This window comes from Mucilaginibacter jinjuensis, from assembly GCF_028596025.1.
Taxonomy (GTDB): domain Bacteria; phylum Bacteroidota; class Bacteroidia; order Sphingobacteriales; family Sphingobacteriaceae; genus Mucilaginibacter; species Mucilaginibacter jinjuensis.
This window is the reverse complement of sequence record NZ_CP117167.1, coordinates 2303353-2361023: the sequence shown is the minus strand read 5'-3', so window position 1 is coordinate 2361023 and position 57671 is coordinate 2303353. Positions and strand designations below refer to the sequence as shown.

Below are 57671 nucleotides of genomic sequence, written 5' to 3'. Positions count from 1 at the left end.
ATAATTAAAACCGTTAAAAATCTGTTAAATGCGGTGTCCTGAGAATTATTGTCCTGCCGGAAACTGTCCTATTCTACGATCTCCCGAAGTAGACCAACAGCTTTGACCAGTGAAACCATGTCATCAAAAAGTGCCGCTATTTGCTTTTCAGATAAACTAAGATTAAGCGACCCTTTTCGGGCTAACTGCATATGCACGAAAAACGTCGAACAAACCATGCTGAACTGAATCCATGGATTGTGCAGAAAATGCCTCATCAGGTTGCTCGGGCGGTACAAATGTTCTTTACTTAAATCAGTTAGCGTGGCATTCATAAGGTAACATAGGTTTTTGGAATAGATTAGGGTAAGTTTAAGAAACGTTAACGGATTACCGCAGAGGCACGATCTACACGTCGAATCTCCAACTGTAGATACGACTCACTCCGGTGACTTAAAGATATTCTTAATAGGATTCTGAAGAGAAAAGGAAACGATTGAGCCTATGAAATAACAGAACGCTAATTCGTTATTATGAAATTTGTCAATCAGACAGCTAAAGTTGGTTAAGCTTAGGTATGGCATCTCGTTCAATAAATATGTTAACGAGTTCTCCAAGTTGGAAGGCAATTGGATGGGCTTCACAGCTTTTGCACAGGGAACCGCCAGGAACCCCTCCCACCACGAATGGTTGGAGTTGATCACAAAAGACTTAAGTGAAGCCCATCCAATAACATACATCACAAAGATATAATATTTATGGAATGGGCGCTTTCACTTGCCTTCACGTGATCTACTGGCGGTTTTGTACGTGAGACTTCGTTAGCGATTAATAATTTTGTTTCGCTTTATATCAATACATATTCAAATATAGAATAAAAAAATTACACATAGTAACTTTTTTATTCTAATGGTAACTTTTTTATTTTATTTAGTAGCATTAAGTGACTTTTACGTCAAAATTGGCGTAAATGTCTGAATGGGAAAATAATAAAGAGATCGATCATACTTTGTTTAAACACATTAAATTCTTATTTGAAAATAATGCTGTCAAAAGGATGTACGAAATCAGGGAGTATAATTCCGGGAAAATTTCAGATGCATTAGGCATAAACAAAAGCCGATATGCGCTGAAATTATCAAATCCTGAAACATTTTCTTTATTCGAAATTTTACGATTTTCATTTATTATCGATATTGACCCAAATTTGGTAATCAACGTAATTCAACAGGAAAAAGAAGTATTAGAAAAGATTTTGAAACGTGTTAGAAAAGACAAATTAAAATCTGCCACTTAATATACGCCAAATAGATTAGCCTTGCATTATAACAACTTTCATACAACTTTTAAAGGGCAGCGAACTCTAGGATAATGAAGCTATGTTATCTGGTTTAATATAATATTCTAACGAAGGCAAGCGGCTACGAAAACTCCCGTATCCTTGTTCAGCGCCCTTCGCAATTATTTGCAGCAACTTATCCTTGAATTGACTGCTATTACTTACACCTAAAAGATTTTTTACTTTCTCAAAATGCCTTTTAGAGATAATACGGTTAAAAAATTCAAAATCGCCGCGATGTCTTCCGTTATAGCCATAAACAATAGGATACCAATCCACGTTGTTTAATTGGCCGATATGGTAACATAAGAGATCGCCAGCAACAAGATCGTCTTTAGTAAGGAAGTCAGGAACGCGACTTATTAAAACATCTGCATAAACATTATCGGACCTCCTTCCTCGAAGTTGATTATAATATTGGTCGAGTAAATCAAAATGACTTCTTAGACGGTCATAATCCAATGCTTCGACTTGCCCCTGCCCACGGCTTTTAAAGAAATATTTTGACAATAATAAACTTTCCAAAATTCGGTAATTATCATTTTTAAGCGCGATTGCTACCGTATAAATAAAAAGCTCGTGGTTTATGAATTTAAAATGCTCGAAAGATCCGCTTTGCCAAGATTGATAATTGTCTCCCCGAGGGCTCAAATGGAGGGGCAAATTTTCGAAAAATCTTATAAGGATGTCGGTATCAAAACCTCGATCATCCTTTGTAAGTTTGTCAATAAAGCTCAAATAATCATCTCTCAATGGCAAATACTGGGTTAATTTGTCAAGTATTTGTTTGCCAATTTCTAGATAAAGATTGCTTGGATTTTCAATTTTGAAATCGATTAGATTCCTGTCAAATTCAGCCAAAAAGTCTTTCACAAAAAGATTTACACGTCCTGGAAACTTATCCAGTTGCACCTCCATCCCTCGTACCATGGTTGTTGTCTTGAAATTCACCGGACTGTCTTCGTATAGATAAGATGGTGGTGTCCCAAGTTTTGGCTTGCTCAAACTTGGACGATTTAATATGTTTCGCAACAACTTTTCATACTCCAAAGGGTAATTCTCACTTGAGGAAAGATTTATATATATAAGCGATTTCAGATAAGTCGGTAAAAATGGTTGTCCATGTTCGTCAACCTCGGCGACAACAGGAATGAATTTTTCCTGGCTTACTTTATTATATACCTGTGATGTTATAATTTGAGTTTCTGTACCGACGCCACCTAATCTACTGTCGGCTTTATCTGCATATTTTTTATCGCATATCATCAATACTTTGTCAATATCACACGAACTCACCATAGATTCCATAAAATGAAATTTATCTTGTCCTTCTTTGAGATCCCATTTGTCTAAGACGACATCAATACCATCATTTAATAATTGGTGTGCCAAAGAAAGCACCCAGTCATCATGTTCAGGTGTTGACCAGCTATAAGAAATAAAAACTTTTTTTGTAGTTGTTGACATGTTTACTCAATGATTGTTCGTTAAAATCCATACTTAGTTTTTCGCATTTCAAATGCAACCTTACCACCTTCCATAATTTCTTTAACCTGGTTTTTAATGCCGTCCATATCAATAGAACCAAAAGAGCTAACTTCTCCAGCGGATTTGTCGGAATTGTGATCAAAAACCAAGATTAATTCTGCATCTCCATTAACGGCTATGTTGGCGTTATGACTACTAAAAATTAACTGTCGTTTGTGCTTAGCAGCAACAATGTTTTCTGTGATTTGATGAATAACCTTATTGTCTAAATCATCTTCCGGCTGATCTATAATCAATGGTCCAAATTCTTGATTTAACAAAATGGTTAAGATTGAGCCTGCTTGTTGCCCATATGATGCATCTTGGAATGGAATTTTACTTTTATCATCCTTACAATATATTAGTTCAAGGTTATAAGTCGGTAGATCCAATGCAAATTCAATAATGGTCGAAGAGTTACTGAAGTACTCTGAAATCCTTTCCCAATCCGTTTCAAGAAGAGAATTGTTGGATAAACCGTACTCAGCTAATATATTGTCGACGCTTTCGGTAGATGCTGTTTTTTTGTATAGCGACAGCCAAAATTTCAATAGATTTTTGTAGGTATTATTACCATTCAATAATCCTTGAAAAAAAGCTTGTGTTCTTTGTGGTTGTCCTTTGCTACCTGTTACATTTTCGATGAACGAGCCTAAGATATCTTCAATGTTTGTAAGGGTAGACAACTTAATTTCTAACGTTCTTTCACTTTTCGAAGCAATGTCATCGACCGCTTTCTTGAATAATATATATAAGCTTTTATTCAACTCATTTCGTGCGAAAAATAACTGATTTAATTCCTTTTGAACTCCCTTTTCCGCTTCAATCAGTTGCGTTATTCTATATCTATCGTCAGTCAGAATGCGTAATCTCGCACGCAACTCCTCTATTTCTTTAATGGTTGATTCAAACGTTTGTTGCCTTTCTTTGGCTTCCTTATAGCGTTCATCGTGTTCTTCATGTAAATCAGTTAAAGCTTTTTTATAGCGTACAGAATCCTCTGAGGATATATTTTGTAACGAATACAACAGGCCTTTTTTAATTTTAGTAAGGTTTTGATCCTGTGCATTTAGAAAAGTTTTGACTGCCGCATAATTTTGGATGGCCTCCGATTTGTACTCAGGTCGCTTAAAATTTAAATTATTTATTATATGTTCTATTTGATTTGCGATTTGCGCCATTTGGTACTCAGATATACTGATGATATTTTTCTCTTCATTAATCAATGTATTGCTTTTTATGACGACTTGATCCTCAGAGGGCATTTCATTAAGCAATTCGTTTAACCTGACTATTTGTATGGTTAAAGAAGTTATCTGGATTTTTAAATCCTTAGCAGTTTTCAGATTCGCTAGGTATGATTCATAAATAGTTGCAACTTCTCTAATTTTATTGCCATTTTCTTCGATTTTGCGCCTGATAGATTCGAGATCACTTTGTACTGCATTCTCAATTATCCGATTTAGTTGATTTGTTTTGTCTTTATCGTGTTTGCTTAATTCCTTTTGAGAAAAAGAATCCGATCTGATGATAGTAGCTACATTTTGGCTGTTTGTTGATTGCCAATCAGCATTACCAATCTTCATTTCGTATAAGCTAGTAGAGCGACGTATATAATGGGGAATTCCTGTTTTATTTACGGTTATCTCCACGAGGCCATTATTTAACGTGTTCTTAATAAAGTTTTCTAAATCTGCCCTTTTAGGTACGTCAATATCCTTTCCCAAAGCCCATGAAATGTATTGCAGCAATGAAGACTTCCCTGTCCCACGCCCCCCGATGGCAACATTAAATTGAGGGTTGAAATCGAGGTGCATATCTTTTAAAAAGTTACTTCCGCTAACTTTAAATTCCTGAATGTGAGTTACTGGTAAATTTGGCTCCTGTTGTAATATTCGGGATTTTTTTGCTAGACAAGCTTGCCTTAAGGCTTCGGCGGTTGGTTCCGTCCATTTTACCCACGTTGAAGATACCCCTAAGTGTTCAAAGGTATCTGTCCGGTTGTCAGATGTTTGAAATAAACCCATGGAACGAAAACCGTATGCTTCGACTTTTCCATTGACAACGTTATTCCATCCTACTCTTGAACTTTGGGTATTGTATTGTCCTCTATCTAAATACCCGCCGACAAAAACGCCGTTTGCATATTCATTGTGAAAACCTTCACGTAAAATAGAGTCGCCTCCGTTTTCTTTAAGATTAGGAAATACGATAAAGCGGTATTTAAGGTCTTCAATGGTATTTAATTTTTCGTATATGTCATTTATTCTTTTGAAAGGGAGCCGACTATGCTGAGCAGCTTTAGAATGGCTGTCAGGATTATGATTTTGAATTCCTAGCGCTGTATAGATTTTAATTTTAACAGTTTCGTTAATATCTAAATCGGCATCAAATAAGATCAAGGCTTGACAAGGCAAGTCGAGAGTCAGTTCTAATCCAGGAAAAACAATAATTCTTTTTTCCGCATCAACTGGTAAACCGTTATCGTCTTCTTCATTTTGAGCCGCGCTCTTTATGTAGTTGAAAAATGCTAAATCATGGTGATCTGTTATCGCTACTGCATCTACATGTTTCTCACGGCATGCTTTGACAAATCTGTTGGAATACTCCTTTCGTGCATCTTCTGTAACGTATTCGTTTCCTATGAACTGTAAATCCCTAGGGGTGTGCACTTGAAAATCGCATCTATAATATTTCGCGCCTTGATTCATGATATTTAGGTTTAAGATACTCAAAGTTATCAAATCATTAATATTTTTTAGTAACAACCAGTACTTAAATTCCGAGAAACCAATGAGTAGAATATATATTGATAGAATCTAATGTGAGAATTTACAGTCGTTTAAAAAGCTCTGTATAGTAAGATTGACGGAAGTATAATCATATTATTAATATAAGACAATGATTAAATAACTCGAGGGTGGCAAATAGAGACGGGAAACTAAAATATTATTTTCCCGATAATTTGTCGAAGTTTGTACAAAGGATTTTCATGAAACCGCTAATCAAGTATCGGGGCGGCAAGTCCAAGGAATTGCCGCACCTCGTCAAACATATACCGGACTTTTCCGGACGTTATATTGAGCCGTTTTTCGGCGGGGGAGCATTATATTTTTACCTCGAGCCCCAAAACGCAATAATCAATGACATAAACAGTAAGCTAATGTCATTTTACTCAATGGTCAAATCAGACTATAACACTTTGTCGGCAGAGTTGCAGTCAATTGAGCGAATTTACTCCAACAATCGCAAACGTTTTGAGCAATTAAAAGCTAACAGCCCGGATAGCCGCGTAAATGATGAGAACGAGGCTTTCTATTATGAGCTGAGGAACATGTATAATGAGTTGATAGATAAAAAATACTCTGACGGAGCATTGTATTTCTACATTAACAAAACAGCTTATTCTGGAATGATTCGTCATAATGCCAAAGGCGAATTTAACGTGCCATATGGACGTTATGCGAATTTAAATACATCGTTGATCACCGAAGCTCATCAAAAATTGCTCGGAACTACAGAAATCTTCAATAGCGATTACAAGGAAATTTTTCAACTTGCTAAAAAAGATGATTTTATGTTTCTAGACCCACCATATAATTGTATTTTTTCTGATTACGGAAACATTGAGCATAAAGATGGCTTTACAGAAAAGAACCATATTGAATTAGCCTCGGCCTATCGTAGGCTTAAGTGCAAAGCGCTGATGGTTATAGGCCGTACACCTTTGACTGAAAAGCTATATGGCGATTTAATCATCGATGAATATGATAAATCTTACGCAGTAAACATTCGGAATCGCTTTAAGGCTTCAGCTTCCCACATCCTGTTGGCTAACTACAAAAGCAGCGGAGAAATGCGATATTTAAATCCTAAACCTCAAATCGAATTGGCTTCTTAATATGGCTAGGATTGATAGTAAAGTGATCTTCCTGACCACTTCCCCCAGAACACCGTCTAAAATGATTCCCGAAATACAGCTTTTGAGCGAGCATTTCTCCGGACTTCGCTGGAATACTGACAATCAAAGGGCATTCATGGATTTGCTGAAAGAAGAAAACTTTTTCAATGGGGAGGGTGCTAACGACCCCGCTTTCAGCGCGCGTGACAGAATAAATCGCGGTCCCAAATCCTTGGGTTTTGTAATATTATCGCCAGTAATCGCCCTAACCCCTGCCGGCCGGGAGCTGATAGATGCTCCAAGAAAAGAAGAGATATTTTTAAGGCAGTTATTAAAATTTCAAGTACCCTCTCCCTTCCATCGGCCAACAGCTAATTCTGCTGAGTTCTGGGTTAAACCCTACTTAGAAATATTTCGTTTAGTTCGTCATTTTGGGTCGCTGAAATTTGATGAGCTGGTTATGTTCGGTCTGCAGTTGGTTGATTATAGACAGTTTGATCAGATTGTTTCCAAAATAGATGCCTTTAGGATTGCCAAGGCGCAGAACGAAGGTAACTATCGCCGCTTCAAAGCCGAATACTTAGATGCCGAACTCCGCTTAATATATGAGAACGATATCATTGCTGGCAATACCAGGACACGAGAAACTGAGGACGCTTCCATATCTAAATTCCTGAAAACCAAGGCCAGTAATATGCGTGATTACGCAGATGCCTGCGTTCGTTATCTTAGAGCTACAGGCTTGGTCAATATATCGCATTTGGGTAAATCGATATCCATTGTACCTGAAAAAACCGCGGAGGTAGATTATTTTTTAGCGAACACAGACCGTAATCCTGTCTTTATCGATAACGAAGCAAGCTATACCATTTATCTAGGTAATACTCAATTGCCACTGCTCTTAACAGATAATCGGGAATTATTGTTGGAAAGATTGGCTGCTGAGTTTCCTGAAATAGCTATACCGTTAGGCGTCAATCTTCCTGAACTGAAAGAGCTTTTGTCCAATGCCCGCGAATCACGTAAGGAACAGTTTATTAGCGAACAAGTATCAGCTATAAAAGATTATCGACTGTTTGATGATATCAATACTACTTTTTCACAAATATTGGATAATGACCTTTATGATACGCCATTAATGCTTGAATGGAATACTTGGCGGGCAATGACGATGCTTGATGGAGGGAATATTAAAGCTAATTTAAAATTTGACGACTTTGGACAGCCAATGTCTACCGCGCAGGGCAATATGGCTGATATCCAATGTGATTACGAAGAATTCGGTTTGACAGTGGAAGTAACAATGCAGAGCGGACAACGTCAGTATGAAACTGAAGGTGAATCAGTGACTCGCCATTTAGCTAAATATAAGCGCGAAAATAACAAGCCAGCATATTGCCTTTTTATCGCTCCTAATATCAATGAGTCAGTAATTGCGCATTTTTATGGGCTTCACAAATTACATATCGCATACTATGGCGGCACTTCAACGATTGTGCCTTTGCCATTGCGGGTGTTTCTAAAAATGATTGAGGATTCACACAATGCAGCTTACGTGCCCGAACCTAGACATATTCAACGTTTTTTTGAACATTCAAACGAGTTGGCGGCTGCAACGAACAGTGAGGTAGAATGGTATACTGGCATTACCGAAGCGGCCTTAAATTGGCTTTTTCAGGATAGACAAAACATATCTTAAAAGCGTTGATGTTAATCTTCTGAGCTTCTACGCAATAATTAAATAGATTTTTAGCATCCTCTCATTTGTTGCAGATGATCTCGAAAGACATTACAGCAAGACGGCAAAAGATATAAGAAGTTGTATAGGTATCTTAGCAATGTAATAAAGTGTCTGATAAGAGGTAATAAGTACAAAATTGCTGACTATATAATCACATAGAAGAATGGAAGTAATTGTCTACAAAAATAAAAAATGGGATCTATTCACTTTAGCGTAAGGGACTTTTACGACGCTACATCAGAACATATTGGCATAAAATCTGGCTTACTATTAGAAAGACCAATCATTCGTAACTTACTGTATTCCAACCTGCACGAATACGAACTTTTTAACTTTGGAAAACGTCTATATGTTACGATATAAACAATTGGACAATATTAATTGGGATGTTACTCAATACAGTGATATGGTGACAGTGAATCTTAACCAATTTAAAATTACTGGTTATATTACTGATGAAAATATCGACAAATAACTATTTTCAACCAACAGAACTAGAAATGCTATTGCCGGACGAACGCATTATCCTAGAAAAAATTGAGTATGCAAACGATCAGCTAAATCTAGTTGAAGACATTCTAACCTATACAAGGGAAAAGCTTTTGGTTTACTAAGTCTTTCTTTGGACATTATTAGATAGGCTTGATGTTCTTTCAAAGTTAGCGCTGTGGACAACAGCTGCTCGTTGAAAGGACAAGCCACTAACTGAGTCGAAATGCTATCGGACAGCCGGCATTAGATCGCCAAAAAAAATTTGATTTTTTAAAGATTCATTATATATTTACTACAGTATTCGTGGTATTGATATAAGTTATTTTATCGGCTGAAATACCTTAAGAGCGCAATTAAGGAAGTGTAAGGATCTTTTTCGATAATAGAATATTACTCTTACGCGGCCGGTAATATTGAAAAATATCGAACTGCTCCGTCGTTTTCAATTGCCTAAACTAACTCATCATGATAAATGAGCTACCAACAATAAACTGGGTCACCAGGAGCCCCGGTTTTTCTGATTATCGTCCGTCCATTCAGCCCGACGGCTACAAAATTTTGTTCGAAAGAACGAGCCTCGATCAAGGTGACAAAGCAGTAACAAAACTTTGCATAGTAGAAAACCTGACAGGAGCTAATCCGTATTACTTCCTTAAGGATTTTAGGGGCCAGGATCAAACACGACCAGATTGGGCCGGGCATCGTATCGTTTTTAACGTTGCTGAAAACGAGGGAGCAAATAGTGTTTGGACAATTAACGAGTTTGGATACAACTTAACTAAACTTGATGATGCCCAGTTTTATATTTACCCTCAATGGTTGTTCGACAACGATGGCAACAACCAGATTGTGGTTATGAATAATAGAAAAATTGGGGATGATGATGCCTCGCCAAGAAGTACGCTTTTAAATGAATGTGGTGGGGTTATTCATCTGAATATTAGTGGAAAATGTGGAGGCGAGCCGATATATGCGGGTATGCCGGCAGTTTTCCCAAACCAGGGCATAAAGATTGCGTTTGCAGGTCAGCCGAAATTACGAGGTTGGGATATTGAACACAAAGATTATCACTATAACCAATTCAAAAACTATATTTTTATCAACGACATAGATAACGACGGATTTACCTGTTTACCTATGGAGGGAACCAAGGTTTCTACTAAAGAATATGACAAAAACTTTCAAGGCAGAGCGCCAGCCGTGTCGCCTTGCGGTCAATACGTTGTTTTTGAAAGTAATCGTGATTTTGAAAATAAGGAGAACTATGCACTTTATCTTTTTAAAGCAGACGGATCCTGGGATAAACCCAAACCCTTAACGGATGGAAACGGTACACCTAATGCGCAGCATCCCAAATTCTTTTCAGACGGCAACCGTGTGATTTTCTGCGCAAAACCATCGACACATGAGCCAATGGGCATTGCCTGGATAGATGTTTCGCAATTTAAATAATACTTAAAAAGGCAAGCATTGTTTAGTATGTTTGATAGGCCTGAATTTAATTCAAAAGGCACCTTCAGACTATCATCCATCTTTCTTTCATAGACTAAGCTGGTCAATTACGCCTGAAACAATTAAACAAAAATTAATAAATCAATCTAAACTTAAAAATCACGTGAGTATTCTAAACGATGACAACCACGGTGTTATCCACACAAAGATCACCAAAGAAAAAGCCTTTGAAAGGATCAAAAATTGGTTGAAGATGTTTTCATTGCATCCAAATTACAAAGTTAAACCAGACCAAGTTCCACGTGCCATTTTTGTGCCTTGGGCTGATATTACGCAGATCATCGCGAAGCATCACATTATTAGTGATGCCAAAATAGTAGGCGTGCGAATCTATTTTGGCCTAACCCAGGAACTCGATGCTGATTGCCTTGCAGACCTATGTGGCTCCGTTGTACCCGTTTTTGAAAAAGATGGCGTATTTGTAGACCTATTAGCATCCGGCAATGATAATGATTCTTCTATATACGATTTCACTACACCTTGTCCGCAAACATGTGATAAAACTAGCGCGTTATTTAACGTTCAGATTCCAACAATATAATGAAGCACATCTACGCGGGGTTAATTGTTCCGGTTTCGGCAATTATTCCTATTGGGATAGGCTTTTTTAAGCGACTTTATTTAAACGCTGGCTTTAATATTATTTTGATCTACCTGGTCTTTGCGATGGTCATCGATATCGCGGAAAGATTGATAGGTCAGCGGCATATCAATAATTTACCCCTTCTACATTTTTATACCCTTGTAGAAGGGCTTTTGATATTCTGCTATTTCCGAAAAGTATTCAACAACCCGAAATTCCAATTGGCCATTAACTGGTTTATCCCAATATTTATCGTTATCACCTTTGTTGATTTTACATTCCTGCATTCCATCTACCAGTTTAATTCCTACGCCCGGTCAATCAGCGCAGTATTTATCGTTATATGCAGTGTAATTGCATTTTACAGCAACGCCGTTTCTGAAAACCCGAGAATCATGTCGTTTGACTGGATCACGGCAGGCATCCTTTTATATTTCAGCAGTTCGCTGGTTTACTTTGAACTGTTAAATGTCCTTGCAGCAAACAGTCCGCGAGATATCTGGAACCTGATCCAAAATATTCATGCAACTTTTGTTTTGGCTATGTATGCACTGGTTGCAACTGGCTTTCTGTATGAACCTTCATAGGCTAGCTCTATGCAGCGTAAATCTGCACTGATCATCCATGATATACAGAGGTGTCGCGGTGATTAAGGTAAGTGGGATACAGGCAAGTTATATCAGCTCAACCAGGTTATGTTTTATGGCGAACATAACCAGTCCAGCTACGTTTTTGCTCTTTGTTTTTAACAGCATTCTGTTTCGGTGGCCATCTACTGTTCTGGCGCTGATAAACAGTCGGTCGGCTATTTCCATGCTGTTCATTTCCCGGCAAATAAGTGTCAGCACCTCAATTTCCCTGATCGATAGATCAATATCGATCTGATTATTCTTTTTTTTCTCGTTGATTAAATGTCGCTGGCTGTTTTGAAGTATTTTTATTACATGGTCGTCCATAAAGAATTTATGCGCGTACACAGCCCTTATGGCCTGAACAAGTAAATCAAAATCGACATTCTTATTTAGGTAGGCGCTGGCGCCCAGGGTAATCATTCTGGCGATCAGGCTCTCCTGTTGATGAATGGAAACCACGATGATCCTTACATGTGGAAAATCGCGAGTGATTATCGGGCATAGCTCCAAACCATTGATATCCGGAAGACTGATATCCAACAGCAAAATATAGGGTAATGTAGGCGCGTCTTTTAAAAAGGCCAACAGCGATTTCCCATCGCTTACATCATAGGATACTTGGAAATCGTCAACCTCATCTAGCATGCTGGTCAACGTTTGCCGTAGTAAATGCTGGTCTTCGGCAATAATGATGTTTATCTGTTCTGCCATTTTACAATTTGGGGTTTGGAACCGTAAATTCAAATTTAAAACCCAGAGCGGGCAACGACTCTATGGTATAATCTCCGCCAAGTACCCGCACCCTTGTTTCCAGGTTTTTCAGTCCTAGGCCCTTGGGCTTTTTATTAGAGATCCAACAGCCTTTGCCATTATCCCGGTAGGTTAATAAAAGCTGACCTGGCAGTGTTTTTACTTCTAACGAAATAAGCGATGCGTCGGCGTGTTTCAGCGTATTCTGTATAAGTTCTTCCATGATCCGGTACAATGCAACGGCGTCATTCGTCTGAAAAAAGTTGAGCTGAAGCAGACCATCTTCCGGATACCGGATCTCTATCCGGGGCGATTGTATATCTGTAAAAAGCTGCTGCACGGCCTCGCTAAGGGGAAGCAGAGTTAAAATATCCGGGCTAAGCTGGTGCGACATCCTTCTGATTTCGGTTGCAAGCCGGTCTATAAGCGTTTTAATCAGGTTTCGCCCTTTTTCTGATGCATCGTTTGCCGGCTGGCCGGATAAAAAATGATCAAACCTAAAACGCAATGTCGCCAGCATTGCGCCGATATCATCGTGCAGATTCCGCCCAATTCGCTGTCTTTCTTCCTCCTGCGTATCAATTATTGCTTCCATTAACGATTTCTGATAAGCCAGCTTCTCATTTTGAAGTTTTTGATGCTGTCGCCATAACCGGCGTTGCAGCAAATAAAGGATGGTTAGAAAAAGCGCCGTAACGGCGAACGCACCCAACATCGCGTTGATGACAAGGCTATCGGTTCGGTCTTTAACATTTAACATACATAGTCCTTCAAAACACCCGGGTATAAATCACAAAATCATATGAATAAAATCAGTTAACGAGAAAACGGGCTCATAAATTAATGACATCAGGCCCCTGATCCCTGAACCAGACGTCAGCTAAATAATAACTAAAAATAAATAAATTTAGTTACTTAGCTGGCATATCGTTTGCCCTGTCAATTGTTTTTTACATTAGCCACGCCACAGCATACCTGCAACCATGCGGCCAGTTTATGATGCATTGACTCCATTATAGCCGCCAACCCGGTAATCATCAGAAACTCGGTTACCGGCATGCGGCGGGTGTAGCTCTTAATGGGTTCTTCCATCAAATCGGTTATAAATTCAAATAACAGCAATACTGAAAAGGCGATCAAAAACTCAACTAACCTGGGGCTGATCATCTTTTTGGTGAGAAATAGCAACAGAAACGAGCAAAAGATCCCGAACAGGATGGTCAGGTAAAATCGATGCACCTTACGGTAACGTAACGTCAAATTAAATCCTTTAAATAACGGAACTCTGAATTCGTACAGAATTTCGGGACGTTTCCGTGCCAATGTGTTTGCCGAAACGCTGCGCCCGGGCGTGCTCTTGGTCTTTACGGACTTATTGCTTCCGACAATATCCATTACAACTATCGTCGTCATTCCCGATAGGATGATGATAATGGCGCTTAAAACAAATATCCTAGTCATAAAATGCATTGATGTGTTTGATTAATAGAAAACCGTACAAATAAATGTATTCCGGTAAGAAATATGGCGCAGGAAAACACCTCAATTGCCGATCAGGTATTTTTATCTGTTTTGAATATAAATTTTTGAAATCCAAGATTTTTTTATCACAAACACCGGCACCCTATTGCCACATCTCAGGCTAAAATTTGCAAGTAGGTAAAAATACCTGATTAGATAAACACATAATTCCAGTCTAAAAAACTTAGCCAAAGAGTCCTTGCTTTGCATTACACAATCAACGCATCATTCCGGTTTTTTGACCAGTTGAGGCTCCGGCAATTGAGGCAAGAAATTGACAAGACAAGCACAAGCAACTATCAAACAAAATGTCTAACATAATTAAAATAAAAGCATGCGATAAAAGGAGAAGGACGCATCACCCGGCCCCGCATTCAAACGCTGCAAACTGAAGAATTTATTACAAACAAGAATTATTCAATTATAACTAAAAAAACAAGCTATGCCATCAACTATTCCTTATGACCCATCCCTTGTTTTGGGTAACCTGGTAAGCCAGGAAGCATTAGACAATTTAACCGCCATCAGCGCCATACAGGCACCCATTGATGCGGCTGAAGACACCATGAATTCCTATATAGAAATGAAGCGAAGCATCGATATGACTATACAGGAACTTATTGACATGAATATCGATGTAACCGATCTTACACAACAGAGCACCGATGTTGGTAAATCAATTCAAGAGGCTGCCGTGGAATATGCCAAGACTAAAGTAGAGGGTCTGGCAAAGATTCAGCCGCTGAAAGCCAAAATAAAAGGCGTGCACGATGAAATCGAGAGCCCGATTGATTACAACAAAAGTAAAACGATCACCATGCCACTATCGGCCGACTCGCTCAAGATGAATGTTCAATACTTTTCATTCGACGAAAACGATCAGGATTCCAGCACCCAAGCTTCGGCGGTTAAGGGTTTTGTAAGCGAAGAGGTAGCTGGATTTGGCAAATCTGTTCAATCGCAGGCCAGCTCCTCTGCTCAAAGCCAGATGAACAGCCAATACCAACGACACGATATTGCCGGAACGCTGGTGATAAGCATTACCTGTACCCACAAAATGGCTATGCTGCTGGCTCCGCTGATCCTTGACGTTGATAAAGCAATAAGGGTTTGGAATAAGGTGTACAAGGATGAGATAATGGATCCAACCAATCCCGATAGTATGGCCGCCATTATTTCACAGCCCGAACAGGGCGACGAAAAATCGCTCACGCTGCTATCTGGCGCAACATACGGCTCGTGCTTTATAGGTATGGTGCATATTTTAAATACCACCACCACCCGGTCGTCGGAAACAATGTATTCAATGGCCGAAAGCATGCAGCTTCAGTTCAAAGTAAGCGCCTTTGTTTCGAATGCAGCCGGTGGTTTTGGTTTGGATAGCAGCTTTTCTAACGATGCCAAGAATTTGCTCAGCACGCAGAGTATCTCATCCCACTGCTCGTTGGTTACCATGGGCCTTATCCCTTCAATCAAATCAAACTCGGTAAAAATGGGCGTACAACAGTTTAAACCTGATGATGCCGGCCCGATGAATCAGTTGGCGCAATTGCAAACCGCTACCGCAAGCGATGACGATACCGTTAACAGCGCTGCCGAAAAAGCCAGAACCGGTCAGCAAATGATGTCCATCAAAAACTCACAGGTACAAGGCATGCTGGCCAGCCTTGCAACTATCGATGATGGCGCGAACAAGATCATCGACATCAACTCCATGATGGATGGTATGGACGATTACATTCAGCAGGCGCTGAAAGGCAACATCGGTGTGCCCATCAATTACTACTTAAAACCCATTACCAAAAAGCAACTGGCAGAAATGTGGGTGGCTAAATACTACCCGGGCAAATTTTTAACCATCGGCGGTGATGACAGTACGCCGCCAAGCGGCCAGTCGGCTCAGGCGCAGGGTAATGCCAATGCCGGCCAGTAATCGGCCCTGCCTAAGCATCGCCATCTTATCAATATGCATATTCCGCTGAATTATTAACATATAAATAACTAAATATCAATTACTTAAAATTAAATTTCTAAAACCATGTCAGACAAAATTATCATCTTAGGAAACGAGGAAGAACTCATTGATTTAGCCTCGGAAATTAACAAACAGTATTGCGCTGGAAATGCCGATGTTGTGATGTACAATGATCAAAACATTGGCCAGGTAAGCCCTGTTGGCAAATTGTTTCTTATTGGCCACGCTGATGCATTAGGCATCGGGGATTACGGTTACGCCGAACTGGTCAGAGATTTCGGTGGCCATCTCAAAAATGCCCAGGCAGTATATCTGGCGGGATGCAGCACTGCCGATGAAGCTGCCCAAATATTAAACAACGGTTTCGTGCCCCTTAATCTGGCAAAAAATGTTAAAGACTATACCAATGGGGTTGTTTTCGGTACGCCCGGCGTTTTAACACTCAATCTTACAACAGGGCAGCTGAGCACTGCTCCAGCCTTATCATCGGGTTACAAATCTACTGACATATTCGCGCAGGTGTAAACGCCGGTGCATAACCAGGTGATCACGTCACTTGGTTATAAATTTCCAAAAGCGCTTAGAAGTCAAGTAAATAACTTACCGTATCAACAATTCAAAAGCTTAAAAAAATGCAACAACTCAGTAACGATCAAATTCAGAAAATTCAAACCGGAACTTCCAGTCGTGACGGCTTTATGATACCAGGTACAGACCAGGGTTTATTAAATAATGCAGCCTGCTGGGCATGGGCCCTGCAGGGCAATTTTCAAAATGTTAATGATGACTTATCGGTTCAACATATTTATTATAATCTCTTCCTCTACGATAGTCAACAAGCTCCCACTGCAATCAATGATACTTTGGCCAACAATATTATCGACATAATCAACCATGAGGATGTCGCATCTTCCATCAAAATGTTGAACGGCTTCTTCGGCAATGCCAATGCCGGTAATACGGGTGCCCAGGCTGATTTTAGGAGTCAATTGATGCATCTAACAGCCATGGTTTATGGCTACACCGTTAGCGCATACGAAGCCGACAAATCCCCCTACGCCATTCACATGAAAACCAAAAGCTGGTATGGCTGGGATCATTGGGCTATAAGCGTACTGATGCCAAACGGCACCAGGAACTACTTACAAACGGTTTCCGGATCTGTCGCAAACCCGAGAGGTATACATTATAACTGCAATTGCGTTTGGGACGAAAGCCTGCCCGAAACCGTAATCGGCATTGAAGGACTTCAACCGGGCCATCTGAACGTCATCGACAAAATTGTTTTACCGTAATGCCCTTTCCTCCTTTTTAAAATTATAAAATGCCATCTTCCATTCCATTTGATCATCCTTCACTTGTTTTGGGTAACGTCATTGACCCGCTTATCTTAAGTACGCTTAAACAGATAGGCGGGTTACAAAGCAAAATTGACGCGGCCCAGGATAAACTCAACTCGCAGATTGCGTTGCGGCGAAGCCTTAACATGACAATTAATGAGATGCTTGATATGGGTATAAATGTTTCATCACTACAGGAAAAGGTGACGGAACTGGATGATGCCATTGTAACCGCCGCCACTTCCTACGCCGGTACCAGGCTGGCTAATGAAACCCAGATTCAGCAACTGAAAGAACAACTGGCCGATATTGAAACTGACGATGGAATAGAAAGTCCGCTTGATTTTGGCGCGTCGATAATCAAAGATATGCCCCTGGCTTCTGATTCACTTAAACTTGACGCCCAATACTTTTCATACGAAGGCGAAAATCCATCCGGCAGCATGAGCGCTATCGAAAACTATATCAAGGAAGCCACAAATGGACTGGGCAACAAAGCATCTGCAGATGTTGTAAAAACGACATCTACGCAGATAGGACAACAGCAAAAAAACCACGATCTATCCGGTACGCTTATTATTACTTCCAGTTGCACGCATAAAAACGCCGTTATGTTATCGCCTTGTGTTATTGATGTCGATAAAGCGGTAATGGTATGGAATAAACTTTTCCCGGATGATCTGTTAAGCACTTCAGACGAGGATAAGCTAACTGCCGCTGTAAAAACCGATGCTGCTGACAGCACAAATCATCTGTCGATGTTAAGCGGCGCTACCTATGGGTCGAGCTTCGTGGGCATGGTGCATATCCTTAAGCAGCAGCCTGGCAGCGATATTTCTCTTACCGATTTGGCCGGCAGCCTGCAGGAAAGGCTCACCATCGGTAACTGGCTGGAAGATGCCTCGGGCGGATATGGCATTGACCAATCATTCATGGATGACATTAAAAATGTGCTCAACACCCAAAAAATAATGGCACATGTAACAATTGTGGTAATGGGCACTATCACATCAATCCGTTCTAATCAGTTACAAACGGGCCTGAAAGCAGTTACGGACCTTAATCCCGCCAAAATAACCAGTGGGATGTCAGCCATATTAGATGCAACAACCTCCGAAAAACGGACGGTAAGCCAGTCGGCCGATTCGGCGAAATTAGGTGCCAAATTACTTGCCATGCAAAACAGCATCATCCAAAACGTGCTCACCGGCCTAAACAAGGCCGATCAAAGTGTGAATAAAGTAATGGACATCAATACGATGATGACCGCGTTTGAGGATTACCTAAACGAGGTGAGAAAAGGCAAATCCGGCGTTCCGATAAGCTTTTACCTGAAAAATATAACCAAGCAGCAATTAGCCCGCTTATGGCTGAATAAATATTATCCCGAAAAGAATGAATAAACATTTTGAGTCCGGAGGCCCGTCCACGATCAGTTAGCCCGGAATCAGATTTATGATCCAATCACATGATGAAGTTTCTGTCATTTTCCATGCCTTATTCAGGGCTGACCTGGTTTGTGGGTTTACTCGCGGCATGCCTCGTTGCGGGAGCAATTTACAGCTGGTATATGCGGTCAAAAAAACATTTGCTGGCGCTTTCGCCAAATGATACCACAGCGCAGTTAAAGCAAATAAAAATAATATGCAATGCCCAGTATCAATGTTTATCATCCTACCTTAAAACCTTCCAAAAGGTTAAAAATAACCGCATCAATAGTTTAAGAGACAAGCTGGAGCTTCCCTATCTGTTATTACAGCCACAGCAATGTCTGCGGGGTGCTGGCTTATCAACTTACATCAATTCCGTTTCGCCCAAGATCGTCAGGTCGGTCATTAGCGTGCGTGATGAATTATACGTTGCCCACTACAACCTGGTAACATTACTAAAAACATACCCCGACGTTACCGAAGCTTACGAGCAGGAATATTCCGAAAACATCATCGGCTTAAGTAAGATGCACGACGAGCTATCGGGCATGATGCATGGAAAAACATTTGATAAAACAAATGGGGCAGATTGGTATACGGGCTACTTTTCAATATTTGGCGCATGGTTCCAAAAAGGCGCAAACAACGATATTGAAGTAACCCACACAGAAATTGTTCAGCATATTATCAGCCTGAATAAATTGTATCGCTTTGTCCCATTCGTGATCCATACAACGGAAAATGCCCTGCGATGCGATTTTGCCTTTAAAAATATCGCAGATGCCAACCAGAATTTCCGGAGCCGGATTGAAGCCCTGGCTCTGGCGCATCGAAAGGCGGTTAAAATAGCAAGCTTACTAATGCAATATCCGGTTCCCCAGCCATCAAAATCAATATTTAAAGCCTGGAAACCCCGTTTAAAACCTGAAAGGGAAACCATGCTTCGCCCGAAGGATAGTAACAGCACCGTTAAGAGCCTTAAACCGGCAGGCTGGGCGGCAAAACCAAACCGGCGTTGGGTGTATTGGCTATCAGGCTTCCTTATTTTATCGGCCGCATTATTCATCATCGCTTTTTTTGATTTTGAAACACCTATACCAAATACACCGGCAATGCCCGCAACCAAGCATTCTGTTTTAAAAACAGCTGCTCAAATGATAAAAGCAGAAATTTTAAGCGATACGGCAGACTTCAAGATGCTCTTCAAAAAGGATACGCAAGCCGTTGCGCATGTTTATGGAATTGATGTTTCACGTTACCAGGGAAATCTGATTGAAGATTTTGACCGAATGGATACCATTCACTTCGCCATTTGCAAAGCCACCGAAGGTCGCTCATATACCGATCCGGATTTTCAAAAGAACTGGGAGTTTTGCTCAAAACGGAATCTTGTTAGAGGCGCTTATCATTTTTATCATGCGGATGAAGATCCGGTTGTCCAAGCAGGCCACTTTATCAACACCGTCAAAGCCTGGCGAAAAACTGATATTCCACCAGTTGTAGACGTGGAGGAAGACGGCGTGAAGGGCGTATCAAACCTCAAAGTATTTGACCGGAACCTGCTGGTCTTTCTCGATTACATTCAAAAAAAAACCAATCGTACGCCCGTTATTTACAGCGACCTTTCGTTTGCCAATACCTATTACGTCAACGATACTTTAGCCAGATATCCTTTATGGCTTGCAGAGTATTCAAGCAAGAAATCGCCTAAGATCCCAAAATTGTGGCGCAAAAATGGCTACGTTATTTGGCAAAAAAAAGATAATTACTCAATTGATTCAGAAAAAGCCGATTTTGATGTGTTTAATGGTGATGGAAAAGACCTGATAAAGTTTATCAAAAGATCAAATCGATAAAACATCGCAGTTTTAAAATGCCGACCATAATTTGCAGCACGAATTAAATGTGAACCGGCCTTAGTCTATGGGTATCGCTCTCGTCTCTGATGCCCCTGCGATTGCAGCATCTAAAATCAAATCACTCGTCAAACTTTATATCAACATGTTCCACAGGAAAGCTGATCCCGAAGGAGTGCCTGCGTGCCGTGCCGCATACGACCCAAACGATGGAAGCTAAACTAAAGCAGGCTTAGTTTTTATTGACCTGGTGCCACACATTAATAAAGCTGTAGCTTTAGCAAGCTAAACCAATTCAAGAAAAGAGTTATATGACTAAACTATTTGTTGTCGGATTTCCAAAGGAGATGTCAGAGATTGACTTGGACCAGCTTTTTACGATGCATGCACTTGTCAGAAAAATAACGGTTATCCGGGACATGCAGACCGGTAAGAGCAAGGGTTATGCCTTTGTCGATATGATGGATGCCCCCGGTGCAACCCGGTGCATTGAAGCGCTCAATGGAATGACATTCGGCACCCGTGTGATGAGTGTGAGGACGGCTGATCAAAAAGCTCCTGAAAAACAGCAAGCTACCAACCGGCCGGCTAACTTTTCAAGAAATCAATCTTCACTTATTTCAAGCAGAGATCCAGTAATAACCCTGCTTCGCAACGACCACGAAGACCAAAAACTGATTAAGGGACGATAAGAATTATCTAAATTTTTACTTGTCCTTTATTAGGAAAGACAAGAATTTTTATCACGCTGTAAATCAAGATAATAATTATATTCGCGGCAATTTTAAAAATTAAACATCGACGATGGACAAATTCAAGCAAGTAAAAGAATTAATTGCTGCTTCAGAAGCAGATTTTACCGCATTCTATGAAAAAGGAAATAAAGCCGCAGGTACACGCGTTAGAAACGCCATGCAAAAATTAAAAACGTGCGCTCAAGAAATCAGAACGGAAGTGACGGAGAAAAAAAACGAAGCGAAATAATTTAATCAATAACTGTTTAGGGAATAAAAAGGCTGTCAATAGACAGCCTTTTTATTCCCGGTAAAATTCCATAACTATTGTTGATCCGGGGTCTCCAAATCGATTTGCTGAAGATATGGTACTAACTTGTGAAGGAACTTAAAGGGATGAAAACGAGCAATTTCATTTGAAACCTGATTATAATAAACCTCTACATGAAAAGAGCCTAAGCTGTAAAGTTGGACCCGGTACTTTCCATCTATACGGTCACCAAGAAATTTGCCTTGCCAGACAGCCTCCGCCCGATCATTTTTACTCAATTCCATGAAATCGTAAATGTCCATCAACAGATCTTTATATCAATAAATTTAGATGTGAATTTTTAAAGCAGCACTTATTGATCCTTCGCAATCAAAACCCATTTAAGCATTATTTAAACTGATCAACTTTTCAGCGATGGCGTTTAGGAGACCTGCATCGATTGGAACTGAATGAACCAGTGTGCCAGGGATCGATAGTGCCCGGTAACCACCTTCTTCATCAGGTTCAAATGTAAACGTCGTTTCATCAATCAGTACTGCGATACGGTGGGTGTAACCCCACCGTTCAAAACGTGCTTTCAATTCATAAGCTTTTCCCTGATAGGTAACCGGTAAAATAAAAGGTTCGTTCATTTCATTAAAATTTGATCTTTGCCGGGTCGGATACAATGATCTCAGGCTTACCTTTGTAATCGATCACCTCCCCTTCCACTGTTAGGGTTTTATTATCCAGTTGGCTCCCCAGATCTTTGGCCGGACCTTTTAAGGCGACGGTCAGTAACTGGTTAGGATAAGCTGCCCCTAAATTTACCAGCACCATACTGCCGATATCTTTAACAGTGTAAACTTTACCTTGCACGCTGACGGTCAATCCGATAAAATTTTTAACATTTTCCAATCTGACTACCGGTGCATTTGTGGTCCCTATGGGTGCTGGCGGCACAAGCTTAACAGTTGTCGTTTTAACACGCTCATTTAGAAAGATCTTGTTCAGTTCACCGGCTAAACGAATACCGGCCTGATCGATCCGTTTACGGATCACCGGAATATATTTTTGGTAGTATATCTCGTCAATATCCTGACCAGATTTGGCTTGCGCATATAATTCACTGCTGATCTGGTAACTTTCCCAGATCCATTCCATCGGGCTGTCGGACTGCCATTGTTTAATCTGCGCAGCGGTAGCCACATCATAATTTTTGGCAATATCTGCTTCACTTAAACCCTCATGGTCGATCAGCTTGCTGTCCCACAGACTGTGCAGGTTAGTTCCCTTGGAATCGAAGCGAACCTGAATGGTATTACCGCCCTTGTCCTCTTTACGGCTGATGTGCATCGGTTGGTGCGCATCCCCTACGAGGTGGATCAGGTATTTAAGTGCCTCATTGATCTGATCGGCCGTCAAATTATTATCCTTCAGGCTCGCTTCTGTTTTCAGGATCGCGGTGTACACATTGTTATCACTTTCGCTGACAAATTTCACAAACTGTTCGTGTGTCAAGCCTAAAGGCAGGTTCAAAAAATGCCAGGGCGCCGTGGTGGTGTTCCTGTTCTCATCTGCCCAGGTAGCCACATCAGACATGCTCTCGCCCTTCAAATAAGCAGATACTACGTAAGCCGTATTGCTGTTCAGGTGTTTTTGGGCAATGGTTGCCACCGCACGGTGACCTTTAAATCCCCAGGAAATCAGTGCAATTGAAGTGCCTATAAGGCCAATCATAAACAGTTTCTTCATAAAGCGAATATAAAGCGGTGAGCCGTTAATTATTAAATACTGTTGGTAAAATATCTAAACCCTTAACCGGAGGGGGATATCCCCCCCGGCTTAATAATTAAAAGGGTACCGGTTAGAACAAAGTTAACTGCACTAAACCAATCTCTGCGGCAGTTATTGCTTTCAAAGTTTTGACCAAGACATCCTGATGATAATTAGTCCTGTCAGTACTACCAATTTTTGAATTGATGGCAACTTTCAATTCGGTGAATGCAGCGATCATTGCGGTATTGCGGTTCGGAAACTTTTTGCAGAAGACACATAAGGGGGCGCTGCTGCCTGCTACGCCATAATTGATACTTAGCGCATAAGCCCAAAGGCCATTAGGACCACGACCGATCCTGATATTACTCTTTTCCATTTCAATTTCTTCGTAATTGAGGAATTTCGGTGAAGCAAACCAGCCATATTGGTTAAACGCAATTGTTGTAAACCCGAACTCCAAACCTTTGCGATATTCATTTACATTCATGAGTATCTGGCGGTAACTGTTTCCGAACCCAGCAAACCATGCTAATTGCTCCACATCGCCTTTATCGATATAGGAAAGTATTTCCATCATCAGTTGCCTTTCATAGGACATCCAATGATTTTCACTTATATACTGTTCGATAGCTGGTTTAGACTGAAGGGTTAATGCAAACTTTTCCATAATGAATAATTAAGTTTTATTACCCTGCAACGCGCGTCAGGTGCATGTCAAGGGCCCGCGATGGCGGGTTTATATACCCTTGACATGCACCTGAAAAGCGCGTTATTTTTGTATGTTTTCGGAAGAGGCATTAAAGGCTCTGCTCACCAGGCATGTGATGGTTATCTGGACCAACGCTGGCGGACTTTCAGAAAACTCTATAATATTCCAGTGCATTTAAAATTCTATGCGCTTAAGCATTCCAGTAATTATTATGATTTACAGGATGGAGCAAGTTTTGAGGAAATCAGGCAGCGAAACAGGCATAGCAATCTACAGGTAACAACTCTTTATATCAAAGAAAGGCTGTTTAAAAACCTGATTAAAGCGTCCGGCAGTTCCAGATTTTAAACTCATATTATTTCATTGTGGTAAATTAAAGTCTTCGCGATATTTTAAGGTATAGCAATATTATCTATAAACTTTTCATCTTATCACCAACCTCGCTTTAGTCTAAAACTGACTCGCTGGCATCCGTCAGATAATAAAAAAGAAATTCTCAACACTCGTTACCGGATTTCAACTTAAACCTTATCACAGTAGACAGCAGGGCTGCCTCCGGCTGTAAATGTCTTGTTTATGTGTCACAACTACAAATTGTAAACAACCAACCCCGTCTGCTTGACTCTGATGAGGAGGACAACGTCTTCATAACTTATACGAAATCTCATAAACCCGTCTAATTAAATAAATCGCATTAAGAATTTGGTGTTAAAAATTGCACAGGTTATAATGAAAAGTGACAAATATGTCATCATTAGTCTTCATTTCTTTAATAAATTTGAGACAAAATCCGAACCAAGTTTCAATTGTGAAAATATTTTTTTTGTGTCTTATCTTTATGTATCTTATCATGAAAAAAACAATTCTTCCAATCCTGTTGGCGTTTTCCACAATTGGTTACGGGCAGAAAATCATTAAAAACAATCTGGGTAGGGTTGCTTTTTCAAAAGACTCTATTTCATCGTTTCAATCTCAGGAAGCTGTAAAACTTAAAATCTTACCATCAATAAAAAAATCAGAAGCTTTTCTTGAACTGAGAATGTATGCCTATCCGGGTGCTGGTAGCTTAGTAGCTGTAACAATTATTAAAAATAAAGGCGATTCAATTACCTGTCAAAAGATAGTTTATACCAAAGCGAATCACAGACCGGGAACTCCGGATATTTGGAAATTGATTAAGACAGACACATCTGCCGCGTTTAAGTATACATACCTATTCATGGGACCTATTAATTCTAGGCAAGATACCGTAGTAGACCAAATAAAAAAAACAAAAATTTTCACTCTTGCTTCGTGGAAAAAAATGAGCGAAACAATGATAAAAGCCGGTACTTACAATTCGGATTTCTACGCACAATATCACAACCATGCTATAGTTGAGGTTAAGCTGGGTAATCAGTTCAGGAACTTTGACATCTCACCTGTCCAGGGCGAAAATACTGCATATAATGAATATTTTACGCAAGTAAATAATACCGTTAGGCTATTTAATTATTTTCAATATAAAAAATGAAAAACAAACCTATTCCAATAACAACATTGAGAGGCTTGACAGAAGTTCTCGATGAATCCCTGCAATCCAAGATCATCGGAGGCGACTGCGTTCCAATGATGGATCCTAAGACATTAACAAACAATGTTTTAAGTAAACTATTCAATAATGGCAGTGGCCTGACGCCAAGTCAATTAGAAGCTTTTACGACTGTAATCAGCCAAATGTCGTCAAATCAATTAGGGCAGGATGTATTACAGGCTTTGTTAAGCTCGAATGCTCCTGAGACGCCACTAATTAATAATTCCCCAATTGGCGGAGCAGCTTTTGACGGCAAGAATTTAAATGTTTTTTTTCCTGATTATCCAACCCCAGCGGGTTATCTATTCACAAACGTAGTGCACGAAATCTTTCATATGTACCAACAGTATGTAGGAAATAATACCGGCGCAACCTATGAGCGGGAAATAGAAGCCTTTCTTTTTACAGCAATGATGGACCAGGCAATGGATAATGCCAATCCCAACGTAAATACCGACACATCATACTTTCTTAACAGTGGAGATATAACGAGAAGCGGTACTGATGCAGCTTCAACAAACTTTCGCGATGCGTTTAATGATATTCTGAATAACAAAGATTTTTCAGTCGATAATATGAATAAATTGATTGACAATTTTTATAATGGTGCCAATATAAGTCAAACAGCTTATAGCCCGGACGGACCTTCCCATTACAAACCAGGTGATGTTACAGATCTTTCCAAAGTCACTTTAGGAGCAGTGTTCCCTTGTTTTGAACATTTCCTTTATCATGTACCCCCGCCTCCAGGTGGCGGCGGCGGCGGCGGCGGGGGCGGCAGTAATGAAGATGGAAGTTTTTATTTCAGCTATTCTCAATCGAAGTCCGGCTCTAAAAGTTCTCCGCCACCTCCACCATCGCCGCCATCACCACCACCACCACCTACACCATCTCCGAGTCCACCGCCGTATGCATCAAGCCCATCTGCGAGTGGATCCAGATCAAGGGTATAACATAAGTTTAAGCAGCGCCAGGAATTATACTTGTGCGCTGCTTTTAAATTTATGTACGGCAGTACTTACAAGGAATACTGCTAATGCACTATTTTGCATATTCAACTGTAAGGAGGTTAAAATATACTCGATCATATTTATATAAAATCTGGCTGTCACTACATTCTCTACTAAGAGGTTTTTAGTCAGCAATTCATGCGTTATCTCATCATTATAAAAAGCATCGTCCAACTTCTCTTGTGTGCTCAGATCTTTAAACAATTTTAACGCGTTATAATAAATCTTATCTTCATATTTAGCCAAATTATTAACAGCGTCGAGCCCGATTTTAAAAGCCTGCTCAATCCAATCTATTTCATGATGATAGTATTTAGTAAACTCTAAAAACTTGATATTTTGCATTTTAGACATTTCACCAGGATACTTCATTTTACTTTGTTCCCTGTTGCCAAAAAGATATTGACCGCAAATATTGAAGTTTAGTTTCAATAAGATTTGTAAATCTATATCCAAATAAGCTGCTAAATAAGTTATTTCGATTATCGCAATCAGCAATATTCTGTCTTTCTCAAAAGGCGTGTCAATCTGAATAAAGCTTTCAATAATTCTATTGTTTTCGCGCATAATCTCACTCAATGAAATTGCGAATGAACTATTTTTTAATTTATACTCGTGATAAAAGGTTGGTGTGAGTGCAAGATATTGTGGTTGACCGAATTTTTTTGACATCAACGATTTTAATTCATCGACAATTACAAATGTCTTGATTTCCTTATTCAAATGAAATGCTAAAGAGTAAGGAGATTTGTAAATCTGGTGATAGATCGCAGGTGAAATAAAGAAATACCTAAAATATTTGCCTAACATCTCGTGCGCTCTGATTTCGGGCAACAAGTTCCCGATCAAACTTTCCAGAGAAATATCTTTGTAAAAAATATCAATTATTAGAAAGTTAGCGGTCTGCGTATCCTGTAAAACTAATGAGTCTATATAAGTTGTTATATAAGCATCGATCTGATGCATGGGTTCAGACACCGTCAAAGCTTCGTTCTTCAGTTTGATGATGTCCTTAATGAAATCTGGCTCCAGATCATTAAGTAAATTTGCTTTATAAATTCCTTTATTAGGCAATTGATTTAAAGAGTAAATTTTTGCTTCTGTGATATACTGACAAAAGTCGTTTATCAAAAAAAATCTTTCATGTGATTTCAATTCCCTGGTAAAATGTTTTTGTATTTTCCTCAGATATCCTATGGCCTTGTTCATGTTATTATTCTTAAACATCGACCTACCAGACCTTACCTTGTTTACAAAATCTACTACGCTTTTAATGTATCCATTTGGAGTATCTAATATTATCTCCCCATAACTGAACATTGAAAACAGAATCCCATTCTGTTCGAAAGCTCATTAATAATTAGATTTTCAATATTGATAACGGAACTTGAGTAAAGTCAAAGTATACGTTTTCACTGCGGGTCACGAATGAAGAAATCACAGAGAAGGTAGGGTCTATGATCAATACATCGACATCACTTCCGGCTTTTATTTCGCCATTTTTTGCTGAGCTTCCGGTTAATATGGCTCCTGTGACAAAGGGATAGTGTTGTTTTACAACTTTTAATATTAAATCTTGATCCATGATAAGTTTGGTATGCAAACTTATATTTTTTTGGGCATTATGCAGAAAGGCATATTATCTTTTCTATTGACATAATTAAACATTAAGAGTGTAAGTGTTAGAGTTCATAACCTAACACTTTAAAAACTTCAATACTTATTTATTCTTGGTTTCAAGCTCCAAAAGTCCTTGTACAAGTAGTCAATTTGTCTTTGAATTTATTTAACTTTTTTTTATTTTTGATAAAGAAGTTTATTCAAAATCAATCAAAAAAACATATTTCATTCGGTTACTTTATCGGTTACCTACCAATTATTAGGTAGCGAAAACCGAGATATATAAGCGTATAAGGGTATGGTTCGTGTCCCGTCCATTCCGAAAAAAGGGTTATTAAAACATTTCGAAAGCGCTTAAATCAACGCAGCCTCAATTATATCATCCAGAAAATATGTCTTTTGATGGCATAATCGAAATCAGGGAAGACACGCGTACCGTTTTCAATATCTCCCGCATGAAGACAAATATTATTTGCATGAACTACGGGCGTTTCATTTACAGTTGATGATTAATAATAATGTGCATGGTAGGTGAAATTTTAGGAAAAACAGATATTCTGTCAATAGGTATAATTAAATGTTTCTAATTGAAGTTGAAATATCGGGACATCAGATGGGTCATTAAGTGTAATAGTTCCTAATGACGCTCCACTATACAACACCCTGATCATTTGCGTATAACTGCTGTCCATTAAAACTAAATTGTCAGTTCCCCGTGAACCGACAACCTGGCCAACATCGATCACCCGCAATCCGGTTGTTTTTAAATCTATCAGTTCTAACAGATTTTTAGTGCCACCTGTTGCGTCGGTCGTGTTCGTTATTCTGAGGTGCGCTGACACGTCAGGGCCCGTATAGGCCTTAATAACAACAATGATCAGCTTGATAGGTATACCAAATAATGGGAAAAAGTTATTGGAACTAATTGTTGAATTTGCACCATTTATTATGTTAGACTGATCCAAGAAAATATTTCGCAATCCAAAAACTGGGCTGTTGAATCTATACCCCCGGTAACCCACAGTAGTTGAAGCTTCTTCGACATCTTTAACCGAGGATGAATAAGGGCCTATTTTACGTTGAAAATCTATGCTAACCGCGTTTGTAAGATTAAATATAAATAAATCACCTGCTACTGGAGGTGCGGAAAAATTACCTATAACCGCTACATTTGTTGCATCGTATTGATATACTCTTGTAACGATTATTTTTTTACCTGTGGCTGTAAACCCAACTGCCCCCATACTCACTCCCCTGGCCGACGTTCCCGATCGCCATGTGGCATAAGACAGAAGTATTGTGTCCGTCCCAACAACGGATGTAACAGGTAAATTAATACTACCGGTAATATTCATTAACGAATTTCTTGAAGGGTCAACGCAATTCCATACATTCGTGCCGATCTGTACTCGTTCAATTCTTTTCCCCCCTAATGCAATCATGGAACTGCTCGAGCCATTTGCAGATGAATTGAAATAATTCCCCGATAGTTCAACAGAACGTGCATTTGAATTTGTTGGCCCAGTCAGAACTGTATTGAAAACTTTCAAACTATTAATACTACCTTGAGTAAGACCTCTGATCTGTGAATTTCTAATAATAACACTGTCAATGGTTTTATCGATTTCACATTGCACCGATACTTTAAAGTTGTTTAGTTCAATATCTTTTCCTTGCCCTATGTAACATGCTGGGCAGATGACATTATTGATTTGAGCAGTGATATAGCCAAAAAAGCTTGCCCGGCCATTTCTTTCTGCCGTTGCCGATGTTCCAACCCATCCTGGAAACGGCAGAAAACTAAGGTCATTCATGGTTAAAGACTCAATGGTGGTAAAATTAGTCCGGTTAAGACTAATTATCCGCGGAACGCCATAATCGTTTTGCGCTAAGTTCTCAGGCCATGCAGCATCGTAACTATTTATGATAACCCTGTCCAATTGAATGGTTCCTAACGTCGCATCAGTCGCAATAATTTGGGCATATTCATAATATCTGCTGTCGGGTGGAAAGCCACCTACCTGTTCATTATCATAACCGTAAATTAAAATCCAGTCGTTAATATTAAATGTTGAGATTTCAGTGATAGATATCAGGGAAACAGTATCAGTAAAGTTATTAATGCTATTAATTTTGGAGCCAAAAAAGTTGGTGCTTAATAATGGATAGTTGTTATCAAATGTACTGTAACAACTGGGCATTGCCAATCCCTGCGCAGCACCTGTAGCCGTAGCGTCATAAGCGCCATAGGTGCTCATGATGCTTGCACCATTTCCTTCAACAGTTGCACATTGAATGCCGGCAAGCCAATTATTAAATTTTGTAAGGTATGAGCCTTGCCCTTTTTGAAAAACAATTTTAGCACCATTACCCAGTGTTCTTGCTGTTTTATTAATGTTGATAAACGCGTATGTACTGTCTACGCCATAAACAAAGACGGCACCAGCTACACCAACGGCTGCATTTATACTTAAAGTAACCTGATTGGCGGATTGTATTGATATTATATATCCAATGAGGGTCGCACCTCCTGTGTTTGCTCCGTTGATAAATATAATTTTATTAATATCATCATTCGTAAAGACAGCGCTGTTAGAACTGAAGATATTAGACGAAGCAGTTGTTGCTCCATCTTTCAACACTATACCGTCGGCTTTTGCACCAAATGCAAGGGCTTGTATGCAGGTCACACCCTGTATAATGGCCACACCAGCTCCATAAAATAGTTGCTGATTGTCACAAATTGGTTCGGACTGAATTACGAGCGTTATACCGGATGATATGTTAAAGCCACTATTCGGTGTAAACGATAAAATTATGTTTGCAGGTACATTTATGTTTTGGGTAATAGTAATCATACTATCGACTAATATATAGCCTGTAGTTGAACCAAGATCATTAATTAATTTCTGAAAACAATCCTGATTTATCGAGGATAATCTGCTAACGGGGTACGCACCTGAAAATCCATACTTAAAATAGCCTACTGAATCATGTCCATAAATTGCTCCCAAATACTTTGAATCATTTAAACTTGTTAATACCGTTCCATCTCGCCATGTCGTAACTGGTATGCGTGACATGATTTCTTGGGTACCGGGATTATAAATTGGAGCTTCGCCAGCCATAGGTTTATTGTTAATGGTTAAAAAGTGTCTCTCTAAAATAACAATTTAAATCTATAACTAAGACGTTCTGGCAATTATGAGCTTTTATCAATACAAAAATTGAGAATAAAGGAAGGCTGATTACCTCTTCCATTAGGAGCTTAGATATGCTGAAGGTGAACCGGTAAATTTTCAGCTGCAGTTGTGTTACCGCAATTGACAGGTTTTTGTCATGACCAAGGTAGGAGAATGAGGAATGTCGAAATACCTATATCTAAAATTCAAAAGCTACCTAAAAAAAACCTATCTAAATGAATACACACCCTTTATCAAACAACCGGAAAACTACCCGTGGTTTGGCGGCGCGGAGAACAGGATTTGCCCAGACGCAGTCGGGCTATCCCTGTTCGGGCGAAGCAGTCGCCGTCAAACTTTGGGCTGTTGCGCCTGCGCGTTAAGCTGGTGAGCCTTTATGATACGCGCGGCAACGCGCCATGGAGGTTCACCTGCTTAACCGCGTGTAAAATAATAACTATGGATTTCTAACAGCATTTTTGGCAAGTCATACCCTACCCGCGTTAACAAAATAAAACCCAAGCAATCCTTTGTTGTTATCATTAAAAATCATTTAACCCAGGAAACCATGGCAACCAAAGGAGCAAAAGTAGAAAGGCATTCCATTTCGATATCGAAACCTAAGGCAGTCGCTTTATCCAAAAAACGTCTTTTCATTTCCTCCGGCATACTGCTTTCCCGGGATAACAACCACAAATAACCCAAGCCGCTACCTGAAACCATGGCGTACTGATAATGATCGTCTATATCCAGAATGTTATAATCGAGGTATATCGGAAGAAAATAAGCTACCTCCAACTGGCCACGCGTTTGGCCCTTTTAAATTTGATGGTTCCCGTGGCTTCAACCGGTTTATTCTTTGCCGAATTAAAAGCGCGTGTTACTACCTTGATCGTACCGTCATCGTTTGGCGTATAATCTTCAGTTAAATCCCGCAAATCCTTTTCGATCAGGTTGGGAAGCCGTGCCACTTCATGCCATTTTCCCATATAGCGATCCTTGTCAAAGGGGTCAACAATGGCGCCCGACGGAATTTTAGATTCGGGCCAAAGTGCATAAGCAATCCCCGCAATACCAGCAGCAGCAGCTATTGCAATTAAGGACTTTTCCTTTTTCATCTGTTATTTCTTTTTGATAACTGCATCCGTCGCCACTTTAGCGAACTTTTTGGGAATAAAGGTCTTTTTATCGATTAAGTCTGCTACTGTGTCGCTGATTCCTTCTTTAAACTTATCTCGGATCTGCCTGCGGGAGGTGGCACCACTTTCCGTTAGGTATAACCAACCCAGGCCTATGCCGGCTGCAACTCCGAATGCTATACCAACAATTAAACCGGTATGATCTTCTTTTTCGAATGGATTTTTCATAATAGATCAACAATGATAGATGTAGAATGTTCCGCATTACATTCCTCATAACTCCCGATAAACACAGCAAGATGCACCTGTTCCGTTGGACTTAATACGTTACCCTCAAAATGCATACTATCTACATCTTTGAAAACAAATTTTCCCAGATAGTCCGGGTTGTAACGATCCGGTAATCTATCCTCAGGCTTCCCGTATTGTCCAGAATTAGAAATAATTGTTATATCATCTCCGAAAGTGTCTCTATAAATCTTAAAAATCCCGGTGGCATATGAACTCTGGTTTCCATCATTTCGTACTACAGGTTCGATAATCACATACCGATCGCTTCCGTCTGCCTGCGGAATACTTGTTTGCACGGGCTTAGTCATCATGCTCCTTTCTTTGCTGTTAAACTGTTCATCAGCTGATCATATAAGTCGTCGCTTTTTGCAGCTTTCGGTTTTAATTTTTTAATCGTCGGGCGTTTCCCCTTTGCTTTTTGCTCGATAATCTTTAACAGCTCACCGTGGTATTCATCTTTATATTTGGTCAGGTCCATGGGTTCCGTATACTGATTGATCAGCGCTAAACCCATATCCAGTTCCTTTTTACTTACTTCGACTTTCTCATCCAGATCCAATTCGTCCCGTTCACTTATTTGCTGCGCAAAACGGATGCGGGTAACCACCAGTGCGTGATCGACAGGATAGATCACACATAAGCTTTCCGTGCTGCGCAGAACAAATCGTGCAAGGCCAGCCTTTCCCGATTTCTTCAGGGCGGCAATCAGCAAAGCATAAGCTTTATTCTTTTTGGTAGCTGGTGCCGTATAATAAGAAGTTTCATAATACATTGGATTTACTGCGGCGATATCAACGAAATTTTCAATCTCGATCACCTTGCTTTTCTCCGGCGCAGCGGCTTCAAAATCCGCATCTTCAATAATTACGTATTCATCGTCACATTTGTAGCCTTTAACAATTTTATCATAAGGGACTTCCTTTTTTGTGTTTTCGTTGACCCGTTGAAACTTGATATGCGCATGGTCCCGGCTGTCCAGCATATCCAGGTCCAGCCTTGTTTCCTGAACCGCCGAAAATAATTTAATAGGTATACTTACCAGACCAAAGCCTATAGAACCCGTCCAGATACTTCTCATATTTTCAGTTTTCTGATGTTATGATTTAGGCCATGCGGATGATGGGCTTCAATCTTATCTGCCAACAGATGTAATACTTCTTCCTGTATACTGCCGGGATTTTGGCAAATCTGAAGGAAGTCATGTGCATCCGGCGTAAAGCTGGCGACGTAAGTGCCATTTTCGAACACGCGGTATTTACATTGGCCATCTTCATTGTGCAGGTATTCTCCGACTTCAAAATGATGGACCATTTCGTCCATATTTACCGTAATCGCATAATTCTCCATGTTGTTACAACCCGATGCCTTTGTTATTGTTTACAGATAAGGCACGGGATTTGCAGGTCAATGGTGAAATTTTCCACAAATGAGCGTCCTTAAATTCAACGACTTAGGATATTACCAGAAAATGGAGAAGATACTTAAAGGTAATTTCCTGGCTGAGCGGCATACTGATGATTATTATATCAATCTATACGATGTAGACGGCTATTATGTTGAAGTATTTTTCCATCATTCAACCCATCTTATTACGCATTTTCGCGCCTCCATCCAGACCTCCATGGCCTTGCCTTACCTGGAAAATATTGATGTCCTCGTTTGAACGCAAACAAATAAATCAGGCGGTGTCCTACTTAACAATTAAATTATATACTGGTTACTACATCCACGGTTGAATTAACACGTACTAAACGGAACAAAACTTCCTATAAAAATTGAACCTTTTTTCTATAAAGAAGACGGTCAAACGCAGTATACCGGTGCCTATTAACTGCATGCCTATCTGTCACAAGATTCTGCAGCATCTTATTTGAACGGCAATCATGATCAAACCATAGATATAGGCATCTTCGCACATAAGCAGGATGACAAATATGAATGGGCTTATTTGGGAGATTTTTTAGATGAAGATGAGCAATCACAAATTGCCGGACACATTCAAAATTCTGAACAACAATAAAAAAAGTAGATTTTATATATAGGCCTATTACGTTAGTGGATAAGCGATTTCCGATAACCAAGAAAAAGTTATGATTACAGATGATAGGCTGCTATGGAAATCTAAATACAATAACGCCTTGCCTTAATTCGTGCCCTAAATTAATCACCAAATTGTTAAAATATAATTTCTTTTTTAAAACAGGCAACCCAAGCTTCCGTGGCTTTTTTAAATTTGTACAATGACCAGCCCGATCAATATGCAAATCAAACGTGCAGACGGCACCTGGAATATCATCGAAGCAGCACCATTGCTGATTGAAAAAGATTATGATTTAATATCTACAGGCACTTACCAACTTTATCTGGGTTTTCCGGAGTTTGAGCGTAGTGACCCTGAAGCTGAAATTATGCGTGAACGTTACATGCAAAATATGGAATTGATGGGTGAAGATAACCCGGGTTTTCTGGGTGAACTTCATTTTAGCGGCATCGCTTTTTTCGAGTGGAAATACGATGGGCACCAGTTACAGGAAAACGAGGTATGGCAAATCGTCGACTGCATCCAGGATTATGCCGCCGGAATAAAGCAAGATATTAAAAATGGCATAATTCTTCCCAGAAAGGGATTTTCTGAAGATCGGCAGCTCACTTTTAAATATGGCAAAAACGGAATTACAAGCGATATCTGTTTGGAGCAAATGGAAGGTCATTTCGTCGTGTTAATCAATGGAGAACCCATCGCAAAAATTGAATGCATTGAAGATTGGGAAGTAACCGCAATATTTACGATCCGGATTTGTTGGCAGAGATCATGCGCATGATCAGGGCCAATACCTGATCAGACCTCCCACGAGCCACTCCATCCACGCCAATCAAGCTAATCCTTTTGACCTTACTTAATACGTTATAAAGGGTTTTGTTAAACGGATTATCATGCATGTTCTGAAAAAGCGCGTCCATTTCTTTTTGATGCCTTCTTACCAATTTTCGGCACATGACGGGATTCAACAATGCCTGTAGATAAAACAAGGCAGCGACGGTTCTTCGCGGCATCGGCCCACATCGAACGCGTACCATCCTCTTTCATAAACAAGTTCTCGGATTTAAAGTTCAGCGTCGTGTACTTCAGTCGAAATAAATCGCGTCGGCACGCGTCTTAACAAAACCTGGCACATAACCCCATTCGGCCTGCACAATATCAAAATCATTTCCGTCTGCAGACGGAACAAGTATCGCGCAGGGCGAAAATTAAACCCGTTATGAACGCCAGTAGTTAGGAAGTTATACCGGCGAACCTCTTTTTCGAGGTTTTTTAATCGAATAAACTCAGTACGGGTAACTTTTTGTCCGTTATAATAACATATGGCTCTTTGTGATTTCTAATATAATCGGCAATAAGCCTGCCAATTTCCTCCGCCAGTTCCTGCCGTCCTTCCGGCATAGATGTCCAGAATTTTTTGTCATTAGAATCATGTGCAATGGTGATGATTAGCGGCTTAATTGATGCGTCGGAAAATTCCGCGGAAAATACCCTGCCATTGCGAAGATTGTGTTCCGCTACCTCAACCGGCAAATCCTTATAGCTGATCTTAAATTGCTGTTTAACTGACATGGCAGGTTAGCTCATTTAACTACGCACAAATATGCTAATTATATTAGTACATCTTTAAAAAAGATTAATATTTCCTTACTAAGCAAGATTCTTGTAAATTTAAATCATCGATTGATATATACATAAAGGATTATGGCTGTAAAAAAGAAATGGCACAAGCCGGAAGTTATCATAATTGCCGCAGATACTGTGAATGGCGGAGGAAATAATCCCACTTTTACCGAGGGTGGATCTTTGCATATTATAAATAAATACGATCCCAATCATATCCCGATCCCGGTCAGTGGCGCCACTTTCAATCGCTACATTTCATAGCTACAGATTTATTGAGAAATAATTTTCTATAATTCGATAAGATTTTTGATGATCTATGGAGAAAAAAAACTACTACACCTAAGAAAGTGTGGCAAAGACCAGAGGTCATCCTCATTAGCAGAGACAATATTAGCAGGGGCCTATTAACCTCATTTTATGAAAGGGGAAGCAGTCATATTACCGCGAAGACCCCAAACCTGACAAAATTCCGGAGAAGATGATCGATGTGCTTTCGAAAGCTATCGAAAAAGTTCTTACAGCCGCAGAAAATCACATTTTTAAAAACTTCCCTGATACCATTACCGAGAAGGAGCGTGATTTTCTTCAGGTCCACCGGCCCAAACATGACCTTACACCTTCCGGTGAGCCTATCCTAAAAGCTGAAATCGATAAACGCAAAACCTATTATACCGGAGGACAGCAACTTTTCGAATAACTGTTTTACGAACATATATAATACCCTGATTTTTAAAGTGATTTAGGATTGAATTATTCTTGCCATAATAAACGCCATTCATTAATAATCCCTTCCCAAACATTTACACTTTGGTTCGCGTTCCAAATCCTTAATTCCTGATCGAGAAATTTATGCAGTTTACTTACACCCACCTCATGGTAAGTAAAAAAAGATGTGATTCCATTTTCTACTAACCAGTCTTCCTGGTAACCTTGTGCGGTTAAGGGGTGAATGTAAACGTCATCATCCCATTCATTGTTAAAACCGAATACAAATCCTGAAACTTCTTTTTTTGAATCTTTATCAATCTGTTCATCCAAAACACTTGTTAAACGAAAATAAGCGGCAGGATAATGTCCGCCATCGGCATACAAAAGTTCTATTTTTGAAAGCCTCCTGCTATTTAATGCTAAAACATTTTCTGTAAGCAGTTTAATTAACTTCAGCCATTGCTGCTCACTTATACTCCTGAGTGGATTATATTTTTTAGTTTGAGTTCCCATGGTTTCAATTTTAGAAAGAAACAGGTCAGCAATTGACCTGTTTCAGGATTTGTTTAAACATGGACCTTGGCTTTACGTGATTGCTCTTTTACAGCAGCATCCTCCTTGTGCTGCTCACCTGCTTTAATGCGGTTGTTCGTTTTAGTTTCGGGCTGCAGTAATACCTCCCGTTTAAGCTTTTTCATCTTGTCATCAAAAAGGTCAATGGTCTTAAATTGAGGATTTGCGGCAATAAAATATTTGAATTGATTGCCGTCTTCTGTTACGGTGATTTGTTGGGTATTGCCTTTCTTCAAAGAGTACATCAATTCTTCTTTCGCTTTTGGGTCCTGCAGTTCTTTGATACCCTTTCCGGCAATTACCTTTTCGAGATCGAAGCCGTAATTTTCGTGGTAATGTTTGATTTTTTTATTGCCGTTATCGGTCAGGTTCTTATCATCCAGCGTCAACCAGGCCTGGTATTTTTGCCCCTCTAAATTGTAAAGCTGTTTGTGAACGGCGCGGCCCTCCATCAGGTTGAAGGCTTCTTTGGCTGTTATGCCGCTTCCTTTATTAATAAAAAACGTTTGGTCGATATTTTTTGCCGGATCATCTTTATGGTTGATGGTTGCATCGTATTTGTTAAAAAAATACATGTCCTGGTTATCGCCAGCCTTAAAATGCAAAGTATAGTCAACCGTTTTCTGGTTAAACTGATGCTGAACGCCTAAAGTAAATTCTTTTTCCTTCGCATTCATTGCTTTGTCCAAATGTGCATTCAGGGTATCCCCAAAGCCGAGGTTGAACAAGCTTTTTTTCAAAAATTCAGCATTTTGAGTGTTCATAACTTAAAGATTAAAAATGAAATAAATGGTTAATTAAAGTTTATTAGCAGCTACTGAAGCATTTCCCGGTTGCTGCTTTGCCGGGGCAATTGTCTTTAAATCTTCCAGATCCTTTTGTGTGATTTGCAGGTAAATGTGGCGGTTACCGTTTCGCTCATATAATTCAACGTTTAGCGCCTGGTCTTCAGAAAGAGAAAAACGGTGGAAGCCAAAAATTTTTGCAATCTCCCGTTTATGGGCGATTGAAGTCTTTTTATGGAGTGTGGTAATTAACGGCACAATCTCCTGTTCGTGTGTTGCCATCCGCGCAACCGTTTTCAAATCCCTGATATAAAAGCGTACGAAATCAATTTCATAAGGCAGATTGGATTTGTTGCGAACATCCAGCCTAAAGAAAATCCGGTTACCGGCAAGAGATAGTTTATCAACCCAGGCTTTTACACCTCCGGTTTTTTCATGGTCTATCACATCTCTACGTTTACCTTCGGCTAATTTGTTAATAACTGCACTATAATTAAAACCGGCAGTTTTGATAGCTCTAACTGGCATTGGCGCTCCGTTAACTTCAATTCGTCTTCCTGCACGGCCGCAGGAAAATTCAACCGGAATGTGATAGATTTTTGCAGTGCTAACTTCCTGCACATCAATACAGGCCGGTGAAAAAACTGTAGTAAATGCTTTAATTGTAATCAAGGTATTTTCCTTTTGGTCAACATCGAGATCCGGCGTTGACCTGCTGATCATTTTAACAGTGGAGTTAAAGAACAAAGCTGTCGTTTTATCACGGCTCACGTAAGCCGTATCCTGCGCGTAGGCAACTGTTCCCCAGGCACCAAGAATGAAAATAATGAATGATGTCCTCATGGTATTTCGTTTAATTGTCTCGGTCGTTACTGTCTTTTAAAAGGACTTCGTAACCGGCCTTTACTTTAACTTTGATCTGCTTCACCTTGTGGTTGAATAAGCCTTTAGCGGCTTCAACCCCTGCGCTGGCGGCCTGTGTGCCAACGGACTGATCCATTGACATAAGTTGCATAGATTGAACAGCATCGCCCACGCCATTTTTTGCAGCATCCCTTCCAATAGAACCAGGAACATACAAGCCTTCCATTCCGTCAAGGTCATAAACTGCGAGGGCGACCGGCAGAATGTTATTGAGATAGCGAATACTTTCAATTTTAATTTCCAAACGTTCATTATTGAGAGCGCAGGTGCCATATACAAAACTCCCCTTTGGTATCATTTTGCCATTTACATAAATACCATCCAACAACCTTAATTTAATAACCGCGCCGGTTACCAATGTCTGATCTTCATGTACAACTGCCTGAATCGTATTGCCTGCTGTTTCAGCTGTATTCGCAGTTCGATGTTTTTTTGACTTGCCACCGCCGTCGTAGGAAGCGTAGCTAACCTTCATTTTATCAGTTGCGGAATTATCGTCGTCATCATCATTTGCAGCCATTATCGCATAAACACGCCCGTGATTTTTCAGGGATTCGTTACGCAGTCTATTATTGGCGTTGCCGGGATTTTGTATTTCATTAATTTGTTGAAGCATTTGGGTTAGCTGTTTCATTTCAGGGTCGTTGCCGCCGCCGTTGCCGTTCATGGCTTTCATCATTAATTCCAGTCTTTTTACATCGGCAGCAGATTGAGGTGCTGCTGCACCGCTGCCATAGTTCGTTGGTTCCGGCTGGTTGATCTGCTGATTGATAGCAGCAAGCTTTGCCTGAATTTTGGCTTCATTAGTATCCGCTACAGTTGGTCCGCCTGTGAGGTTAGTGGTTGAAGGCTGCGTAGCAGAATCAATATGCCCGGCTTTCGCTGCGTCCAGTCCCATGGATTTAACGAAACTTTCACTAACACCGCTATTAGCTGAATTTGCGGAATCCGTTTTAACAGTTTGATAAACGCCCATTTTGTCCTGGGCTTTTTGATCCTTAAACTGCGCTTGCGGTAATGTGGCATTTAATCCCTGCGCATTAGAATTTTCAAAGGCTGACGCGGATTGTTTACCGCCACCCAATGCCCAAAATGCCATCGTTAAAAATGGAATAATAAGCAGGGGCATAATGACTAAAAATTTGCGCTCCTTCAAAAATTCAGGAGTATGCTGCGGCAATTGACCGCTGTTTAATACTGCATTCATGGTTTACTTTTTTTAGTTAATGAATCTGTTAATTGACGTTTGATAAATTGGGGATCGGGAAATTCCGAAGCCTGGCCGATATGGGCAGAGGTATAATTTTGTGATAATTTGGGTATAGTATAGAAGCTGCAGAATGAACTGCTGATTAATATGATAGCAGTTAACAACCCGATTGCGATTGTTATCTGTTTCTTTTGACGAATAGAATAAGTGTTAAACCAACTGTTAAGCCAGGTCGCAAATCGTACTTGAAAATTGATAATCTGCTTTGCCAGCGAAGCCGCAACCTTGTCGCTTAATTGTGCTGACCTTTTACTATTAGATAATATCATAGCTTTAATGTTGAATAGTAATGTCCCTGTTTGCTAATGTTTCCCAATGCAGGATTAAAAAACCATGCGGGTTATTGTCCGACCTGGCTACATTGCGCAAATATCCCTGAGTGATCAGGCTGCGGTTCGCCGTGGAAGTGGAACGGATCAGCTTTTGCGTGGCGAAGCATTTAAAGTAATAAGGATATTGGTTTATATCCACTTGAATACTGTCCACGGTAACCTGTTGGCTGATATTGCCGGAAATCAGATTGTTGTAATAGCTTTTTTCCTTTAAATCGTTGTATTGATTTCTGGCACTTTCATCAGCCAGGTATAAGGCCTTGCCTATATTGGCATTTATTACTTTTTCATCAGGGTCAAGGGTAAAAAAATAATGATGAAACATTCGGATATGATCTCTGGCCTCTACCGGTATGTTGTCTTTCCGGTCGGCTGCAAAAGCCTCTAACGCCTTGCCGTTAGTCAGAACGTAAATATGGCTTCCTGCAATGCTTGCTGCCTGATAACTTTTATAAAGTGCAAAACATGATATAATGGTGCAAGCTGATATCAAAAAATAGCTGAATAGCTTGATGTGCTTAAAGGCTGTTTCAATGTTTTTGAGATGTGTAAACATGATTATTAAATTTTGGGTAAATAATTAGGCTTGTTGTGGATCTATCTTGCTTGCCCGTCCGTTATTAGGGTTGCTGCCTTTGTCCTGAAAATATGGCTTTGATACGGCGCTGTCGGCCATGCTCATACTGGTGTTGGATTTTTGATTGCCGAATGTATCAGCGGCCATACTGCTGCCTCCTGAAGCTGCACCGACGACAGACTGGCTTGTACTGCTGACGATCCTGTTTACCTTTTGAAGCAGACCATTGCCGCCACCCGCATTTACAATGTAATTGGTTACACTCGGTACGGTAAAATATCCGATGATACCTATAATTAAAAAGATGAGATAGGCAGTGTCGGTTGAACTAAAGAAAGTGTCACCAGCACTTTGGACCTGGGTAATGTCGAGTTTAAGCATGTTTTCCTGCACCTTACCGATGATTGCACCGAATATATTTGCTACCGGAAGCCAAAGAAATACATTGATGTATTTGGCCAGCCACACCGTCAAGGTGTGCTGAAAACCATCGAAGACTGCCAAGCCAAATACGATGGGCCCCAATATGGCAAGAATGATCAAGTAGAATGTTCGAATTGTATTGATACACAAGGCCGCTGCTTCGTACAACACCTGCAATACTTCCGACATCCATTGCTTAGCTGAATTGCGAAAATTGTAAGAAGCCTTGGACATGGCGAATTTCATATCATTGCCTACGCTGGCAAGTATACCTTCTTTACTGCCATATTGATCGTCAGGATGGGTATATTTGTACCATTTATCTCTATCGCCATCGCCATCAGCACCAACATACATTTGCCAGGTGTCTGTCTTTTCTACCGCCGCTTCTTTTGCTTTTAATAAGGCTGCAATGGCGGCATCAGAATTTTGCACCATACCGCCGGTGGCGCTTACAGTGGGCGACATGATACCATTGATAATAGCAATTACTGTGGGAAATAAAAGAATTGCTAAACCCAATGCAAAGGGGCGCATTAGGGGATAAAAATCTATCGACTCTGCGCTGGCTATTTGTCGCCATACACGGCTTCCTATATAAAAAAGTGCACCAAATCCGGCGACTGCCCGGCCCACACCAATGAGTTGACTACACATGGGCAGCATATCGTTATAAACGCCATTCAAAGTTCCCTGCAAGCCCTGAATATCTGTGGCAAGTCCGTCTGCTTTGGAAAATAAAGGAAAAGCTATCCCCGTTACCGCAAGAATTGCGGTTAAATAAATCTTCTTTTTCATCTTAATATTTGTTTTTAAGAGGTGATGAAGCTTCCATAAATGGAGGTTTCATAAAATTGGGATTAGTTATTTATACCATAGAACTGTTTCACCGTTCGGGTATCGCCTATATCCTTGCTGCGCTGAATATTTAACAAAACGCCTTGCCGATTGAAGTGCCGGAGAAACTGCAGTTTATCTGAACTGCTGGCATAGATGCGGTCAATCGCCCGCATTCTTTCATCGTCGGACATTCGCAGTTTACCTGCGGTAAGCACATTAGTCAGATCGTCCAGATTTTGAAGGCTTTGATTGACAAGCTGTGTATATACATTACTGATGTAGTTCAATTCACTTGCACTAAATGAGCCGCTTTGCTGAAATTGCTTATAGGCGCTTTTATACTCGCTAATCAAACTGACCTGCTGGGAAATTATTTCGGCTACTCTGCCGTAATTTTTTACAGTGGGGTTTATGGAAAGCAAGCCATTCAGGTAAACGCTATGCAGGTCAAAATTACCTTTGGAAAGTTGGGATATACTGCCATAGCCTTCCTGATAGATCTGGTAACCCGCTTTCATGTCGCTTAATATGCCTTTTAACTGGGTTAGTTTTTCAATGTCCAAGATTAGTTGCTGCATTTCCTGAACCTGTCCGCTGGCAATCTTTGCCGTACCCAGGCAAAAGAAAAACACCAGTATAATTACGATCTGCTTGATTTGCCTTTTCATAATTTCTTTACTTATTGAATCCCGTAAATCTTCTTTTCGGAGATCACATTATTATTTTCCTGTACACGCTGCGCCTCATAAACTTTCACATGGTCAGTAAATGCAGAGGCAAAACGGTAATTATTTTGCATAGCGGAATGAATTACTCCGATGTGTTTCAACCGTTCTTCGTCACTCATCTTTAGTTTGCTGTCGGTAACCACATTTTGTAACTCGGTAATCTGTTGATCACAATCTTTAAATAAAGCGGCTTTAACCTGTATGATATATTTTCGCTCAACATCGTTAAGATTCGCAGTTTTGTCAAGGGTGTTCATGCGTACAAGAATATCTTTCTGCCATTGCAGTATATCATTTACCTGTTTAGTATTCCTTACTACAGGGCTAACATTATTTAGATTGTTGTAATATATTGTGTGTAACCCATTTTCTGATTTCAGCGAACCTGTAATTGACCCCAGGCCGTTATGAGCGATATTATTACCAACTTTGTAGTAAGCGGCGTAAACCTGTAAAGCGGCTACCTGCTGTAAAAGATATTTCTTTTGGGTACTTTTTTGCTGAAACCACTTGGCAAAGGTTTGCGCCCTGACTGTTGTTGCCAATGCAGAGGCAGCAACTGTCATTGCAGTAAAGGCCAGCAACTTCTTGCTTTTGCGCCGAATCTCGTCCGCCCGTATCTTTATTCGATTAATTGATTCCATAAAGCTTTTTAATTGATTGTGTATCGCTTAAATCTTTACTGCGTTGCAGGCTCAATTGTATGCCTTGATTATTGAATTGGTGCAAGTCATTATAGTTCTCATCCAAATGGTCACTGGCCTTGTTGATCAATTCTAAACGTTGTTCATCCGTCATTTGCGTTTTTGCAGGACTAACAACGAGCATGATCTCATCGAGGTTTTTCACACTCGCGTCTAAAATGCCGGTATAAACCTGTTGCATATAACTCAACTCCTGCGGGTTGAAATGATTGTCCTGCCGAAACAGGTTCCAGGCTTGTTTATACTCGCTTACCAAAGCCGCTTGTTTTAAAGTAATATCCTTTATGCGCTGATATTTAGAAATAGTGGCTTTAATGTTCCCTAATTCTGTATAGTAGCTACTGTACAATTGCTTCTGCTGCTCTGTCCAGCCCGAAATTTCAGTTAGCCGGGTTTTTGACATTTGATTTTCAATGACTTTTTGTGCGTTTTGCAGCCATATTGTTTTATTCTGCATTCGCTGTACTTTAAGGTCTATTGCCTTAATTACTTTGGTTACTGTAAGTTTTATTACTTCGCCAATCACGAATTGTGCTTTTGCCTTTTGCGAGGGTAATGTGATTGCAAGTAATACTATCAATGACACTATTTTTACAAGTAAATTTTTCATAAAAGCCTCCCATATCCCTGTTTATTTACAGGAATTACTTAGTGATATGTAGGAAATGTTATTTGATTTTTTGGTAGGTAGAATTTTTGAGCACCAAAGTTTTGTTGTTATCCTTAAACTGAATTTGTCTGCCCAAATCAGTTTCAGATAATAGCTGCTTATCTTCATTCCAATTTGCAACCCAAGATGTCTTTTTAAATTCCTTTAGCATGATGACACCGTTACGTATTTTTTGAAATCCAGAGTTGTTTTGGATGTTATATGTGTTAGCGCTTTTGTGGTCTGCGGAAACAATTAGGGTATCGTAATCAATTGCATATTCACCTTTTGTTTGCAAAACGTAAGTACCAGAAAAGTCCTGAGTTGTACTCTTACTTTTACATCGAGTAAATAATATGGCAAGCAATACGATTAAAAATGTTAAGGCTTTCATAATTATGGGTTTTAGTTTATGCTGCTTGTTCTAATTCTTCTCTAACGATCGCGGCTATCGCAAGCTTAACACTGCCTAATTTTTTTGTGTAGGCATGAACTTTTGCTTTTTCCGATGATTCTGTAGTATAGGTCCAGTACTCTTCGCGGCTTACTTCGGTGCGATAAACTTTTGATAACTGGCCATTTAAGCTGATAAAAACTTCTTTGTATTTCAGGCTTTCATCATTGTTGCGGTTCATGCTCATAATGAGCGCCGTTTCTTTATCCGTAATACCTAATAGCTGCTGTATTTTAGGAAAGTCATTCTGATATTTTCGCTGGTCCAATAAGATCTTGCAATCACTATTATTAATAATAGCCTGCTTAACGACTGGCGAACTGATAATATCTTCGATGTCCTGGGTAACCACCAATGCTTCACCGAAATATTTACGGACGGTTTTAAAGAGATATTTAATGTACTCCGCCATACCTTCCCGCGCGATTGCTTTCCATGCCTCTTCTATCAGGATCATCTTCCGGGTATCCTTGGCAAGCTTGCGCATTTTAGAAACGAATGTTTCCATAATAATGAGCGTAACAACCGGAAATAAAATTGGATGATCTTTAATATTGTCTAATTCGAAGACAATAAAACGCTTTTGCAAAAGGTCGAGATTTTCTTTTGCATTCAGCAAGCAGGCATATTCACCACCTTTATAGTATGGCTTCAATACGAATAACATGTTATCTATATCAAAACGTTCATCTTTCACTTTTGATTGCTTCATAGATTCATAAAAGTCCCCCTTCAAAAAATCGTAAAAGCTGTCAAAGCAAGGGAAAATTTCAGGATGGCTTTTTAGTTTTTCGTAATAATGGTATAAAGCATCTGATATCGCCACATATTCAGACCGTTGTACACCCTCGTCCTCTTTCTTCCATAGCGCTAAAATCATGGCTTTTATGCTTTCCCTTTTTTCAGTATCTAAAACGTCGCCGTCTGCTATGTAAAATGGATTAAAGCTAATGGGCTCATCTTCGGTGTAAGTGAAGTAATAACCGTCAACAAAATCACAAAGTCCCTGGTAACTATGTCCAACGTCAACCAAAACCACGTGCGCCCCCTGTTCGAAATAGCTTCTTAACAAATGATTTGTGAAGAACGATTTACCACTGCCTGAAGGACCTAATATAAATTTATTGCGGTTAGTAGTAATTCCCTTAGTCATCGGGTCATCGCTAATATCCACATGAACGGGCTTACCGGATAAGCGGTCGCCTAAACGAATGCCGAAAGGGCTTATGCTCGATTGATAATTCGTTTCCAGGTTTAAGAAACAGCTAGCCTGCTCTACAAACGTATCGAAGGTATCGTTCATCGGAAATGCTGCCTCATTACCGGGTAATCCAGCCCACCAAATTTGCGCGGCCCCGTCGGTTTCCTGTTTGGGTTGTGCATCCATTTGAGCCAACGATGAACTAACCTTATTTTTGAGGTCTTTTAAGAACGCAAGGTTATCGGTCCAGGCTAGCACATTAAAATGCGCTTTTACCGGTAACCGCTGCTGGCTTATCGCCTCGTTTAAAAAATCGTGCGTAGCATCCCGGCCAATGGCATTTTCCCGTGAATATGCTGAGAGAGATTGCAAGCGTAATTTCTTTGCTTCCAGTTTTTTGATCGTTTGCGGGCTGTCACCAATAAAGATATACTGGTTGTATAAATGATTGCATTTTAACAAGGCGCCTATCGGCGTTGCAAAGCCGGTACTAAACTTAGTTTTATCCGTACTATATTTATCATAAGTAATTCTCGGGCCACATAAGGGTGGCAAGTTTTCTGCATCGCTTAAAGTATAAAGCTGGCAATGGTTATCACCGATCCTGATCTCATCCTGAATATGTATATCCTTAATTACTGGCGCTTCGTTTTGATTCAGCAAAAAACAATACTGCTCCAAAACACCTGACTGGTTTAACGTTCCGGCTAACTCATCGTCATTCAGCTGTGTAAGTGTTATCAAACCACTATCCAATAACAGCCTAACAAACTGGCCGGCACTATCCTGAAAGTCCATGAATAATTCGTCGCAGGTAGTTTGTACCGGCACAATGCGTTTACGCATTAATGAACTTACTGCACTTGAATATTGTTTAAACTTATCGGGCCTTTTGGTTAAAAAGATATGGCAGTGATGATGCAGAAACTCACGTTCATGAAAATAGCGCTCACTGGAGTGAGACAAGAAAGTTTTAACTTGCTGACTTCCTTCTTTAGCAAAGACAGCTTCATATTGATCGTTGATAAACCAATCCTGCTTATGGAATACCGTGTTTTTAGGAAGTAATCTTAACGCTTTTATTATTACCTCGTGAAAAGCCAGATATTCGTCATTTGACAGGGTAAAAATTTCAGGGAGGTTCACTTTATAGCCAATGGTGAGATCGCCGTTTGCGGAGACCATGCAGTTATGCTCCACTTTATATACAGGAAATACCTGCTCTGCTTTGCTGTGTGATGCCATGATTATTTCTTTAGTTGTAAAAAGATATTTCGTGTAGTGAACTTCAAATGCCCGGGCAAGTATCTTTTGGCTGCTTTCTTCATTAATCCGTGTTCGCCGTATTTATGGCTCAATTTGAATACCTGATAAAAAAGAGCGCTGCCTAACACGGAGATAATTATGATGCATGAAATTACCGGCACACCCACGATATACATAATAGCAAACCCAATCAGCAATAATACAAGGCCTGCCGCCAGGTAGCCGATATATTGTCCTATCAAACCTTTAAACTCTATTGGCTTGTTAATTCCCTTATTGATCTGATATAATGCCATGATATAAATTTATACGCCGAAGAATGATTTCAATACCGTGGCTACTACCACTAAAAATATACAACTGCCGAACCAGCTTGAAGCTACTTTGCCGGTATCATGTTCGCCGTCATTCCATTTTTTGAATACTTTGATTGCGCCTACAAGGCCCATTATCGCACCAATAGCATACATTAGGCTTGTACCTGTGGAAAAATAACTTTTGACCTGACTGGTAGCGGCGGTAATACCTGAATTACCATCCTGCGCATATAGGCCAAGGCTAATTATCAATAAGGTAATCGTTGCGATGAAGTGCCTTAAAAAAATTGCCGCTATTAAACCGATTTCTTTTTTTTGAGATTTCATAATGTTGAATTTGATGTGAACGGATAATCTTCCTATGTCCAGGTATTTTGAAAGTCTGATAGGGCAATTGTGAATTTTAATTTGTCTTTGGAAATTTCCACTATTCGACTTAGTACGGCCGGTAGATCTATTTGCTCCTCAAAACTTTTATAAGAGCCTACCAAAATTCCTACGAGTATTACAATTCCTGCTTGTCGTCGACGTCCCTAAATGCTTCAATCAGGGTACCTGCTTCAGAAACTAATTCTGAAGAGGGGTCAGTGTGTATACTAGTCTCACGAATTAAGCCGGTGATCTCTTCTTTGGGATCATCAGGTAAAACATCTGCAAAGGGTAAGTTTTGTGTTTCGCCAATAGTTACGCCAATATCAGGTTTTACCTGACCCATAACGGAAATATTAGGAGATTGGGCAGTTGAAAATATCCCAGCGGTTTGTGGCTTGCGGTTAAATAGATGTTCTATTTCTTTTTGAAAATACCTGAGAACGACATACAGATAATAAGAAATAGTAATGATTACAACAGCTATGAGATAGTGCTGCCAGGAAATTGAGGACAACATAATACTTTACTTTAATCCTCACCGCACCATGCGGCGATTGTGGAAGCAAAGGTTGGAGAAGCAAAAAATAATATTTCACACCTTATACATGAGGTAGGTGTTTTTTTAAGATCAAATACATTATTTGAATCAATTGTGGTCAGGGCAATACATGCTAGGAATAGCTGGCCATATTATAGCACAATATCATTCGGATAATTATATTTGTAGCAATATATGAATTCCAGATACCCCTTTACCCCAGTTGTTAGCTGCCTGTTTATAATTACAATAATATTGTTTTTCTCCCCGCATTATGTTAATGCGCAAAGCGTCAACAAAACAGATGCTCGTGAAATTGTCGAAAAACTTACGGCTGCGCTGATTGAGCGTTACCCCTTTCCGGAGATTTCAATACAATACCAAAATGCGTTGTTGAAAAATGAACGCGATGGAAAATATCTTAACCTGACAGAACAAAGATTAGCCGAACAATTAACCGCAGATTTGCAACAAGTCCACAGAGATGTACACCTCCACGTCTTGCAGAACGAGTCTCAATATAAAAACCTAACCTCACCGGCTTATGCAGCAAACAACAGCGGATCAGAACTTGAGCAATTACAAAGGCAGAATTATGGATTTAGAAACGTGGATCTTGACCCTTTATCGTCTGTAGCTTATATTAACATCCCGGGTGGGTTTTACGCAACGCAGGAAGCGTTTGATATAGCAGCGGCTGCGATGAATATGGCTGCCTACAGCAAATACATAATTGTAGACATACGGGCAAACGGAGGCGGAAGTGGCCAGATGGGGCGCTTTTTAGCTTCTTACTTTTATAATGCGGGCGATGAGCAATTTTATTTAAACGGCTTTTATAAAGACAGATCCAGGGATGAGCAAGAATGGACATACGCTTATGTACCAGGGAAAAGAAATCCTGCAGCAAAGGTTTATATACTTATTGGCCCAGGTACGGGTTCAGCTGCCGAAGGCTTTGCTTACGCAATGCAGAAGCTGCATCGCGCTACTGTTGTAGGTGAGGCATCAGCAGGAGCGGGTATTGCTGGTTCATTTGTGCCTTTAAAGGACAATCTTATTGTGTTCTTGCCTTTTAAAATGGTAGTTGGACCTAATTCGCAAGTAGGCTGGGAAGGCACCGGCGTATTGCCCGATTCTGTAACCACAGGAAAAGATGCCTTGGCTGAAACCCGGCGGTTCATTTGGCAGGATATTTTAAATAAATCTGCAGATTCAATATTAAAAGCTTCGGTTCAATGGCAGTTAGAGGATAGCAAAATCAATCCAAATGATAAGATCGCAAAGTGCTATCAAGAAATTGCAGGTAAATACGATGATACTCATCTGGTGGTTAGTCATCAAGGGAAACTTTTTTGGCAAATCCATGAGCCCGGTAAGCCAATTCGGGAATTCGAGATGTTGGAAGTAAAGCCCGATGTTTTTACGGTTATTGATCTAAATAAGTCTTATGGCACGAATAGTACCCGAGTTTATATTCAACGTAAGGCAAGCGGTAGACTTAACAAGCTAACCGAGAAAATCCTTTTACCTAATGGTTCCATTTATACAGATCCCAGAAATTTTCAGCAGCGATAACTAAAGGTTGATTAAGGGGTATGAGGTTTAATAGATCCGTAATAGAAAAACCAACAGTACCGGAGTTGGCGGCAAACCAAATACTAAAAATCCCCCCTGCATTAGCCATGTATGATACATGTTCATCAGGGCTATATAAAAGACCAGGTGACGCCGGCCGAATGAGGTTTTCCTCCTAACTTAAGACAATACTAACGACTTGTTTAATTCCGCCTTAAATGCGTCCTCCTTTTTACACCCGCTCATTACTATTAGAAGCATGAGCAACCTAGTGGTTGAATTCCTGATAACATTTAACCACAAACCAGGTTCGCAAATCATGACCTTTTCATTTGGCACAGGTAAGTATACCCGTAATACCCGCTAGGTTACTTTTTCGTTTATATGTTAGAGCTTGCTTTTTGCTTTTAAGACATTTTTTAGTTTGATGAATTTGATTTAAATTTCAATATTGCCAAAGCTTCGCAGTATATGATTACCCAATTTGAACCGAAGAATAATTATAGTTTTTATTTTTTACAATGCTGAAATCTGACACGCAATCGTAACAATCAGCCATAATTCTCGGTTCAGCAATCCTAAATTATAGGCATTACCCCCGCCCCCACCAAAAAAATAAGGCGGATTTCAACATCCGGTAAGATTCGATGGAGTGTGCAGGAACTCTGAAAGAACTACTTACAATGTGGAGAAAAATAATGATTTAACCATACAAAAGTTTCAGAAAGCATTAACCTTGGAAATTCTTGCGTTTTAGTTTCTTCCCAACATCCGCATTATAACCATAGTAATACACTGGTTTCAATTAGTAGAAATAAAACCGAATTGACTAATAATATTTTCTTATATTCTCAATTAAGAAGATTATTAACAGAAATCATGCAAATTTTAACAATTATCTGATTTCAATCTAAAATTCACCTTCAAATCATAGTATTAAACTCAATAAAACCAGTTAAAAAGATATTTCATCATTATAAGGGTAATTTCATGTAAATTTTATACCTATCATACTTTTTTTAGAAGATTTATACATATTTTCAATACAACCTTAATCATCTAGGTTATTAGCGCTATTAAAGTGGCCTATTAACTCTTTATCACAATATGCATAACAGAAATTTGACGCTTCTACTATTAATTTTATTAATTGGCTTAACCAGTTTCGCTACCGCACAGCCTCAGATAAAATTAGACCGTCTGATAATTTCGGTAGAGTCTAACAGCCTTTTAGCGGGCAACACCTTATCTGAACTGTTACCTAAACTTCCCGGCGTCAATCTCAACGAAAAAAATGAACTTGTTATAAACGGTAAAGGCGGCGTATTAATATTAATTGATGGTAAAGGTCAGTATGTTTCTAAAGAACAACAAGCGTCCTTTTTGAATAATATAGTCGCCGAGTCAATTGATAAAATAGAAATTATTTCAAATCCATCCGTCAAATATGACTCAAACGGAGGCGCTGTCATCAATATAATCACTAAAAAGGATAAAATGACCAGCGACGTACACGAAAGTATGGGACAGCAACTTAGCCAGTCAAGGGGGTATCTGGTGTAAATGAGCCGTATGCAAGCATCGGCACTAATTTAAACTATAGAATAGGCAACATTAGAACTTTTGCTTCCATCGATTATTCATTCAAAAAGGATTATCAACAAAACGATAACACTTTGAAATATATTGATCCGGAATTGACCCGTGATCAACTAATAACCTCGTTGGCAAAGTCTTCAACTTTATCCACAAGATTCGGCTTTAATGCTGACCTAAGCAAGACCACAACATTTGACGGCACCTTTTCTTTGTATATTCCTTTATATATAGAGTATAACAGAGGATATGTACAGCAGTTTAGCTCAACAAGCACAGCTATTGATTCGACAATCAATTCGAAAGGAAGCGACAGACTATTGCATAATCATAATAATACAGTGAATCTTCGTTTGAGCCATGTGCTAAACGCTAAGAAAAACGAAGAAATAGCTTTTTTCTTGGATATTAATGATTACAGATTTGAGAATAATTCACTTTTGGCGAGTGCATATGCTGTTGACGGCGGCAACTATAAAAATGAGCTTTTTAACAATATACGCGACTATAAAGTTAGGATATATTCAGTTAAATCGGATTACTCAATTAAAGTCAGCAAACAAGTCGAAATGGACGCCGGTGCCAAAGTGTCTTTCATCAAAAACGAGGATAATTTCGATTACACGATTCAGGATAACAGCCTCAATGACGATCTAACCAAATCTGATTTTAATTACAAGGAAACCGTTTCGGCGGCTTATCTAAACTTTGTTGGTTCAAATAAGAGCTTCGATTACCAATTTGGAGGTCGGTTAGAAAACACTAACTCTGAAGGCATTGCACCATTACTTAACGAGAGCCTTAGTAAAAATTATTTAAATTTTTTCCCTGCCTTTACCATTCAACATAACTTTAAGAGCAAGGTAAAACAGCAACTGGTTTTAAGTTATAACAGGCGTATTATAAGACCTGGATATACTGATTTTAATCCCAATCAGAACCCCACAAACCGATTTACTGATATTACCGGACAACCTGATTTAAAGCCTCAGTTTCTTAACAACTTTGAATTGTCATACAACATATCTAAACTGAGTATTACCGCTTATGACTCTTATAAAAAGAATCTGAAAGAGGTAGTACCCCAATCAAGTGATCAAGGGCTCGTTCAAAAAAACCAGATCACCAGTTACTCCTTTGAAAACGATGCTGGCATCAATATAAATTTCCCTTTAACCTTTTTTAAATGGTGGAGTTGTTCCAACACTTTAACCGCATCAAATACGGAAACGAAATTATTGGATAACACTTCGATAAATTATTTCAATTACAATGTGAGTTCGTTCCAATCCTTTTCCATAGATAAAAGGAACAAGTTCGATTTACGAATATTCTATCGTCCAAAATCCCAAATAAACTATGGTGATATGTATGAAGTTACCAGCTTAACAGCAGGTTATCGGACATCTATACTTAACGATAAACTTATCATAACTGCTAACATCAATGACATTTTGGGGCGTAACAAATTAAGCTATTATCAAGATTTTGGCCCAACATATTTGAGCCAAATTGCGCTCAGGAATGACCGGTATTTTCGAATTGGACTCAGGTATAATTTCCTAACCGGAAATAAATTTTCAATCAGAAACAAAAGGACTAAAAATGACACATCTGAAATCAGAGTGAATTAATCCAATTGCTTCAGAACTGTCATTGCTAAGCACCTCATTTTTTGCTACAACAACTTATAATAAACTCAGATCATGACAAGATGAAAAAAATTCAGAACCTGTTAATAATCTGGAAAGATTAGCACAAATAAACCCAATGGGCGTAATTGACCTTTCTGAAAAACGCGCAAAGTATATCAGAGGAGGAGATGGCGTTTTGCATAACTCTGTGTGCACAGGAAAAAATGATAATTGTGTAGACGAAATGTGCGACGGTGGTAGCACGAATCACGACTGCTCTCAATAATCAATAATGCTTAAATCTATGATTTCTTTTAATTAACAAGTCGCTAAACCGGATGGTACAAACCTAAAATATGAATACCAGACGTAAAAGTTTGATCAGGTAGCTGATATGCTGGTTGGCATCCGCGCCATCCTGTTTGATTTTGCGAAGAATAGCGGTAAAAAACAAGATAAAGCAAGCAATGGTAATTCCAAATAGATCGCCTTTTTCGATAATAAGTTTTAGGATGTCGGACAACATGCTCAAATCTAAAAAATCGCTTTTATATTTAAAATGTAACCCGTTATATACCCTTTAGTTTATCCTGATCACTATGTTTCCATTTTCTTGACTTCGTTTTTCCCGCTTATTCAATATGTGTTTCAGGCCCAGTTGGGTGGCGTTAAAGCCTTATCAGTACGGTCTGATTTGTCATGTCGAAAACTCATTTGCACTGTCAATCCATAATTTTTTAGTTTAAAATTTTCCATTCGCTGTAAGGGTGGCATTTAATCGAGTTGTCTCAAATCCAATATTTCAATATTTTTCAAACAACTTATTTATGAAAAAAAAACTTTTCATTCCCCTAATTCTAATTTTAATGAACACTTCTTTTGCGCATGCCCAAAACGAGCCATGGCGATGGAATATTGGTGTAACAGGCGGTGAAGCCAGTTCAAAAACATTCGGTTCAAGACTCGGAGTTGATATAGGCCTGGAAAAAAAATTAGCCGGTCCTATCTCTGCTACCATGGGTGTTGGATTTACGCATTTATTTGAAAAAAGTATTTATGGCCTGGTTGATTATTCGGCCCCCTACGGAGAATCTTACAATGCTTTTCCGGTTAAGGCCGGCTTGAAACTATCGGTATCAAAAAGCATATATCTGGGGGCAGACGCGGGCGTCGCATTGAGTTCGAAGCGTTATGGAAATTCCTTTATATGGTCTCCATCTGTAGGATTTGCACTGGATAATGGCCTGAATTTCAGTCTTCACTATGAAAACATTGAAAGGATCAGGGGAGCCCAAACTATTGGATTAAGGATTGGTTACGGCTTACCTTTTAACAAAAAAAGCTCATCTGACGGCAAACAAGAAATACAATCATGGCAAATGGGTGTTGGCTTTAGTACCGGGGCAGCCTGGAGCGGGGGATTAATGTTAGGCGGTGAAATTTTCGCATATAAACTACTAAATGAGTATTTGGAAGCCGTTTTAACAACTGGATTTTCGCATACGGAAAAACAGCTCAGCTTTTCATGGGACGCTAAAGCCGGGCGCTATTATAATAGAGGTATAGATTTGATACCTTTAAAAGGAGGTTTGCGCTTCTACCCGGGAAATAGCTTCTATTTGAGTGGGGATGCAGGGGCAGCGATCAGTACAAACAGTATCATTAAAAGCGGATTTAATTATACTCCCGGGATGGGTTTGAGATTTCATAACGGACTTGATTTGGGAATTAAATTTGATTTTTACACGAGTCAGGCAATTCCCAATACTGTTGCGGCAAAAATAGGATACCGGTTTAAGCTGTAAACGAACCTATATCAATAGGAAGGAATGTAAATCATCATATCCATTCCTTCTTATTGATTGTGGCAAAATTACGATATAGCAAATTCGGCATGTGAATGAAATAGAGACCATTGAGCATTACCGTAACTACCTGCGATTAAATAGCAACCAGGTACCCGCGTATTCGCAGCAAATCATTGAACCGGCCCCTGCCCGCATTTATACCATTATTGGATATTGCTCAAGAGATTAAGGTTGCGAGATTTGAGTTTTTGATCATACTGAACATGAAACGTAAAATAATCATAACGTGGTTTACTAACGATATATGCTTAAAAGGCACAGCGAACTAACAAATCGTTTATTCGATTACAATACCCCCCGCCAGAATTGATTAACAATGAAATTTAATACATTTGAATGTGCCCTCAACGAAGAAGATAGAAAGAACGGTGATACCAAGTAAAATACGATAGACATCTTCATATCGCATGTTCACGTAAACTCATCATGATTAAGTGAATTATGTGACGGTCTTTGATAATCTGTATATTCTTGCCTGCCTGATTCTTAACATGGACGACTGCAATGAGATTCCTTGTGTATATAACCAAAGTAGTATGCCATTATATGATGAACCTGCCAAAAAACACATATGCTACCATTTAAAATTGTAACCCAATCTAAATGCATATTGTTGCTCGTTACCTAACCCATAAACCTCTTTTTTAACTCCAAGTTCTATTCCGTTATCTAATATAAACCCAGCACAAACACTGTACATAAATGAACTCTTAGCAGAATAATTGCCATCATAAATATCGTGGTTTAGCGAATTGGTTAAAAGGTAAGACCTGGAACTGCTAAATTGCTCCCCAACGGCGCCCTCAATAAAAAACCGCGGTGTTAACCTGTATCGCACCCCCGTTTTAACAGGAATAATATCGTAAGCACTGGCATTGTAATTTTCCTCTTTAAATACCGAGTTTTTGTCTGAATTGGACGGAAATCTATTGTAGCCTGTAGCTATCAGCCCGCTAAGCCCATTTCCAAGGTCCCGGTACAAGGTAACTTCCGCACCTGGTATAAATTGACCGTAGGTAGACAGATCACTGACACCGGCAGTCATAGCGATACTTGTTGACCAGGCTTTTGAATGATCGACAGGCCTATCTAACGGTTTAAAGACAGAATTGAACGCAATGCCTGCTTCCAGTCCAATATTTCTTTTGAAGCTGTTTTGATGAAGTTCATAAAAGTTATTACCGTTATGGTCAAAAGTATATTCTTTTGGATTACTCCATATATAAGAATATTTATTGAAGGTTGGCCCGGCCAATAAGGATATGTGTTTGGTAATTCGCGCATTAAGCATTAGCTTTCCCTGTATCCAACGCTCTTCAAGGGTTTGGTCGACGGGAAGACGTATATTGGCTTCCGCAGAGATATAAAACCGTGAATTCAGCATAAAATCATGGCCTATTCCTATTCCTGCGGCTAAAAGCGGAACGTTAGCCGTAGGATTTGCGCTAAAAAGCAAAGTAGTGTAAAACTGATGGGTTCCTGACTTGAAACTGATATTTGTGCCGGCGAATTTGTTCACAGAATACGCCAGCTGATAAAACCCGTTATGCATGATGTTGATCAGACCAAAGCTAATCCCCTCCGATGTATCGGCCACGTTTATCAAACCAATCTGCATTCCCTTCAGATGCCTGGTGGTGTTGTGTAATATGGAAAATTGCAAACCGGCAACCTCTTCCTCTGCTTTGTTTATGAATAAGGAAATTTGTGCTCCTTTAAGTGTATCTAACGCAACATTGTTTACCCCCGCAAACTGCAGCCCTGTCATATTACCGCCTACCAAATTGAATACGCCAGCCCAC

General features: G+C 39.7%; 59 protein-coding genes and 1 pseudogene (1 of these 60 running past the window's edge). 26 read left to right on the top strand and 34 right to left on the bottom strand.

Annotated elements, in window-relative coordinates:
- Nucleotides 1-949: 949 nt before the first annotated feature.
- Nucleotides 950-1276 (top strand): hypothetical protein, encoded by a 327-nt coding sequence (locus PQO05_RS10820; protein WP_273632923.1) that lies wholly within the window; start codon nucleotides 950-952, stop codon nucleotides 1274-1276.
- A gap of 66 nt (nucleotides 1277-1342) precedes the next feature.
- Here PQO05_RS10820 and PQO05_RS10815 read toward each other — a convergent pair whose 3' ends face one another.
- Both PQO05_RS10815 and PQO05_RS10810 read right to left on the bottom strand, forming a co-directional pair.
- Nucleotides 1343-2785 carry an SEFIR domain-containing protein gene (locus PQO05_RS10815; protein WP_273632922.1) on the bottom strand — a complete coding sequence of 481 codons (1443 nt, stop codon included), beginning with the start codon at nucleotides 2783-2785 and terminating at the stop codon, nucleotides 1343-1345.
- Between the two features lie 20 nt (nucleotides 2786-2805).
- Nucleotides 2806-5556, bottom strand: a complete 2751-nt coding sequence (locus PQO05_RS10810; protein WP_273632921.1) for a TrlF family AAA-like ATPase — start codon at nucleotides 5554-5556, stop codon at nucleotides 2806-2808.
- Nucleotides 5557-5837: 281 nt separating this feature from the next.
- Between PQO05_RS10810 and PQO05_RS10805 the strand changes: the two genes are divergently transcribed.
- The 5 genes from PQO05_RS10805 (at nucleotide 5838) to PQO05_RS10785 (ending at nucleotide 11661) form a co-directional block, all read left to right on the top strand.
- The gene (locus tag PQO05_RS10805; RefSeq protein WP_273632920.1) at nucleotides 5838-6746 is read left to right on the top strand and encodes a DNA adenine methylase; all 909 of its coding nucleotides are present in this window, start codon (nucleotides 5838-5840) and stop codon (nucleotides 6744-6746) included.
- 1 nt (nucleotide 6747) lies between these two features.
- Nucleotides 6748-8445, top strand: a complete 1698-nt coding sequence (locus PQO05_RS10800; protein ID WP_273632919.1) for an AlwI family type II restriction endonuclease — start codon at nucleotides 6748-6750, stop codon at nucleotides 8443-8445.
- Between the two features lie 999 nt (nucleotides 8446-9444).
- Nucleotides 9445-10431, top strand: coding sequence for a TolB-like translocation protein (locus PQO05_RS10795; protein WP_273632918.1), 987 nt, complete (start codon nucleotides 9445-9447; stop codon nucleotides 10429-10431).
- Between the two features lie 31 nt (nucleotides 10432-10462).
- On the top strand, nucleotides 10463-11032 hold the full coding sequence (locus PQO05_RS10790; RefSeq protein WP_273632917.1) for a hypothetical protein: 570 nt from the start codon (nucleotides 10463-10465) through the stop codon (nucleotides 11030-11032).
- A complete protein-coding gene (locus PQO05_RS10785; protein ID WP_273632916.1) occupies nucleotides 11032-11661 on the top strand; it encodes a hypothetical protein in 630 nt (209 codons plus the stop codon). Before PQO05_RS10790 ends, PQO05_RS10785 begins: the two co-directional genes overlap by 1 nt.
- 87 nt (nucleotides 11662-11748) lie before the next feature.
- Here PQO05_RS10785 and PQO05_RS10780 read toward each other — a convergent pair whose 3' ends face one another.
- The 3 genes from PQO05_RS10780 to PQO05_RS10770 all read right to left on the bottom strand — a co-directional run bounded on the left by PQO05_RS10780 (nucleotide 11749) and on the right by PQO05_RS10770 (nucleotide 13917).
- The gene (locus PQO05_RS10780) at nucleotides 11749-12417 is read right to left on the bottom strand and encodes a response regulator transcription factor (RefSeq protein WP_273632915.1); all 669 of its coding nucleotides are present in this window, start codon (nucleotides 12415-12417) and stop codon (nucleotides 11749-11751) included.
- A gap of 1 nt (nucleotide 12418) precedes the next feature.
- Nucleotides 12419-13216, bottom strand: coding sequence for a sensor histidine kinase (locus tag PQO05_RS10775; protein ID WP_273632914.1), 798 nt, complete (start codon nucleotides 13214-13216; stop codon nucleotides 12419-12421).
- A gap of 179 nt (nucleotides 13217-13395) precedes the next feature.
- Complete coding sequence (locus PQO05_RS10770) at nucleotides 13396-13917, bottom strand: hypothetical protein (protein ID WP_273632913.1); 522 nt, start codon at nucleotides 13915-13917, stop codon at nucleotides 13396-13398.
- Between the two features lie 502 nt (nucleotides 13918-14419).
- Between PQO05_RS10770 and PQO05_RS10765 the strand changes: the two genes are divergently transcribed.
- The 7 genes from PQO05_RS10765 (at nucleotide 14420) to PQO05_RS10730 (ending at nucleotide 21562) form a co-directional block, all read left to right on the top strand.
- On the top strand, nucleotides 14420-15910 hold the full coding sequence (locus tag PQO05_RS10765; RefSeq protein ID WP_273632912.1) for a hypothetical protein: 1491 nt from the start codon (nucleotides 14420-14422) through the stop codon (nucleotides 15908-15910).
- Between the two features lie 105 nt (nucleotides 15911-16015).
- Entirely contained in the window at nucleotides 16016-16477 is a 462-nt protein-coding gene (locus PQO05_RS10760) for a hypothetical protein (protein ID WP_273632911.1), read from the top strand.
- A gap of 107 nt (nucleotides 16478-16584) precedes the next feature.
- Nucleotides 16585-17247 carry a hypothetical protein gene (locus tag PQO05_RS10755; RefSeq protein WP_273632910.1) on the top strand — a complete coding sequence of 221 codons (663 nt, stop codon included), beginning with the start codon at nucleotides 16585-16587 and terminating at the stop codon, nucleotides 17245-17247.
- Nucleotides 17248-17276: 29 nt separating this feature from the next.
- Nucleotides 17277-18695: a hypothetical protein gene (locus tag PQO05_RS10750; protein WP_273632909.1), complete on the top strand. Its 1419-nt coding sequence runs from the start codon at nucleotides 17277-17279 to the stop codon at nucleotides 18693-18695.
- A 65-nt stretch (nucleotides 18696-18760) separates the two neighbouring features.
- Nucleotides 18761-20578 (top strand): GH25 family lysozyme, encoded by a 1818-nt coding sequence (locus PQO05_RS10745; RefSeq protein WP_273632908.1) that lies wholly within the window; start codon nucleotides 18761-18763, stop codon nucleotides 20576-20578.
- 311 nt (nucleotides 20579-20889) lie between these two features.
- Nucleotides 20890-21270, top strand: a complete 381-nt coding sequence (locus tag PQO05_RS10735) for an RNA recognition motif domain-containing protein (protein ID WP_273632907.1) — start codon at nucleotides 20890-20892, stop codon at nucleotides 21268-21270.
- Between the two features lie 112 nt (nucleotides 21271-21382).
- Nucleotides 21383-21562, top strand: coding sequence for a histone H1 (locus PQO05_RS10730; protein ID WP_273632906.1), 180 nt, complete (start codon nucleotides 21383-21385; stop codon nucleotides 21560-21562).
- A gap of 401 nt (nucleotides 21563-21963) precedes the next feature.
- Here the strand turns inward: PQO05_RS10730 and PQO05_RS10725 are convergent, their stop codons facing one another.
- The 3 genes from PQO05_RS10725 to PQO05_RS10715 all read right to left on the bottom strand — a co-directional run bounded on the left by PQO05_RS10725 (nucleotide 21964) and on the right by PQO05_RS10715 (nucleotide 24008).
- Nucleotides 21964-22215 carry a hypothetical protein gene (locus PQO05_RS10725; protein ID WP_273632905.1) on the bottom strand — a complete coding sequence of 84 codons (252 nt, stop codon included), beginning with the start codon at nucleotides 22213-22215 and terminating at the stop codon, nucleotides 21964-21966.
- A 4-nt stretch (nucleotides 22216-22219) separates the two neighbouring features.
- On the bottom strand, nucleotides 22220-23317 hold the full coding sequence (locus tag PQO05_RS10720) for a S1/P1 nuclease (RefSeq protein ID WP_273632904.1): 1098 nt from the start codon (nucleotides 23315-23317) through the stop codon (nucleotides 22220-22222).
- Nucleotides 23318-23429: 112 nt separating this feature from the next.
- On the bottom strand, nucleotides 23430-24008 hold the full coding sequence (locus tag PQO05_RS10715; RefSeq protein WP_273632903.1) for a hypothetical protein: 579 nt from the start codon (nucleotides 24006-24008) through the stop codon (nucleotides 23430-23432).
- Between the two features lie 60 nt (nucleotides 24009-24068).
- Here PQO05_RS10715 and PQO05_RS10710 point away from each other — a divergent pair, with 60 nt between their 5' ends.
- The 3 genes from PQO05_RS10710 (at nucleotide 24069) to PQO05_RS10700 (ending at nucleotide 26576) form a co-directional block, all read left to right on the top strand.
- A complete protein-coding gene (locus PQO05_RS10710) occupies nucleotides 24069-24398 on the top strand; it encodes a hypothetical protein (RefSeq protein WP_273632902.1) in 330 nt (109 codons plus the stop codon).
- A gap of 502 nt (nucleotides 24399-24900) precedes the next feature.
- Nucleotides 24901-25563, top strand: a complete 663-nt coding sequence (locus tag PQO05_RS10705) for a hypothetical protein (RefSeq protein ID WP_273632901.1) — start codon at nucleotides 24901-24903, stop codon at nucleotides 25561-25563.
- Nucleotides 25560-26576, top strand: coding sequence for a hypothetical protein (locus PQO05_RS10700; RefSeq protein WP_273632900.1), 1017 nt, complete (start codon nucleotides 25560-25562; stop codon nucleotides 26574-26576). The genes PQO05_RS10705 and PQO05_RS10700 overlap by 4 nt, the downstream gene beginning before the upstream one ends.
- Nucleotides 26577-26600: 24 nt before the next feature.
- Here the strand turns inward: PQO05_RS10700 and PQO05_RS10695 are convergent, their stop codons facing one another.
- The 8 genes and pseudogenes from PQO05_RS10695 to PQO05_RS10660 all read right to left on the bottom strand — a co-directional run bounded on the left by PQO05_RS10695 (nucleotide 26601) and on the right by PQO05_RS10660 (nucleotide 34212).
- Nucleotides 26601-27842: a hypothetical protein gene (locus PQO05_RS10695; protein ID WP_273632899.1), complete on the bottom strand. Its 1242-nt coding sequence runs from the start codon at nucleotides 27840-27842 to the stop codon at nucleotides 26601-26603.
- A gap of 151 nt (nucleotides 27843-27993) precedes the next feature.
- Complete coding sequence (locus PQO05_RS10690; RefSeq protein WP_273632898.1) at nucleotides 27994-28218, bottom strand: nucleotidyltransferase domain-containing protein; 225 nt, start codon at nucleotides 28216-28218, stop codon at nucleotides 27994-27996.
- A 595-nt stretch (nucleotides 28219-28813) separates the two neighbouring features.
- Complete coding sequence (locus PQO05_RS10685; RefSeq protein WP_273632896.1) at nucleotides 28814-31381, bottom strand: hypothetical protein; 2568 nt, start codon at nucleotides 31379-31381, stop codon at nucleotides 28814-28816.
- Nucleotides 31382-31984: 603 nt separating this feature from the next.
- Nucleotides 31985-32424: pseudogene (locus PQO05_RS10680) on the bottom strand (lipocalin family protein).
- 132 nt (nucleotides 32425-32556) lie between these two features.
- A complete protein-coding gene (locus tag PQO05_RS10675) occupies nucleotides 32557-32802 on the bottom strand; it encodes a hypothetical protein (RefSeq protein ID WP_273632895.1) in 246 nt (81 codons plus the stop codon).
- Complete coding sequence (locus tag PQO05_RS10670) at nucleotides 32799-33176, bottom strand: hypothetical protein (protein WP_273632894.1); 378 nt, start codon at nucleotides 33174-33176, stop codon at nucleotides 32799-32801. The genes PQO05_RS10675 and PQO05_RS10670 overlap by 4 nt, the downstream gene beginning before the upstream one ends.
- On the bottom strand, nucleotides 33173-33943 hold the full coding sequence (gene ku / locus PQO05_RS10665; protein ID WP_273632893.1) for a non-homologous end joining protein Ku: 771 nt from the start codon (nucleotides 33941-33943) through the stop codon (nucleotides 33173-33175). Before ku ends, PQO05_RS10670 begins: the two co-directional genes overlap by 4 nt.
- The gene (locus PQO05_RS10660) at nucleotides 33940-34212 is read right to left on the bottom strand and encodes a hypothetical protein (protein WP_273632892.1); all 273 of its coding nucleotides are present in this window, start codon (nucleotides 34210-34212) and stop codon (nucleotides 33940-33942) included. The genes ku and PQO05_RS10660 overlap by 4 nt, the downstream gene beginning before the upstream one ends.
- A 121-nt stretch (nucleotides 34213-34333) precedes the next feature.
- Here PQO05_RS10660 and PQO05_RS10655 point away from each other — a divergent pair, with 121 nt between their 5' ends.
- From PQO05_RS10655 to PQO05_RS10645, 3 genes are all read left to right on the top strand, one after another.
- Entirely contained in the window at nucleotides 34334-34528 is a 195-nt protein-coding gene (locus tag PQO05_RS10655) for a hypothetical protein (RefSeq protein WP_273632891.1), read from the top strand.
- A gap of 207 nt (nucleotides 34529-34735) precedes the next feature.
- Nucleotides 34736-34885 carry a hypothetical protein gene (locus PQO05_RS10650; protein ID WP_273632890.1) on the top strand — a complete coding sequence of 50 codons (150 nt, stop codon included), beginning with the start codon at nucleotides 34736-34738 and terminating at the stop codon, nucleotides 34883-34885.
- Nucleotides 34886-35105: 220 nt separating this feature from the next.
- Nucleotides 35106-35687 (top strand): hypothetical protein, encoded by a 582-nt coding sequence (locus tag PQO05_RS10645; RefSeq protein WP_273632889.1) that lies wholly within the window; start codon nucleotides 35106-35108, stop codon nucleotides 35685-35687.
- A 110-nt stretch (nucleotides 35688-35797) separates the two neighbouring features.
- On the opposite strand, the gene PQO05_RS10640 is transcribed toward PQO05_RS10645, so the two are convergent.
- Nucleotides 35798-35953: a hypothetical protein gene (locus PQO05_RS10640; RefSeq protein WP_273632887.1), complete on the bottom strand. Its 156-nt coding sequence runs from the start codon at nucleotides 35951-35953 to the stop codon at nucleotides 35798-35800.
- A 225-nt stretch (nucleotides 35954-36178) separates the two neighbouring features.
- Entirely contained in the window at nucleotides 36179-36478 is a 300-nt protein-coding gene (locus PQO05_RS10635) for a hypothetical protein (protein WP_273632884.1), read from the bottom strand.
- Between the two features lie 132 nt (nucleotides 36479-36610).
- Between PQO05_RS10635 and PQO05_RS10630 the strand changes: the two genes are divergently transcribed.
- Together PQO05_RS10630 and PQO05_RS10625 are read left to right on the top strand one after the other, a co-directional pair.
- Nucleotides 36611-36793 (top strand): hypothetical protein, encoded by a 183-nt coding sequence (locus tag PQO05_RS10630; protein WP_273632883.1) that lies wholly within the window; start codon nucleotides 36611-36613, stop codon nucleotides 36791-36793.
- Nucleotides 36794-37010: 217 nt separating this feature from the next.
- Complete coding sequence (locus PQO05_RS10625; protein ID WP_273632881.1) at nucleotides 37011-37229, top strand: hypothetical protein; 219 nt, start codon at nucleotides 37011-37013, stop codon at nucleotides 37227-37229.
- Nucleotides 37230-37282: 53 nt separating this feature from the next.
- Here the strand turns inward: PQO05_RS10625 and PQO05_RS10620 are convergent, their stop codons facing one another.
- The 15 genes from PQO05_RS10620 to PQO05_RS10550 all read right to left on the bottom strand — a co-directional run bounded on the left by PQO05_RS10620 (nucleotide 37283) and on the right by PQO05_RS10550 (nucleotide 49172).
- Nucleotides 37283-37753, bottom strand: coding sequence for a hypothetical protein (locus PQO05_RS10620; protein ID WP_273632879.1), 471 nt, complete (start codon nucleotides 37751-37753; stop codon nucleotides 37283-37285).
- A 53-nt stretch (nucleotides 37754-37806) separates the two neighbouring features.
- On the bottom strand, nucleotides 37807-38577 hold the full coding sequence (locus PQO05_RS10615) for a hypothetical protein (protein WP_273632877.1): 771 nt from the start codon (nucleotides 38575-38577) through the stop codon (nucleotides 37807-37809).
- Nucleotides 38578-38610: 33 nt separating this feature from the next.
- A complete protein-coding gene (locus PQO05_RS10610) occupies nucleotides 38611-39441 on the bottom strand; it encodes a DUF4138 domain-containing protein (RefSeq protein WP_273632875.1) in 831 nt (276 codons plus the stop codon).
- A gap of 10 nt (nucleotides 39442-39451) precedes the next feature.
- Nucleotides 39452-40729 carry a conjugative transposon protein TraM gene (gene traM / locus PQO05_RS10605; protein WP_273632873.1) on the bottom strand — a complete coding sequence of 426 codons (1278 nt, stop codon included), beginning with the start codon at nucleotides 40727-40729 and terminating at the stop codon, nucleotides 39452-39454.
- Nucleotides 40726-41061: a hypothetical protein gene (locus tag PQO05_RS10600; RefSeq protein ID WP_273632872.1), complete on the bottom strand. Its 336-nt coding sequence runs from the start codon at nucleotides 41059-41061 to the stop codon at nucleotides 40726-40728. Before PQO05_RS10600 ends, traM begins: the two co-directional genes overlap by 4 nt.
- 4 nt (nucleotides 41062-41065) lie before the next feature.
- Nucleotides 41066-41680 carry a conjugative transposon protein TraK gene (gene traK, locus PQO05_RS10595; RefSeq protein WP_273632869.1) on the bottom strand — a complete coding sequence of 205 codons (615 nt, stop codon included), beginning with the start codon at nucleotides 41678-41680 and terminating at the stop codon, nucleotides 41066-41068.
- Nucleotides 41681-41704: 24 nt separating this feature from the next.
- The gene (gene traJ / locus PQO05_RS10590) at nucleotides 41705-42922 is read right to left on the bottom strand and encodes a conjugative transposon protein TraJ (RefSeq protein WP_273632867.1); all 1218 of its coding nucleotides are present in this window, start codon (nucleotides 42920-42922) and stop codon (nucleotides 41705-41707) included.
- A gap of 62 nt (nucleotides 42923-42984) precedes the next feature.
- Nucleotides 42985-43632 carry a TerB family tellurite resistance protein gene (locus tag PQO05_RS10585; RefSeq protein ID WP_273632866.1) on the bottom strand — a complete coding sequence of 216 codons (648 nt, stop codon included), beginning with the start codon at nucleotides 43630-43632 and terminating at the stop codon, nucleotides 42985-42987.
- Nucleotides 43633-43643: 11 nt separating this feature from the next.
- Entirely contained in the window at nucleotides 43644-44336 is a 693-nt protein-coding gene (locus PQO05_RS10580) for a hypothetical protein (protein WP_273632864.1), read from the bottom strand.
- Nucleotides 44323-45006: a conjugal transfer protein TraI gene (locus tag PQO05_RS10575; RefSeq protein ID WP_273632862.1), complete on the bottom strand. Its 684-nt coding sequence runs from the start codon at nucleotides 45004-45006 to the stop codon at nucleotides 44323-44325. The genes PQO05_RS10580 and PQO05_RS10575 overlap by 14 nt, the downstream gene beginning before the upstream one ends.
- A 58-nt stretch (nucleotides 45007-45064) precedes the next feature.
- Entirely contained in the window at nucleotides 45065-45439 is a 375-nt protein-coding gene (locus tag PQO05_RS10570; RefSeq protein WP_273632861.1) for a hypothetical protein, read from the bottom strand.
- Between the two features lie 16 nt (nucleotides 45440-45455).
- Nucleotides 45456-47945 (bottom strand): TraG family conjugative transposon ATPase, encoded by a 2490-nt coding sequence (locus PQO05_RS10565; protein ID WP_273632859.1) that lies wholly within the window; start codon nucleotides 47943-47945, stop codon nucleotides 45456-45458.
- Nucleotides 47946-47947: 2 nt separating this feature from the next.
- Nucleotides 47948-48262, bottom strand: a complete 315-nt coding sequence (locus tag PQO05_RS10560; protein ID WP_273632856.1) for a DUF4133 domain-containing protein — start codon at nucleotides 48260-48262, stop codon at nucleotides 47948-47950.
- A 9-nt stretch (nucleotides 48263-48271) separates the two neighbouring features.
- Complete coding sequence (locus PQO05_RS10555; RefSeq protein WP_273632855.1) at nucleotides 48272-48610, bottom strand: DUF4134 domain-containing protein; 339 nt, start codon at nucleotides 48608-48610, stop codon at nucleotides 48272-48274.
- A 178-nt stretch (nucleotides 48611-48788) separates the two neighbouring features.
- Entirely contained in the window at nucleotides 48789-49172 is a 384-nt protein-coding gene (locus PQO05_RS10550) for a hypothetical protein (RefSeq protein ID WP_273632853.1), read from the bottom strand.
- A 216-nt stretch (nucleotides 49173-49388) separates the two neighbouring features.
- On the opposite strand from PQO05_RS10550, the gene PQO05_RS10545 reads away from it, so the two are divergent.
- The 5 genes from PQO05_RS10545 (at nucleotide 49389) to PQO05_RS10525 (ending at nucleotide 56038) form a co-directional block, all read left to right on the top strand.
- A complete protein-coding gene (locus PQO05_RS10545) occupies nucleotides 49389-50771 on the top strand; it encodes a S41 family peptidase (RefSeq protein ID WP_273632852.1) in 1383 nt (460 codons plus the stop codon).
- Between the two features lie 1107 nt (nucleotides 50772-51878).
- Nucleotides 51879-52334: a TonB-dependent receptor plug domain-containing protein gene (locus PQO05_RS10540; protein WP_273632850.1), complete on the top strand. Its 456-nt coding sequence runs from the start codon at nucleotides 51879-51881 to the stop codon at nucleotides 52332-52334.
- A 113-nt stretch (nucleotides 52335-52447) separates the two neighbouring features.
- Nucleotides 52448-54001 (top strand): outer membrane beta-barrel family protein, encoded by a 1554-nt coding sequence (locus tag PQO05_RS10535; RefSeq protein WP_273632848.1) that lies wholly within the window; start codon nucleotides 52448-52450, stop codon nucleotides 53999-54001.
- An 827-nt stretch (nucleotides 54002-54828) separates the two neighbouring features.
- Nucleotides 54829-55806, top strand: coding sequence for a hypothetical protein (locus PQO05_RS10530; protein WP_273632846.1), 978 nt, complete (start codon nucleotides 54829-54831; stop codon nucleotides 55804-55806).
- A 91-nt stretch (nucleotides 55807-55897) separates the two neighbouring features.
- Nucleotides 55898-56038, top strand: a complete 141-nt coding sequence (locus tag PQO05_RS10525) for a hypothetical protein (RefSeq protein WP_273632844.1) — start codon at nucleotides 55898-55900, stop codon at nucleotides 56036-56038.
- 405 nt (nucleotides 56039-56443) lie between these two features.
- Here the strand turns inward: PQO05_RS10525 and PQO05_RS10520 are convergent, their stop codons facing one another.
- Nucleotides 56444-57671 carry the 3' portion of a peptidase associated/transthyretin-like domain-containing protein gene (locus PQO05_RS10520; RefSeq protein ID WP_273632842.1) on the bottom strand. It continues 905 nt past the right edge of the window, so only the last 1228 of its 2133 coding nucleotides appear in the window; its start codon lies beyond the right edge, outside the window; its stop codon occupies nucleotides 56444-56446.

Excerpts from the sequence above, each read along its gene's own strand:
- PQO05_RS10820 (WP_273632923.1), top strand. The coding sequence starts at position 950 with ATGTCTGAATGGGAAAATAATAAAGAGATCGATCATACTTTGTTTAAA.
- PQO05_RS10815 (WP_273632922.1), bottom strand. The coding sequence starts at position 2,785 with ATGTCAACAACTACAAAAAAAGTTTTTATTTCTTATAGCTGGTCAACA.
- PQO05_RS10810 (WP_273632921.1), bottom strand. The coding sequence starts at position 5,556 with ATGAATCAAGGCGCGAAATATTATAGATGCGATTTTCAAGTGCACACC.
- PQO05_RS10805 (WP_273632920.1), top strand. The coding sequence starts at position 5,838 with ATGAAACCGCTAATCAAGTATCGGGGCGGCAAGTCCAAGGAATTGCCG.
- PQO05_RS10800 (WP_273632919.1), top strand. The coding sequence starts at position 6,748 with ATGGCTAGGATTGATAGTAAAGTGATCTTCCTGACCACTTCCCCCAGA.
- PQO05_RS10795 (WP_273632918.1), top strand. The coding sequence starts at position 9,445 with ATGATAAATGAGCTACCAACAATAAACTGGGTCACCAGGAGCCCCGGT.
- PQO05_RS10785 (WP_273632916.1), top strand. The coding sequence starts at position 11,032 with ATGAAGCACATCTACGCGGGGTTAATTGTTCCGGTTTCGGCAATTATT.
- PQO05_RS10780 (WP_273632915.1), bottom strand. The coding sequence starts at position 12,417 with ATGGCAGAACAGATAAACATCATTATTGCCGAAGACCAGCATTTACTA.
- PQO05_RS10775 (WP_273632914.1), bottom strand. The coding sequence starts at position 13,216 with ATGTTAAATGTTAAAGACCGAACCGATAGCCTTGTCATCAACGCGATG.
- PQO05_RS10770 (WP_273632913.1), bottom strand. The coding sequence starts at position 13,917 with ATGACTAGGATATTTGTTTTAAGCGCCATTATCATCATCCTATCGGGA.
- PQO05_RS10765 (WP_273632912.1), top strand. The coding sequence starts at position 14,420 with ATGCCATCAACTATTCCTTATGACCCATCCCTTGTTTTGGGTAACCTG.
- PQO05_RS10760 (WP_273632911.1), top strand. The coding sequence starts at position 16,016 with ATGTCAGACAAAATTATCATCTTAGGAAACGAGGAAGAACTCATTGAT.
- PQO05_RS10755 (WP_273632910.1), top strand. The coding sequence starts at position 16,585 with ATGCAACAACTCAGTAACGATCAAATTCAGAAAATTCAAACCGGAACT.
- PQO05_RS10750 (WP_273632909.1), top strand. The coding sequence starts at position 17,277 with ATGCCATCTTCCATTCCATTTGATCATCCTTCACTTGTTTTGGGTAAC.
- PQO05_RS10745 (WP_273632908.1), top strand. The coding sequence starts at position 18,761 with ATGATGAAGTTTCTGTCATTTTCCATGCCTTATTCAGGGCTGACCTGG.
- PQO05_RS10735 (WP_273632907.1), top strand. The coding sequence starts at position 20,890 with ATGACTAAACTATTTGTTGTCGGATTTCCAAAGGAGATGTCAGAGATT.
- PQO05_RS10730 (WP_273632906.1), top strand. The coding sequence starts at position 21,383 with ATGGACAAATTCAAGCAAGTAAAAGAATTAATTGCTGCTTCAGAAGCA.
- PQO05_RS10725 (WP_273632905.1), bottom strand. The coding sequence starts at position 22,215 with ATGAACGAACCTTTTATTTTACCGGTTACCTATCAGGGAAAAGCTTAT.
- PQO05_RS10720 (WP_273632904.1), bottom strand. The coding sequence starts at position 23,317 with ATGAAGAAACTGTTTATGATTGGCCTTATAGGCACTTCAATTGCACTG.
- PQO05_RS10715 (WP_273632903.1), bottom strand. The coding sequence starts at position 24,008 with ATGGAAAAGTTTGCATTAACCCTTCAGTCTAAACCAGCTATCGAACAG.
- PQO05_RS10710 (WP_273632902.1), top strand. The coding sequence starts at position 24,069 with ATGGCGGGTTTATATACCCTTGACATGCACCTGAAAAGCGCGTTATTT.
- PQO05_RS10705 (WP_273632901.1), top strand. The coding sequence starts at position 24,901 with ATGAAAAAAACAATTCTTCCAATCCTGTTGGCGTTTTCCACAATTGGT.
- PQO05_RS10700 (WP_273632900.1), top strand. The coding sequence starts at position 25,560 with ATGAAAAACAAACCTATTCCAATAACAACATTGAGAGGCTTGACAGAA.
- PQO05_RS10695 (WP_273632899.1), bottom strand. The coding sequence starts at position 27,842 with ATGAACAAGGCCATAGGATATCTGAGGAAAATACAAAAACATTTTACC.
- PQO05_RS10690 (WP_273632898.1), bottom strand. The coding sequence starts at position 28,218 with ATGGATCAAGATTTAATATTAAAAGTTGTAAAACAACACTATCCCTTT.
- PQO05_RS10685 (WP_273632896.1), bottom strand. The coding sequence starts at position 31,381 with ATGGCTGGCGAAGCTCCAATTTATAATCCCGGTACCCAAGAAATCATG.
- PQO05_RS10675 (WP_273632895.1), bottom strand. The coding sequence starts at position 32,802 with ATGAAAAATCCATTCGAAAAAGAAGATCATACCGGTTTAATTGTTGGT.
- PQO05_RS10670 (WP_273632894.1), bottom strand. The coding sequence starts at position 33,176 with ATGATGACTAAGCCCGTGCAAACAAGTATTCCGCAGGCAGACGGAAGC.
- ku (WP_273632893.1), bottom strand. The coding sequence starts at position 33,943 with ATGAGAAGTATCTGGACGGGTTCTATAGGCTTTGGTCTGGTAAGTATA.
- PQO05_RS10660 (WP_273632892.1), bottom strand. The coding sequence starts at position 34,212 with ATGGAGAATTATGCGATTACGGTAAATATGGACGAAATGGTCCATCAT.
- PQO05_RS10655 (WP_273632891.1), top strand. The coding sequence starts at position 34,334 with ATGGAGAAGATACTTAAAGGTAATTTCCTGGCTGAGCGGCATACTGAT.
- PQO05_RS10645 (WP_273632889.1), top strand. The coding sequence starts at position 35,106 with ATGACCAGCCCGATCAATATGCAAATCAAACGTGCAGACGGCACCTGG.
- PQO05_RS10640 (WP_273632887.1), bottom strand. The coding sequence starts at position 35,953 with ATGAAAGAGGATGGTACGCGTTCGATGTGGGCCGATGCCGCGAAGAAC.
- PQO05_RS10635 (WP_273632884.1), bottom strand. The coding sequence starts at position 36,478 with ATGTCAGTTAAACAGCAATTTAAGATCAGCTATAAGGATTTGCCGGTT.
- PQO05_RS10630 (WP_273632883.1), top strand. The coding sequence starts at position 36,611 with ATGGCTGTAAAAAAGAAATGGCACAAGCCGGAAGTTATCATAATTGCC.
- PQO05_RS10625 (WP_273632881.1), top strand. The coding sequence starts at position 37,011 with ATGATCGATGTGCTTTCGAAAGCTATCGAAAAAGTTCTTACAGCCGCA.
- PQO05_RS10620 (WP_273632879.1), bottom strand. The coding sequence starts at position 37,753 with ATGGGAACTCAAACTAAAAAATATAATCCACTCAGGAGTATAAGTGAG.
- PQO05_RS10615 (WP_273632877.1), bottom strand. The coding sequence starts at position 38,577 with ATGAACACTCAAAATGCTGAATTTTTGAAAAAAAGCTTGTTCAACCTC.
- PQO05_RS10610 (WP_273632875.1), bottom strand. The coding sequence starts at position 39,441 with ATGAGGACATCATTCATTATTTTCATTCTTGGTGCCTGGGGAACAGTT.
- traM (WP_273632873.1), bottom strand. The coding sequence starts at position 40,729 with ATGAATGCAGTATTAAACAGCGGTCAATTGCCGCAGCATACTCCTGAA.
- PQO05_RS10600 (WP_273632872.1), bottom strand. The coding sequence starts at position 41,061 with ATGATATTATCTAATAGTAAAAGGTCAGCACAATTAAGCGACAAGGTT.
- traK (WP_273632869.1), bottom strand. The coding sequence starts at position 41,680 with ATGTTTACACATCTCAAAAACATTGAAACAGCCTTTAAGCACATCAAG.
- traJ (WP_273632867.1), bottom strand. The coding sequence starts at position 42,922 with ATGAAAAAGAAGATTTATTTAACCGCAATTCTTGCGGTAACGGGGATA.
- PQO05_RS10585 (WP_273632866.1), bottom strand. The coding sequence starts at position 43,632 with ATGAAAAGGCAAATCAAGCAGATCGTAATTATACTGGTGTTTTTCTTT.
- PQO05_RS10580 (WP_273632864.1), bottom strand. The coding sequence starts at position 44,336 with ATGGAATCAATTAATCGAATAAAGATACGGGCGGACGAGATTCGGCGC.
- PQO05_RS10575 (WP_273632862.1), bottom strand. The coding sequence starts at position 45,006 with ATGAAAAATTTACTTGTAAAAATAGTGTCATTGATAGTATTACTTGCA.
- PQO05_RS10570 (WP_273632861.1), bottom strand. The coding sequence starts at position 45,439 with ATGAAAGCCTTAACATTTTTAATCGTATTGCTTGCCATATTATTTACT.
- PQO05_RS10565 (WP_273632859.1), bottom strand. The coding sequence starts at position 47,945 with ATGGCATCACACAGCAAAGCAGAGCAGGTATTTCCTGTATATAAAGTG.
- PQO05_RS10560 (WP_273632856.1), bottom strand. The coding sequence starts at position 48,262 with ATGGCATTATATCAGATCAATAAGGGAATTAACAAGCCAATAGAGTTT.
- PQO05_RS10555 (WP_273632855.1), bottom strand. The coding sequence starts at position 48,610 with ATGAAATCTCAAAAAAAAGAAATCGGTTTAATAGCGGCAATTTTTTTA.
- PQO05_RS10550 (WP_273632853.1), bottom strand. The coding sequence starts at position 49,172 with ATGTTGTCCTCAATTTCCTGGCAGCACTATCTCATAGCTGTTGTAATC.
- PQO05_RS10545 (WP_273632852.1), top strand. The coding sequence starts at position 49,389 with ATGAATTCCAGATACCCCTTTACCCCAGTTGTTAGCTGCCTGTTTATA.
- PQO05_RS10540 (WP_273632850.1), top strand. The coding sequence starts at position 51,879 with ATGCATAACAGAAATTTGACGCTTCTACTATTAATTTTATTAATTGGC.
- PQO05_RS10530 (WP_273632846.1), top strand. The coding sequence starts at position 54,829 with ATGAAAAAAAAACTTTTCATTCCCCTAATTCTAATTTTAATGAACACT.